This window comes from Arthrobacter sp. efr-133-R2A-63 (assembly GCF_030209795.1).
Lineage (GTDB): Bacteria > Actinomycetota > Actinomycetes > Actinomycetales > Micrococcaceae > Arthrobacter > Arthrobacter bambusae_A.
The window spans coordinates 1-40,546 of sequence record NZ_JARVRG010000057.1; the positions used below are offsets into that span (position 1 = coordinate 1).

The window sequence follows — 40,546 nt, forward strand, 5'->3', positions numbered from 1 at the left end:
GGAGCCGCTCATCCATGCCTCTTGACAACCAGACCCACATATCAGCTCGCAGTTGTTGTCGTTATGAGCCCTCAAAACGACAACAACTGCGACTCAGTTGGGCTGGGAACCGGCTACGGGCACCCGCACGATTGCCGGATCCGCAACTGCGTGGGGAAGACCCTGTGCTGCGGTGGTTCGTTGCGGTTCTCGCCCACCAGCGCAGACACGGCGGCCTCCGCCATGTCCCATACCGGCTGCTCCACAGTGGTCAGGGCCGGCCAGCTGTACTCGGCCTCCACCGAACCGTCGAAGGACGCCACGGCAATATCGTCGGGAACGGACAGCCCGGCCTCGCGGATTGCCCGCAGAACCCCGATTGCCTGCATATCGGAGCTGGCGAAGATCGCCGTAGGACGTTTGTCCGCGGCCAGGAGGCGTTGTCCAGCAGCGTAGCCCCCGGGCCGGTCGAACCCGCCACGTGCCAGCGGCCCGACAGGGAGCCCGGCAGCTTCGAGCGCCCGCCGCCAACCCTGCTCGCGCCCGTCGGCCTCGTCGTCCGCCGTGATCCCCATGGCGAGTCCGATGTTGGCGTGGCCGTGGCCGATCAAATGTTCCACCGCCAGGCGGGCTCCGGCTTCAAGGTCCACGCCTACGCTGTTGAATCCAGGAGCGATCGAGGCGTGGTTCAGCAGGACCGAGGGGATTTCCGCGTCAACAAGCTCCACGAAGTCGGGTTCAAACATGACGCTGGCCAGGACCACTCCATCAACCTGCCGGGCGGCGAGGTTGCGGATGTGGCGGCGTTCTGAGTCCAGCTGGTTGTCGGAATTCGTCAGCAACAAGGCATATCCGCGCCCGGCGGCAGCTACTTCCACCGCATGTCCCAACAGCGCCCAGAACGGGTTGCTGGAATCGGGGATCACGAGGCCCAAGGTTTGGCTGGACCCCATTTTGAGCGCGCGTGCGGCGGCATTCGGCCGGTATCCCAGGATCCGGATGGCCTCCTGGACTTTCGCTTCCGTCGCGGGCGCCACCTTCTTGGGGCCGCCGTTCACCACATAGCTCACGACGGCGGTGCTCACCCCGGCGTACCGGGCCACGTCCTTGCGCGTCACCGGTCCGCGCGGGGTGTGCACTGCCGAAGTAGTCATTGGATCATGCTAGCTACAAAGCCTCCGGAGCATCTCCGAAATCGCGGATGGGGAGCCGTTCGCCGCCGCGGAGCGCCGATTCGTGCGCCACGACGCCGGGGAGCGTGTAGCGGGCCGCCACCCACGCGTTGACAGGCGGAAGGCTTCGCTTGTTCACGGCCGTGACGAAGTCGTCCACCAGGAACTGATGACTGCCTTCGTGCCCGTTCGGAGCTCCCTCGAATTCAACGGGCAGCCTGGCGGCGTCGTGCACCGGAGCGAGGCCGGAGATGAAAGCGCCGCGAAGTTCGGGGGCGACGTCCGCCAACGAGGGGTCATCGGGCGACATGCTCGGCTTGGTCTCCACCTGGTCCGAGATGTCGAGTACCCCCTCCTTGTCCTGCCACAACGTCGTGGTGGCCAGCTGCTCCAAGCTTGCCTCGGTGCCGAAGAAGCGGAAGCGCGATTCGCGGATATGCGAGGGGTAGCCCACGCGGCGCATCTCGTTGGTGCGCATCGCGCCGCCGTCGTTCATTTCGAAAAGCGCCGTGGCGTTGGAGAAGTCATTGTCGAACATGCTGACGCCCTTGTCGAAGACGCCGTCGCCGCGATCGTCCTTGACGCCGATGCAGCTGACGCTCACGGCGTGGCCCGGCATGGCGCCCAGTACGCCGCCGATCGCGTGGGTGGGGTACAGCATGGGCGGGTAGCTGGCGGTTGCTTTCCAGTTTTCGCCGCCGCTGTACTGGTAGGCCTCGTAGAAGCCCAGGTCCATGTCGTGGACGTAATCGCCTTCGGTGTAGAAGATGCGGCCGAACTTGCCGGCGGCGTGCTGCTTGCGGGCATAGACGGTGGCGGGGTTGTAGAAGCTGGTCTCTCCCATGGCGTAGACAAGCTTGGTCTCACGCACGGCTTCGATGATTCCGGCGATCTGCTCCTCGGAGATTGCCATCGGAACAGCCGAATAGACGTGTTTTCCGGCGCGCAGCGCCTTGATCACCAACGGCCCGTGCGTCCAGCGCTGCGTGAAGATGGCGACGGCGTCGACGTCGGAGGCCAGCAATTCGTCGAAACTTGCCATGGTGCCGTCCAGCCCCAGCTGTTCCACAGCTTTCGACGCCCGTTCGGGGAGTTCGTCCACGGCGTAGACCGCGGAAACCCCGGGGTGGAGCTTGAAGAGGTGGGCAAATTGGCCGCCGAACTGGCCAAGGCCTACTACTCCCATAGAAAACGTCATTGTTAGCCCTTCGATTCATGTAGGTGGCTTCAGAATGCCCCCGCCGCGCCGGGAGGGGCTCGACGAGTGACTCAGGCCAGTGAATCACTGGGATCTACTCGAGTCAACAAAACGCAATAAATCCAAAATATTCGAACAAAACTTCACACACTTGCTTGACCACTTCAGATCTACTCGTGTAGATTCAGGGCAGATGTTAGCCATGTCACACTCACGAAGGGTCGAAGATGACCACCCTCACCAAACATCCTGATCCGGAGCTTTCGGCTTCCGGAAAACCCGGGAACTCGCGGAAATCACGGAAACCGCATAAAAGGGGAAAGCCCGCTGCAGGCTTCCGCGGCATCGGGGACCTCAAGATCGCACTCCTGTTCATCGCCCCGGCGATGGTCGGCTTCCTGCTCTTCTACCTGGTGCCGACCATCCGTGGCATCTACCTGAGCTTCACCGAGTACAGCATCCTCGGCGACCCCGAATGGATCGGCGTCAAGAACTACCAACAGATCGCGAAGGACCCTCTTTTCTGGAATGCACTCGGGGTCACGTCGGAATACGTCGTCATCAATATCGTGCTCCAGACGCTCCTGGCCCTCGGCCTCGCAATCCTCATGCACCGGGTCGCCAAGTCAACCCTCATCCGCGGGGCGCTCCTGCTTCCGTACCTCATGGCGAACGTCATCGCCGCGCTTCTGTGGTTCTGGATGCTCGACTACCAGATCGGCATCGTGAACCAGTTCATCGAGTGGTTCGGACTGCCCCGCGTTGCCTTCTTCGGCAGTGAGGAATGGGCCATCCCCACGCAGGCGCTCATCAATACCTGGCGCCATATGGGTTACACCGCGCTGCTGATCTTCGCCGGACTGCAAGCCATCCCCAACACGGTGTACGAAGCCGCCAGCATCGACGGGTCCAAGGCGTTCAGCACCTTCCGGCGGATCACCCTCCCGCTGCTGCGGCCCGTTCTGGTCCTGGTGCTCGTGGTGACCGTCATCGGTTCCTTCCAGGTCTTTGACACCGTTGCCGTCACCACCCAGGGCGGCCCCGTCAACGCAACCCGCGTGCTGCAGTACTACATCTACCAGCGCGCCTTCAACGAGCAAGACTTCGGATATGGCTCGGCCCTCGCCGTGATCCTCTTCCTCATCCTGGCAATCGTGGCCTTCATCCAGATGAAGTTCCTCCGCGGCAACCAGTCGGACCTGGACTAAGGACACAACATGACCACCCTTTCCTCCCCCAAGGCAGCCGCCCGCCGTCGTCCGTTCAACTGGCGCCGCACAAGCGCCTGGGTGCTGCTTGCCATCGCCATTGCCGTGAGCGTGCTGCCCTTTTACTGGGTTCTCCGCACGGCCTTCTCCACCAACGGCTCGCTTGCGTCCAACTCGGCAAGCCTCCTCCCCGCCGATTTCAGCCTTGGTGCCTTCAAGCGCGTCTTCGGCCTCCAGACCGCTTCCGAAGCCATCGCCGAGGGCGGCTCCGGGGCCTCCATCAACTTTTGGCAATATCTGTTGAACTCACTGCTGTTCTCAAGCATCACCACCGCGGGCGCCGTATTCTTCAGCTCAATGGCCGCCTATGCCTTCGCACGGTTGCGTTGGAAGGGCCGCGACGGCGTCTTCACCCTTTTCCTCGGCACCATGCTGGTCCCGCCGATCTTCACGGCGCTGCCGAACTTCCTCCTCGTGAAAAACCTCGGCCTCCTCAACTCAATGCTCGGATTGGTCCTGCCTTATCTGTTCATGACCCCCTTCGCGATTTTCTTCATGCGGCAGTTCTTCCTCAACATGTCCCGGGAGGTGGAGGAAGCCGCGATGCTCGACGGCGCGAAGCACTGGCGGATCTTCTTCCAAATCGTCATGCCCAACGCCGCCGCACCCATCGCGACACTCGCCCTGCTCACGTTCATGGGCCAGTGGAACGAATATTTCTGGCCCCTCCTGGTCGGGACCTCCGAGGAATCGCGAGTGCTCACGGTGGGACTGGGCGTCTTCAAATCACAGTCCCCGCAAGGCGCACCGGACTGGTCCGGCCTCATGGCCGCGACCCTCGTCTCCGCCCTTCCAGTGCTCATCCTGTTCTCGATCTTCGGCAAGAAGATCGTCAACTCGATCGGCTTCAGCGGCACCAAGTAATCCTTCCCGCCATCACCTCTCCACCAGGGGCCGGCCCATGCCGTGCGCCCGCCCTTCCCCACCCGAAAGGACCCATCATGAAAAAGAAAGTACTCGGCGCCGTCGCCGCTGCCGCTGTGGCCACCCTCGCCCTCTCCGCTTGCGGGAGCGGAGGAGCCAGCAGCGCCGACTCCGCCAAGGGAGAGATCAGCTACTGGCTCTGGGACTCCAACCAGCTTCCCGCCTACCAGCAGTGCGCAGACGACTTCCACAAGACCAACCCGGACATCACCGTCAAGATCACCCAGACGGGCTGGGATGACTACTGGGGCAAGATCACCAACGGTATGGCATCCGGCACCGCCCCCGACGTTTTCACCGACCACCTTTCCAAGTACCCGGACTTCATCAAGACCAAACAGCTCGTCGCGCTCGATGACGCAGTGTCCAACGACAAGGTGGACCTCACCCAGTACAACGCAGGCCTTGCGGACCTCTGGGTGGGCCAAGATGGCAAGCGTTACGGCCTTCCGAAGGACTGGGACACCGTTGGCCTCTTCTACAACAAGAAGATGGCCGCCGACGCCGGTCTCTCGCCTGAGCAGATGGCCTCCCTGACCTGGAACCCGCAGGACGGCGGAAGCTATGAGAAGGCCATCGCCCACCTCACCGTCGACAAGAACGGCAAGCGCGGCGACGAACCGGGCTTCGACAAGAACAACGTCGCGGTGTATGGACTTGGCCTGCCGGGCTCCGATGCCGAAAACGCCGGACAGACTCAGTGGAGCTTCCTCTCAGCCACCACGGGCTGGAGCGCCACGGACAAGACCCCTTGGGGCTCGCACTTCAACTACGACGACAAGCGCGTCCAGGACACCATCGCTTGGTGGGCTTCCCTTGCCCAGAAGGGCTACATGCCCAAGCTCGAAACCACGGTCGGCGCCAACGCACCCGACGCCTTCGGCGCCGGCAAGGCCGCCATCAACGCCAACGGCGACTGGATGATCGGCCAATACAAGGGCTACAAGGGCATCGACCTCGGCATCGCCCCCACCCCCACGGGAGTTGACGGCAAGAGCGCCTCCATGTTCAACGGCCTGGCCGACTCCATCTGGGCCGGGACCAAGAAGAAGGACGCCTCCATCAAGTGGGTCGAGTACCTCGGCTCCTCTGCCTGCCAGGACGTCGTAGCCGGCAAGGCCGTTGTCTTCCCCGCGATCAAGTCCTCAACCGACAAGGCCGCGGCAGCCTTCAAGGCAAAGGGTATCGACGTCACCGCCTTCACGCAGCACGTGAAGGACAAGTCCACCTTCCTGCTTCCCATCACGGACAACGCCGCCAAGGTAGCGGGCATCATGAAGCCCGCCATGGACGCCGTCATCGCAGGCAAGGCACCGGCAAGCTCCCTTTCAGCTGCGAACGACCAAGTCAACGCCCTCTTCTCGAAATAGTCCCCGGGCGGGAGCCCATCAGCGGCCGGGCTCCCGCTATCCTGATCTGCAACGCCGCAGCCCCGCAAGCAGTCCGGGCGCCGCCGCTTTTACTCCTTTGACGGCGGCGTCCGGGCTCTCCATCCCCTCCATCGCGACACACGACTCCCTGAAAGCGAACAGCCCATGGACCCGCTCCACCTCCGTTCCGCCGGCACAAGCCTGGTGCTCAGTTTCGATAACGGAGAGGCTGAAGTCATCCACTGGGGTGCCGATCTCGGCAGCACGCTCCCCGACCTCGCCATCCTGGGCGGACCCATCCCCCACTCCGCCATCGACGTGACTGTCCCGGCCGCGCTCCTCCCCCAAGCTTCCTCAGCATGGCAAGGCCGCCCGGGCCTGCGCGGCCAGCGAATCGCCGACGGCGTCCCCGGACTGGACTTTTCGCTCCGGCTTCGCGTGGTGGACGTACAGATTGACAGCAGCTCCGCCGTCGCCACTGCCGCGGCCGCCGCTGCAGTGATTGTCCAGCAGGATCCCGACGCCGGAATCACCGTGACGTCCAGCCTCACCCTTCACCCGGGAGGCCTTCTCGAACTGCGCCACACAGCCGTCAACGACGGCACGTCCCCTTTCCAGCTCGACGAACTGGCCACCGTCCTCCCGGTGGGGCCGGACGCCGTCGAACTCCTGGACCTCACCGGCCGCTGGTGCCGCGAGCGGCACCCGCAGCGCCGGCCCGTCCAACAAGGGACGTGGGTGCGCACGGGACGCCACGGCCGCACTGGGCACGATTCCTCGCTGCTTTTCGCGGCGGGTACTGCCGGATTCGGGAACCGCCACGGGAAGGTCTGGGCCACGCACTTGGCATGGAGCGGCAACCACGAACAATTCGCCGACACTGTGGCCGATGGCCGCACCATGATCGGCGGTTCCGAGCTCCTGGGCCCGGCCGAAATAGTGCTCCAGCCCGGCGAAAGCTACACCACGCCTGCACTATTTGCCGCCTACTCGGACCGCGGACTGGACGGCATCAGCGAAGCTTTCTACGGCTGGTTCCGGTCCCGCCCGCATCATGTCGTTCCCGCGGCTTCCACGGGGCTCCCCGCCGGCAAGCCCCGCCCCGTGGTCCTCAACACCTGGGAGGCCGTGTACTTCGACCACCGGCTGGACACCCTGCTGGAGCTCGCGGAGTCCGCGGCGGAACTGGGCGTTGAGCGCTTCGTGCTCGACGACGGCTGGTTCCGCGGCCGCCGCGACGACCATGCGGGCCTGGGCGACTGGTACGTTGACCGAACCCTTTGGCCAGATGGGCTGACGCCGCTCATCGAGGCCGTGAATTCGCACGGCATGGAGTTCGGACTCTGGGTGGAACCGGAAATGATCAACCTGGATTCCGATGTTGCACGATCGCACCCCGACTGGATCGTGGGCCCCGCAGCCCTCTCCCACAAGGACGGCGGCCGCCTTCCCCTGGAATGGCGGCACCAGCACATTATCGACCTCGTCAACCCCGCAGCCTGGCGATACGTCTTCGACCGGATCGACGCGCTCCTTCGGGAAAACAACATCAAGTACCTCAAATGGGACCAGAACCGGGACCTCAGCGAGCACGGCCATGCAGGGCGGGCCTCCGTACATGGGCAAACCCTGGCCGCCTACCGGCTCTTCGACGAGCTCCGCAAAGCCCACCCCGGCGTCGAAATCGAAAGCTGCTCTTCCGGCGGTGCCCGGGTGGACCTCGGCATCCTTGAGCGGACCGACCGGATCTGGGGATCGGACTGCAACGACGCCCTCGAGAGGCAGACCATCCAGCGCTGGACCGGCGTCGTGGTTCCGCCGGAACTGGTGGGCGGGCACATCGGACCCACCACCTCGCACACCACGGCCCGGACGCACGATCTCTCCTTCCGCGCCATCACTGCGATGTTCGGGCATTTCGGCATGGAATGGGATGTCCGGCAGGTCCAGGGAGCCCAACGCGAGGAACTCAAGCGCTTCATCCGCCTGTACAAGGAGCACCGCGGGCTCGTCCACAGCGGGCGGATGGTGCGTGCGGACGTCCCGGACGACTCGCTGATGGTGCACGGTGTGGTCTCCGACGACGGCGGCTCCGCGCTGTTCGCCGTCGTCAGCACCCGGACGTCGTTTGCCGAACAACCCGGGCGCGTGGCCATTCCGGGCCTCGATCCCGAGCGTTCCTACATGGTTCAGGCCATTTTCCCGGCCCCCGGCGACGCCGACTATGCCCGCACGTTCACCCAGGTGCGGCCGCCGGCATGGCTGCCGTCCGGGGCTGAGGCAAGTGGCCGCTTCCTTGCTGAGGTGGGGCTTCCCATGCCGGTCCTGAATCCGGAACACGCGCTGCTGCTCCGGATCACGGCTGTGTAGTTGCTGTTTGGTGTTTCTTACGCTGCATATGGGAGGGACGCAGCCGGGCGGCGTAAACCCGGCGGCGTAAGCCGGGCGGCGCAAGCCCGGCGGCGCAAGCCCGGCGGCGTAAGCCCGGCGGCGCAAGCCCGGCGGCGCAAGCCCGGCGGCGCAAGCCCGGCGGCGTAAGAAACGCCAAGCAGCCTCGGCGCACCTATAGATTGGGAGTTATGACTGAAGCTCCCACCGCCACCGCAGCCGGTCGCGGCACCATCCTCGTCCTGAACGGCCCCAACCTGAACCTGCTGGGCACGCGCGAGCCGGAAAAGTACGGCACCTCCACGTTGGCCGACGTCGAACAGCTCGCCATGGCAGCCGCGGAGGCCAACGGCTTCACCGTGGACTGCGTCCAGTCAAACCACGAGGGCGACCTCCTGGACGCCATCCACGGCGCACGCGGAACCGCCGTCGGGATCGTCATCAACGCGGGAGCATACACGCACACTTCCGTGGCACTGCGGGACGCGCTTGCGGCAGTGCAGCTTCCCGCCGTCGAGGTCCACATCACCAACGTGCACCAGCGCGAGGAATTCCGGCACCACTCCTACCTGTCCCCGGTGTGCTCGGCGGTGATCGTCGGCGCAGGAGTTCAGGGCTACAAGCTGGCCATCGACTACCTCGCCACCGCGGTCTAGTCCCTCGAACGGAGCGGGGTTGCTTGGGGGGCACCCTGTATCCCCACGTCCCCTCCGGACATACCCACTCTTCACGCCCAAGGCTGGACATGTCCGCCTCATCCCGGGGGACATGCTCATTCTTCGCGGCCAGCACTGGACATAAACGCAATATGTCCAATGCTCAAATCAAACGCAGAGCATGTCCCTTGGTGGGCAGGGCTACTTCTTGGTGCACTGCCCCGAAGACACTGCCGCGCTCAGGGATGATGCTTGCTGGGCCACCGGCGAGAGCTCGTCCATGGTGAGGGCGTAGCCCACTGCCACATCCGAAGTGGTCTTGGCGAAGACCACGCCGGCAACCTGCCCCTGGGTCGTCAGCAGCGGACCGCCCGAGTTGCCCGGCTGCACGTCTCCCGCAATCTTGTAGACCTGTTCCGGGGACGGGTTGTTGCCATAGATGTCCGGGACCAGCAGGGTCGAGATTCCCTCCACCGCAGCCGGTTTGGACTGGAACGGACCACCGTGGGGGTAGCCGGCGAAGGCCGCGGGCGAACCGGCCGGAAGGTCGGCGCTCAACTGGAGAGGCGTCGTCGGGAGCCCGTCGACGGCGACTACGGCCAGGTCGCGCTGGCTGTCGAAGTAGACCACACGGCCTGGCAACGCACCGCCGTCGGGGATTTCCACCACGGGCTGCGACACACCAGCCACGACATGCGCGTTGGTCACCACACGGCCAGGGGAGACGACGAAGCCGGAGCCCGTCTGGTTTTGACCGCATTGGTAGGCCGTACCGGCAATCTTCAGCACGGAATGGGCCGCATTGTTGAGTGCGGGAGTGTCCGTGCTGGTGTTCGGAATCGGGACGGGCGCCACGGGGCCGATGCCCTCGATGAGCTGCGGAATCCCGTTGCCCATGACCGTGGAACGCAGTTGCGCGACGCTTGCCTTGACGGGCGTTGGCGTCATGGTGTCGATGAAGCGGATCACCTTGGAACCTGCCAGCTGCTGCGAAACGAAGGGCACACCCAGGGAACCGATGCTGAACGCCAACAGGGACATGACCAGTGCCGCGACAACCAGGCTGACAAAACCACCCAGCAGACGGTCGAGTGCGTGCAAGGGCTGGATGCGCACGGCCTTGCGGACCTTTTGACCGATCCAGGTGCCAAGCCCGTGCCCCAGGACAATGAGCACCACAGCCGAGCCGATAATGGCGGTCAGCCTCCAACCGCTGTCCTTTACCCAGTCGCCGACGAGCGGAACCGCGATAAAGGCAGCCATTGCGCCCACGGCGAAGCCTGCGATTCCACCGAGCGTCACGAAGAAGCCGTTGCGCAGTCCGTAGATCAGGTAGGAAAGAAGCGTCAAAATCAACGCCAGGTCCAAGATGGTCAAGCCGAACACCAATGCTCCTCACAGCCGAGTAAGCCCCAATTGTAGTTGCACAGACTGACAGCTTCCCTTCGGAAGCAGGCGGTCGTCCAGGTGGCGAAGCCCCCGCCCAGCGGAGCAGTCCCAGAGGGTTGGGGCCCGATTTTGGGCCTGTTCCGCGTGATTTCGGGCGTTTCGGCTGCCAAGTACGTCACAGACGCGACAAAATTCTGAAACAATGGCTGAAGCGCCCCAGCCGAACTTTTACTCAGGAGATTTCATGGATATCGAGGTATTGCGCCGCGCACCCCTCTTCGCCACCCTTGACGACGACGCTTTCCGTCTACTGACGGACGAACTCACAGAGGTGGACCTTTCACGCGGAGCGTCTGTCTTCCGCGAGGGAGATCAGGGTGACCAGCTGTACTTCATCGTGTCCGGCAAGGTTAAGCTCGGCCGCACCTCTCCGGATGGCCGCGAATCCCTGCTGGCCATCCTGGGCCCGGGCGAGCTCTTCGGCGAAATGGCCCTGTTCGACCCGAGCCCGCGCACCGCAACGGCTACGGCCGTTTCCGAGACGCGACTGGCCGGCCTGAAGAACGAAAGCCTCAACGCCCTGCTGCGCACTCGTCCCGAGGTTTCCGCGCAGTTGCTGCAGGCACTCGCCCGACGCCTGCGCCGCACCAACGACTCCCTGTCCGACCTCGTGTTCTCGGACGTCCCGGGCCGCGTCGCCAAGGCCCTGCTGGATCTCGCCGACCGCTTCGGCCGGCCCGCGACCGACGGCGTCCTGGTGGCCCACGAACTCACCCAGGAAGAACTGGCCCAGTTGGTCGGAGCTTCCCGCGAGACGGTCAACAAGGCCCTCGCCGAGTTCGTCCAGCGCGGTTGGCTCCGCCTGGAAGCCCGCGCGGTAGTCATACTGGACATGCAGCGCCTCCGCCAGCGCTCCCGGTAATTTCTAGCGACACAGAAAATGCCTGGCGACTCCGGAATTCCGGAGTCGCCAGGCATTTTTCGTATCGCCAGCGTCGCAGGTCGTCGTCGTCAGCGCTCCCGCTGCGGCTCCCCTGAAACCGTGCGGGCGGCTTCGACTTCGAGCATGAGTGCGCCATCCTCTTCAATGAGCCGCGGCTGGTACATATGCGGCTTGCGTTTGTAGCTGAGGTACGCGATGCAGCCTTGGGCGGCAGCCATCTTTTCGAGAATGATCTCCGAGCCGGGCACCAGCAATTGGCCCAATGACAAACCGACCGTGTTTTCCTGGCCGACTTCGTCCCCAAGCTCAGTGGTCTCGCGATCGGCCATGAGTTTGGAAACGCATACCCAGCGCCCCCAGACACCTTTGCTCGCCAGCAGCGAAGGCTGTTGGTTCACAGGAAGAGTCGCTGCGAAGTATCGCGTGTTGAAGCGCCGATGCGCAAAGTCCGGGCTGAGCCAGTTGACGAGCGGCTTGAGCAAGTCCGTCCGGAGCGACAAGCCACGCTTGGCCAGGACATCCGTGAACGACTTGTCCTGGGCAGCTACGGCCTCGCGCGCCTTCATCCACTCGGGAGTCGAGGTTGCCTCGACCGTGGAGGACAAGTCGGGACCGGCCAGCAACACGCCGGTTTCCTCGAACAGCTCGCGGATGGCGCCCACCACGTGGCGGCGGGCAAGTCCGACGTCGGCGGTTCCCAGCGCGTCAGCCCAATGCTGGGGCGAGGGGCCGAGCCAGCCGAGGGCGTCGTCGTCGCTGGGTTCCAGCGATCCGCCGGGAAACGCGACAACACCCAACGGCGAGGAACCGGGACGGTAACCCATCCACGTTTCCAGGCCGGTAGGCGAATCGCGGAGCAGGACAACAGATGATGCGAAGCGCGCGGCGCGGGGGGCCCGTTCGCCGAGTTCAAGCCAGTTCCGTGCTGCCCCTTCTAATTCAGGAGGTAACGCAAACAGGCGTCGGGCAAGTTGTGGCAATTGAGTGAACCGGTTCCTTAGCTGAATTCAGCGATCAACTCGACCTCGACGGGAGAGTCGAGCGGAAGGACTGCAACGCCGACGGCGGAACGCGCGTGCTGCCCTTTGTCGCCGAAGACGCGCCCGAGGAGCTCGGATGCACCATTGATAACACCGGGCTGGCCGGTGAAGGAGGCATCGGAGGCCACGAAGCCGACGACCTTCACGATGCGCGTGATGCGGTCGAGGTCTCCGATGACGCTCTTGACGGCAGCCAAGGCATTGACCGCGCAAACGGCTGCATACATCTGCGCGTCTTCCGGAGACACCGTGGGCTCTTCCGAAAGGCCTTCCTCGCCGCTGGAGACTTTGCCCGTAGCTTCGAGTTTGCCGTTAATGAAGGGCAGTTGTCCGGAAGTGTAGACGTGGTTGCCGGAGACGATGGCCGGAACGTAGGCGGCCACTGGAGCGGCTACAGCCGGCAGGGTCAGTCCCAGTTCGGCAAGGCGCTGCTCGACGGCGGATGCCGGAGCTGTGGAATCCGCGCCAACTGTGGCTTCTGCGGGGGTTGTCATTGTTACTGCTTCTCCCTCTTCAAGTATGCAACAAGTCCGTTTCCATCGGGTCCGGGGACAACCTGGACGAGCTCCCAGCCGTCCTCTCCCCACTGGTCCAGGATCTGCTTTGTAGCGTGAATGATGAGCGGAATCGTCGCGTACTCCCATTTGGTCATGAAAGAAAGACTAGCCCTTGCCGGTAAAGTGGTGAACATGGTGACTCGTAGGAACCCTCTATTCGACACTGCCACCACTCTTGGAAAGATCCTCGGATTCCTCGGTGTGAGCGCTATTTGTGGTGTCCTGGTGGCGGGCTTGCTCGTCCCCGCGGCCGCCGTCTCAGGCAGTGCGGCGAGTGGGTCCATCCAGTTCTTCGATACACTGCCGGCGGAACTTACCGTGAACCCGCCCAGCCAGGCGACCACCATCCTGGCCGCGGATGGCAGCCAGATCGCCTCGGTCTACTCTGAGAACCGCACACGGGTCTCGCTCGACCAGATGAGCCCCTTCATCAAGGACGCGATCGTGTCGGTCGAGGACAGCCGCTTCTATGAGCACGGCGGCATCGACGCCACCGGCATCATGCGCGCCATTGTCAGCACAGCGCGCGGCCAGAAGCAGGGCGCTTCCACCATCACCCAGCAGTACGTGAACAACGTCATTAACGAATCCCTCGTGTCCCAGGGCCAGTCGGCCGATGTCAAGCTCAATGGCGTCAACAAAGGCGTCGGCGACAAGCTCCGGGAAATGAAGCTGGCCATTGCCCTGGAGAAGAAGTTCTCCAAGCAGCAGATCCTTGAGGGCTACCTCAACATCGTCTTCTTCAACAAGGATGCCTACGGCATCGAGGCCGCCTCAAGGCTCTTCTTCAGCACCAGCGCCAAGGACCTCACGTTGCCGCAGGCCGCCTTGCTGGCCGGCGTCGTCAACAGCCCGTCCTACTACGACCCGGTCACCAACCCGGACCACGCGAAACAGCGTCGCGACTTGGTGCTGGGCCTCATGCTTGACCAGGGAAAGATCAAGAAAGCTGACTACGACGCCGCGATCGCGACGCCGGTAACCACCAAGGTCACGCAGCCTCGCCAAGGCTGCGCGTACGCGGCTATGGCACCGTATTTCTGCGACTACGTGTTGCACTTGCTCTACAACAACCCGGCCTACGGCGCGACTCCGGACGAACGCGAAAACCGCGTCGCACGCGGCGGCCTCACCATCCAGACCACTCTCGATCCCAAGGCCCAGAACGTCGCCCAAGCCGCGGTTGATGCATCCGCTGGTGCCAACCCGGACAAGTGGGGCGCTTCCTTGGTTTCGGTTCAACCGGGCAGCGGCAAGATCGTTTCCATGGCCCAAAACACGGTGTGGCTACCGGCTGATGGGAAGTTCCAGGCCGAGCAGAACTTCAACGTGGACAAGCTCGATGCCAACGGCAACGACCTCAACGGCTTGGGTGGTTTCCAGCCCGGTTCCACCATGAAGCCCTTTACCTTCGCCGAATGGTTGAACGAGGGCAAGTCCATGAACACCGTGCTGGACGGCACCGTCCGGCGGTACCCGCAGAACTTCCCGTGGAAGAACACCTGCCCCGCTCCAACAGTCGGTTGGTACGACAGCACCAACGGAACCTATGATCTTCAGAACGACGAAGGCGGCTACTACAAACCTATGACCGTGGAGGATGGGTTGGCCAACTCCATCAACACGATCACATTTGCTACGGCGGCAAGGGTTGACCTGTGCGGCATCCAGAAGATCGTCGATGCTGTTGGCATCCACGGTGGCCTCCCCAACGCAAGTACTGGCGACCCGAATCCCAAGGTTCCCATGACCACGCTGGGTAACCTGATCGGTTCCACCCAGACCGCGCCCTTGACGATGGCCAGCGCCTTCGCCACGTTTGCCAACAACGGCCAGTACTGCGAGCCGATCGCCATCACTTCGGTAACCGACCAGACGGGCGCCAAGCTGCCGGCCCAGTCCACGAGCTGCAAGAGCGCAGTCACCCCTGAGGTGGCCCACGGGGTGGCCCTTGCGATGCAAGAGGTACTTAACAAGGGTTCCGGTTCGCTGATCCAGCCCCGAATCTCCACCAAGACTACGTTCCCCGTCGCGGCCAAGACCGGCACGAATGACACCAACAGCTCCACCTGGGTGGTCGGTTACACCTCTGGCCTTGCGACCGCGACATGGTTCGGCGATCCGCTTGGCAACCAGCAACGGCCAGGTCAGAATGTCACCATCAACGGAAAGTTCTACAAGGGCGTTGACGGTTACATGCTCGCCGGGCCGCAGTTCTCCAATTACATGTCCCAGATTGCACCCGCCTATGGCACCAATCCGTTCCCGGCTCCGCCGTCGAACTTGACGGATCCACCCGGGTACCGGACGTCGACCCCGAGCAACACCACTCCGAACAACACCATTCCGGGGAACACGACTCCGACCACCCAGCCGAGCAGCAACGGAAACGGCAATGGAAAAAAGAATGGCTAACGGCTCCAAGCCCGTCATTGCATCGCTGGCAAGCCGCGTCCGAAGCATCGGACGCGGCTTTGCCGTCGCCGCAGGGGCGGGTGCAACCGCCGGCGTAGCGGGCTTTGCCTATGGCCTCTGGGAGAAGAACCAGTTCGTCCTCCGGGAGGAAACCCTTCCCATCCTGCCGGCAGGCTCGGCTCCCCTCCGGGTGTTGCACATAAGCGACATCCATTTCGTACCGAGCCAACGCAAGAAGGCCGAATGGCTGCGTTCGCTCGCTGCGCTTGAACCTGACCTCGTGGTGAACACGGGTGACAATCTCAGCCACCCGCACGCCGTCGTGCCGCTGCTGGATGCGTTGCGGCCACTGTTGAAGTTCCCCGGTGTCTTTGTCCCAGGCTCCAACGACTACTACGCCCCCCGGTTCAAGAACCCGACCGCGTACTTCCTCGGACCCTCGCGCGTCAAGAACAACCCGGTGGAGCTTGACTGGCCGCGGCTTCGTTCGGGATTCGGGATGTCCGGCTGGATCGACCTCACCAACAGGCACCAGTCCCTGCCCATCAACGGGATCCGCTTCGATTTCTCCGGAGTCGACGACCCCCATCTGAACCGGGAGCGCTACGCCGGCTGGCCACGCGGCACTGCCGGACAGGACTCCCGCCCGCACCTGCGCGTTGCCGTGATCCACGCGCCCTACCAACGGGTCCTGGACCACTTCACGAACGACTCAGCAGACCTCATCCTCGCCGGACACACCCACGGCGGCCAGATCTGCATCCCCGGTTACGGCGCCTTGGTTGCCAATTGCGATCTCCCCACCTGGCGCGCCAAGGGCCTGCACGACTGGGAAAACAACGGACGCACGACGCCGGTCAACGTCTCAGGCGGCATCGGCACCTCACGCTTCGCCCCGGTCCGCATAGCGTGCAAGCCTGAGGCGGTACTGCTGACACTCACGGCCCGCCGCTAGCCATCGCCCACCACCGAGCATGCGCAACGCTTCGCGCCAAGGACGGACATGTCCGCCCGGCACCAATGAGCATGCGCAACGCTTCGCGCCAAGGGTGGACATAACAGCATTATGTCCACCCTTGGCTTTCAAAGCTGGGCATGTCCGGGGGCGGGCAAGCACTCGAAAGCCGGGCATGTCCGGCGCGGAGCCGTTCCCAATGCCTCCTATCACGGAACGCAATGGTGCTGTGAATCCCGTTACGCGATGACATAGGGTAGTTGCTACAGGAAACTACCTCCGTGCGTCACGCCGGGAAGGCGCGGAACGCCGGGACAAAGCTGTTGAGAAGCGGGCATGGCCAAACAGACTTCATTCTTCACCTCGATCAAACGTCTCTACCCACACGTCAAACCGATCCTCCCCAGGCTTTTCATGGGGTTGGTCAGCGCGTTGCTGGCCAGCATCATGGCGCTTGCCATCCCGCAGGTGCTGCGGGTACTGATCAACGGTTCCCTCCACCCCGGCGGCCCCACCAACGCCGTCTGGATCGCCGCGGCCGTGGTTCTGGCACTCGGCATCGCAGAAGCCGGGCTTGTGGCGCTGCGGCGGCAGTTCGTCATCAATCCCGCAACCACCGTGGAATCGAGGATGCGGGTGTCCCTCTACGGGCATCTGCAGGATCTCACCGTTTCCTTCCACGACCGGTGGGGTTCCGGGCAGCTCCTGTCCCGCGCCATGACGGACTTGAACTTCCTCCGGCGTTGGATGGCGTTCGGCGCGATCATGCTGGTGGTGACCACCTTGACGGTGGTGATCGGCGTCGGGGTGATGTTCGCGATGAGCTGGCAGCTGGCTTTGATCTTCCTCGCCGCCGCCGTGCCCATCATGATCTATTCCTTCCGCTTCCGCCGCCGCTTCAGCCAGGTCACCCGGCTGAGCCAGGACCAGGCCGGCGACCTCGCCACCACGGTTGAGGAGTCCGTTCACGGCATCCGCGTACTCAAGGCGTTCGGCCGCAGCCGCGAAGCGCTGGAGAACTTCAACGAGCAGGCCGAGGAGCTGAGGCAGACCGAGATCGCCAAGGCCAAGCACCAAGCCACCTTCACGCTGGTGGTGACGCTGCTGCCCGAGCTGGCGCTCGGCGTCGGGCTCGTGGCGGGCGTCCTGCTCGTCTCCACGGGCCAACTCAGCATCGGTTCCCTCGTAGCGTTCTTCGGCACCGCGGCGGTTGTGGCGGCACCGGTTGAATTCTCGGGGACCCTCCTGGCCATGGCCTTGACCGCAAAGACCGCTCTCGACCGCCACTTCGAGGTCATGGACACGCCCAATACGATCACCAGCCCGGCGAACCCCAGGACACCCAAGGAACTGCGCGGGGCATTGAGCTTCAAGGGCGCCGCGTTCGGTTTCGACGACGGCTCACGGCTCCTGCACGACATCACCCTGGACATCAGGCCCGGCGAAACCATGGCCCTCGTGGGCATTACCGGCAGCGGAAAGAGCGCCCTGCTCCAGCTGGTCCCCCGGCTCTATGACGTGAACGAAGGGGCAGTGACCATCGACGGCGTGGATGTCCGCGACTTCAGCGTCGAGCAGCTGAGGACCGTCGTTGCGGTCGCCTTCGAGGACACCACCCTGTTTTCCAGCTCAGTGCGGGACAACGTGCTGCTCGGTGCCCCCGACACGTCCGAGGAAGCCCTTGAAGAAGCGCTCGACGTCGCACAGGCGCATTTCGCGTATTCGCTGCCCGACGGCGTCGGGACCCTCATCGGAGAGGAAGGCCTGAGCCTTTCCGGCGGCCAGCGGCAGCGGATCGCGCTTGCCCGGGCCATCGCAGCCAAGCCCAAGATCCTCGTGCTGGATGATCCGCTCTCGGCCCTGGATGTGAACACCGAGGAACTCGTGACGGCCAGGCTCCGCGAAGTTCTCCGGGACACCACCACGCTGATCGTCGCGCACAGGCCGTCGACCGTTGCCCTGGCCGACCGCGTGGCGCTGCTCGAAAACGGAAGCATCACCGCCGTCGGGACCCATACGGAACTGTTGGCCAACAACGCACACTACCGCTATGTGATCGCGAGCCTCGACGCTGGTCCGAAGGACCTCGACCTCGAACTCGACGAGCTGGAACACGAGTTGGATTCGGAACAGCACATGGACCAAGCCGGGGAGGGACGCCGATGAGCACGTTCGGAACCGCCAATGAAGACAACGCCCACCTGAGCCGCAGCGACAGCAAGGCAGTACGACGGCGGTCGGTCGTCTTGCTGGGGTCCCTCATCCGCCCGGTGCGGTTGCGGTTCTGGCTCACGCTCGGCATGGTGGTGCTTTCGCAGGCCACGCGGGTGGCCGGGCCTGCAATCATCGCTTTCGGCATTGACCACGCACTGCCCGCGCTGCTCGCCGGGAACAACATGCCGGTGGTCCAAGCCGGTGTCCTGTATCTGACGGCGGCTGTCGCCACGGCGGTGTTGACGGCCCTGTACGTGACTTCCACGGCGAAGCTGAGCCAATCCATGCTGCTTGATCTTCGGCTGCGGGTCTTCCGGCACACCCAACGGCTCAGCCTGGAGTTCCACGAGAAGTACACCTCGGGCCGGATCATCGCACGCCAGACCTCGGACCTTGAAGCGCTGCGTGAACTCCTCGATTCGGGCGTCAGCTCCCTGGCTTCCGGGATCCTGTTCATGCTCTTCACGGCATTTACGGTATTTGCGCTCGACTGGCGCAGCGGGCTGCTCATGATCGCCACGGGCGTACCCGCATACTTCCTGGCCCGTTGGTACCAGAAGCACTCGCAGATCGCCTTCCGCGAATCGCGGGTGGTATCGGCGAGGCTGATTGTGCACTTTGTGGAGACCATGACCGGCATCCGGGCCATCAAGGCATTCCGCAAGGAACCCGAGAACGCCCAACGCTACGCCGAACTCTCCGAGGACTACCGAAAAGTCACGGTCCGCTCCATCAACCTCAATGGCATCTTCCAACCGGGCCTGGTCCTGATCGGCAACGTGTGCGTGGCAGTGGTCCTGTTGTTCGGCGGCTTCCGGGTACTCTCTGGAGACTTGGCAGTGGGCGTGCTCCTGGCACTGATCCTTTCAACGAAGCGCTTCTTCCAGCCCGTGGACCAGATGGCCATGTTCTACAACTCCTTCCAGAGCGCCCAGGCTGCGCTGGAGAAGGTCTCGGGCCTGCTCGAAGAAGTCCCCACCGTCCGGCCGCCCAAGAACCCCGTGCCCTTGCCCCATGCCCGCGGCGACATCGACTTCCGCGGCGTGGAGTTTGGCTACGGCAACGGCAAGGTGGTTGTTCCCAAACTTGACCTTCACATTCCCGCCGGACAGACCATAGCGCTCGTCGGACAGACCGGCGCCGGCAAATCGACCTTCGCCAAGCTCATCGCCCGCTTCTACGACGTCACCGAAGGATCCTTGACCCTCGACGGCGTCGACCTCAGGGAGCTCTCGACGGCGGACCTGCGCCGCGCCGTCGTGATGGTCACCCAGGAGGCCTTCCTCTTTAGCGGCTCGGTCGCGGACAACATCGCCTTGGGACGGCCTGGAGCCACCCGTGCGGAGATTGAAGAAGCTGCGAGGGCAGTGGGCGCACACGACTTCATCTCGGCGCTGCCGGACGGATACGACACCGACGTCAACAAGCGCGGTGGCCGGGTCTCAGCCGGGCAACGGCAATTGATCGGCTTCGCCCGGGCGTTCATCGCGGCACCGGCAGTACTCATCCTCGACGAGGCGACATCATCGCTTGATATCCCGTCCGAACGGCTGGTGCAGGCCGGCCTGAGCAGCTTGTTGTCCGGCACGGACTCCGAGCGGACCGCCATCATCATCGCCCACCGGCTGTCCACTGTCGAGACCGCGGACCGGGTGCTGGTGGTGCACGAGGGACTCATCGTGGAGGACGGCACGCCGGCCGAGCTCATCGGCGGCGGCGGACGTTTCGCCCGCTTGCACGGCGCCTGGAAGGACTCGCTGGTCTGAGGCTGCCGTTCCCTCAGGGGCGCCTCTCGATTTCGCATCCGGGGAGGGATCGGCTATTCTTGAACAGTTGCTTTCGCAGCGGATCGGGATGTAGCGCAGCTTGGTAGCGCGCTTCGTTCGGGACGAAGAGGTCGCAGGTTCAAATCCTGTCATCCCGACCAAATGGTAGAAGGCCTTCCACTCGGAAGGCCTTCTACTTTATTTAACGAGCCTTTCCGTCCTCCCGAAAATCTCAAAAAACATTCCCCTGACCGGTTTTCCTCAGCTGCCCAGGGTTTAGAGACAAGTGTTGTTAACAACCCCGACACAATGACTCGGGGGATATATCACGGCCCGGGCGGCTCGTCGCGCAAAAGAAATCCCCGGTGTGTCGATTTCCGACAACCGGGGACTTCTTCACTTCATTTGAATTATCCAGCGGCTACCAGGACCTCCGGGAGCCGCCGTCGGGCCTCACCTACACGGGATCGGGCCAGTTACCGATAGCCTGCGAGACCCGCATGGGATCAGGCCAGTTACCGATAGCTTGGGAGACCACGCCCATCGGGTCCGGCCAGTTACCGATAGCCTGCGAGACCCTCATCGGGTCAGGCCAGTTACCAATGCTGAGCACCGTGCTGACGGTGTCTGCCACAGGGGCTGCGGAAACCACGGCTGGCGCCGCGGCGGAGAATGCAAGAGCGCCGGCCAAGGCCACTGCTGCAGCAATCTTCTTCAACATAATTTTTCCTCAATGCGAGTCGGATTCGTTACGGAAATTACGCGGTCCCTGTTGACATTCATTGTAAAATGTTTTCCACAGCGACTGTCAAGCTTTAGGCGTAAAGACAGCGCAAAGACAAGCCTCTAGGAGGAACCTGTGGGGAACGGATTCGGAGAAAAGCTCCGTGCCGAACGGCTCGAACGTGGGCTGACCCAGGCTGAATTGGGCAGGGACCTTTACTCACCCAGCTACATTTCACTTCTCGAAACCGGCCGGCGGGAGCCCACGGCCGAAGTCATTGAAGAACTCGCCCGCCGCCTGGAACTGGCACCAAAAGCCCTGGAAGCCTGGAGCCAGCCCGTATCCGTCAGTGACGCCGAATACGTGCTCGCGGGGCTGTACGCCCGGCAAGCCTGGGACCTCAGGGACTACCCGCTTGCCGCAAGCCATGCCTCAACCGCCGCCCAAATCGCTCTCGAGGCAAAGAACACCAGCGCCTGGTGGAACATGACCTACATGCAGGCGGAATGCCTCATGAAGCAAGGGCAGTTGAAGGAATGCCAGCAGATCATCCAGCATCTCCTGGAACATCCCATGGCTACGGAATCCGCCGGCCTGGGCGTCCGTGCCCGGCAGATGCTTGCCGCTGTCTGCCACGGACAAGGGCAGCTGGCCACCGCCGTCGAGCACGCCAAGGAAGCCGTGAGGTTGTCCGAGCAGCTGCCCAAAGGCTCAACGTTGATCATCGGTGCGCACCGGGCGCTGATCGGAGCATTGGCCGAGAGCGGCAGGTTGGACGAGGCCTGGACGTATTGCCAGGCAATGAACAACCAGATGGACGACCATTCGATGTCGCAGCTCGCAGGAGAAGTGGCCTGGGTGGTGGGAAACGTGGCCTTCATGCGGCACGACTACGTGGAAGGCATCAAGCATCACGAGCGTGCCGCGAAGCTGCTCTCCCCCGCCAATGATATTGAGCTGTGGGCGCGCTTCAACAAGGCATCGGCGGCAGTCCGGCTCTCCTCGGGAATCGTGGAGCCGGAGACGCTCTCGGCCATCGAACGTGCCGAACTCGCCCTGTCGATTGTTGGCGGAAACAAGACCGACCAGCTGGAAGTCGCCTTCATCCGCGCCCGCTGGCTCTACCTGACGGGCGACATCCCTGCCGCCATCACCAAGTTGCGTGAAATCCACGCGGACCGCGACGTCCTCGCCCGGCACACCGCAGGCGAAGTCGCTTTCCTCCTCGGCAAGGCCCTCAAGGCCGCCGGTGAAAACACCGACGCACTGGTCCATCTCGAAGAAGCCCAACGCGACTTCACTGCTGCCGGAGCGGCAGACCGCGTCCAGCAGGCCATGGACTCCGTGCTGGAGATCCGACTCGCGGAACGTCGGGCGGCGTCGGGCCATGGCGGCAGCGCGCAGTCTTCCCGCGCAAGCTAGCGAACCCAACTACCTCGCAGTTGTTGTCGTTTAGACGCGTCTAAACGACAACAACTGCGAGTCAGACGAAAGTCCGCCCGGTCAGCTTCTCGTAGGCCTCGACATAGCGGGCACGCGTCTTCTCGACGACGTCGGCCGGCAGCGCGGGCGGCGGGGCGTCACTTGAGCGGTCCCAGCCCGATTCAGCGGAAGTCAGCCAGTCACGCACAAACTGCTTGTCGAACGACGGCTGCGCCTTGCCTGGCTCGTACGTGGACGCGTCCCAGAAACGTGAGGAATCCGGCGTGAGGACCTCATCGCCCAGGGTGATGACGCCCGTGGTGACGTCGATGCCGAACTCAACCTTCGTGTCGGCCAGGATGATGCCTCGGCCCCGGGCGATCTCTTCCGCTCGGGTGTAGATCTTCAAAGTGAGTTCGCTCAGGCGCGCGGCGATATCGTCGCCCACCATCGCGACGACGTCGTCGTAGGTGATGTTCTCGTCGTGCTCGCCGACTTCAGCCTTGGCAGAAGGCGTGAAGATGGCGTGATCAAGGCGCGAGCCGTCAACCAGGCCTTCCGGGAGGGGGATGTCGCAGACCGTGCCCGATTGGCGGTACTCGGCCAGGCCTGAGCCAGTGAGGTACCCGCGCGCGATGCATTCCACGGGGAACATCTCCAACCGTTTGCAGATCATCGCGCGGCCCTCGACTTCCGTGGGCACTCCCTCGGCGGCCGTGGATGCCAGGACGTGGTGCTCCACGCCAAGCTGTTCGAACCACCACAGGCTCAGCTGGGTGAGTACCCGGCCCTTGTCCGGGATCTCGCTGCTCAAGACGTGGTCGTAGGCGCTGATTCGGTCGCTCGCCACCACCAGCACGCGGTCCTGGCCAGACGCGGCCCCCTCGAGATCATCGGCCGGAACGTAGAGGTCGCGGACTTTGCCCGAGTAGAAGTGCTTCCACCCCGGGAGGTCAAGGGTCTCGGTCTGCAGGCCGTTGGCGTTGCTTTCGGGCATGGTTCAGGCCTTCACATTCGGGATGGAGCCGGTGGCCGGGGAGACCACATGGATCTCGCCGCGGGCTGCCTTGCCGGCGATATCGGTACGGAACTGTCCGCCGTCGAGCTGGACCAGCTCCACGCCGTCGTACGCCCGCTCGCGGGCCTCCACGAGGTCCGTTCCCAACGCCACAACGGCCAGCACGCGGCCCCCGGCGGAGACAATCCGGCCTTCTTCGTCCAGCTTGGTGCCGGCGTGGATGACGTGGACGCCTTCCAGCGCGTCTACCTTGTTCAGGCCGCGGATGCGGTCCCCGGTGCGGGGTGCGTCCGGGTAGTTTTCAGCGGCGACGACGACGGCGACGGCCGACTCCTTCGACCAGCGCAGCTCTTCGGCCTGGTCCAGTTCGCCCTTCGCGGCTGCCAGCATGAGGGCACCGAGAGGGGTCTTGAGCCGGGCCAGGACGGCCTGCGTTTCGGGATCGCCGAAGCGGACGTTGAATTCGATGACGCGCGTGCCGCGGGAAGTCAGGGCAAGGCCGCAGTAGAGGACGCCGACGAACGGAGTTCCGCGGCTGGCCATCTCGTCCACGGTGGGCTGGGCGACGCGGTCGATGACTTCCTGGACCAGGCCAACAGGTGCCCAGTCGAGAGGGGTGTAAGCGCCCATGCCACCGGTGTTGGGGCCTTCGTCATTGTCGAAGATCCGCTTGAAGTCCTGCGCCGGGGACAGCGGCACCGTGGTGCGGCCGTCGCACAGCACGAACAGGGAAACCTCGGGTCCGTCGAGGAACTCCTCGATCACCACGGTTCCACCGGCGTCGAAACATGCCTGGGCGTGGGCGAGTGCTTCCTCGCGGTCATTGGTGACCACGACGCCCTTTCCTGCGGCCAATCCGTCATCCTTGACGACATGCGGAGCGCCGAAAGTGTCCAGCGCGTCAGCAGCCTCTGCGGCGTTTGTTGCCACGCGGGCCATGGCGGTGGGCACGCCGGCTTCGGCCATGACTTCCTTGGCGAACGCTTTGGAGGCTTCGAGCTGCGCAGCGGCCTTGCTGGGGCCAAAGACCGGAATGCCGGTTTCGCGGACAGCATCGGATACGCCTGCCGCGAGCGGAGCCTCCGGTCCGACAACAACCAGGTCAACCGCGAGCTTTGCAGCAAGCGCAGCGACGGCGCCGGGGTTGTTCCCGTCGATCGCGTACGTGGGGACCAGCTTGGCGATGCCCGCGTTTCCTGGAGCCGCGTGGACCTCGGAAACGTTGGGATCCTTGAGCAAGGAGCGGACAATTGCGTGTTCGCGGCCGCCGGGGCCAATGACGAGTACCTTCACAGTCTTCAAGGGTACTTTGTGCGGGGGCAGGACTCCTAAGCTGTCTCCACCACCGGACATGCCCCTTCTTCTGCTGCCTCCACCAGCGGACACCACCGGACATGCCCACCCTTCGCTACGAGCAACGGGCATAACACTGATATGTCCACTCCTGAGCACCAACGCGGAACATGTCCACTCCTGGGCCCTGAGCACCAAGACGGAGCATGTCCAACCCATCCCGGGGGCTCCCGGCTACGAACAACCTGCATGAAGAAGCTCAGGAACTGGCTCAGGGGACCCACCGTATTGGCTGCACTGGCCGGGGTGGCCGCCGCCGCCGTCGTACTTTCCGTTGCGGAACTGATCGGCGCCTTCTTCACGGCCCGGGCTACTCCCGTGATTGCGCTGGGTTCTACGTTCATCGACTTCACGCCGCCGTGGATGAAGGACTTCGCCGTCACTACTTTCGGGACCAATGACAAAGCCGCCCTGTTCGTCGGCATGGGCCTGACCATCTTCGTGCTCGCATGCGTGCTGGGCGTCGTTGCCTTTCGCAATTGGGCCCTGGGCGTGTTGGGCGTGCTGGGCATGGGCGCAGTGATTGTGGGTGCCGTGGTGACCCGGGCCAGCGTGAAGCCCGTGGATTCCATACCGAGCCTGATCGGGACAGTGGCCGGACTCATCGTGCTCCGCTTCTTGGTGGCCCGGCTCTGGCGCCTGCGGTCCTTCCCTGACGCCCCGGCCGACACCGCCGCCAAAGGCCTCGAACGTCCCGCCACCACGCGCCGAACCTTCTTCGCCGCTACCGGCATTACCGTTGCCGCAGCGGCCATCGCTGCCGGCGGCGGCCGGTTCCTCAGCGCCGCGCGCAGCAATGTGGCGAAGGCACGGGATTCGCTGAAACTTCCAGCTCCGGCCCGGGCGGCTGCTCCGGTCCCCGCGGGCGTCCAGTCCCCGACGGCGGGAGTCACCCCCTGGCTCACCCCGGCCAAGGACTTCTACAGGATCGACACCGCCTTGAGCGTGCCGGAAATCAACGTCCAGGATTGGGAACTGCGAATCCACGGACTGGTGGAACAAGAGGTCCGGCTGAGCTTTCAGGATCTGCTCGACGCCCAACTGATAGAAACCCACGTATCGCTCACTTGCGTGTCCAACCCCGTGGGCGGAAACCTGGCCGGCAACGCCAAATGGTTGGGCATGCCCATCCGCGATGCGCTCAAACAGGCCCGGCCAAAGCCCGGAGCGGACATGGTCCTCTCCACCTCGATCGACGGCTACAGCGCCTCCACTCCTCTGGAGGTGCTCCAGGACGGGAGGGACGCCATCCTGGCCATCGGCATGAACGGCGAACCCCTCCCGCTGGAGCACGGCTACCCCGTGCGCATGGTGGTTCCCGGCCTCTACGGCTTCGTCTCCGCAACCAAATGGGTGGTTGACCTGGAAGTCACCCGATTCGCCGACAGCAAAGCCTATTGGACCACCCGTGGCTGGTCCGAGCGGGGTCCGATCAAGACCATGGCCCGCGTGGAAGTGCCCAAGTCCTTCGCCAGGGTTCCGGCCGGCAGGGTCGCGTTGGGTGGCACGGCCTGGGCCCAGACCCGTGGCATCAAGAAGGTGGAGATCCAGATCGACAACGGCCCGTGGGCGGAAGCCACCCTTGCCGCGGAGGCGTCTGTTGTGACGTGGCGCCAGTGGTCCTACAACTGGGACGCCACTCCCGGACCCCACTACATCAAGGTCCGGGCCACCGACGGAACAGGCGAACTGCAGACTGAAAAGCGGGCGGATCCCGTGCCTGACGGCGCCTCGGGATGGCAGTCCGTCATGGTGACCGTGGAGTAGCCCGGGAAGACGGTTTCTTCACCCTAGACTTGCATCATGCCCTTGAGTTCGCATGAAACCTTCAGCGTTGAGTCCGCCGTCGAACTGGCAGTGATCGAGCGCAGCGGCTTCATCGAATCGCGCCATATCGGTTCCGCCGTGGTTCTTTCCGCTGACGGCTCCGTTGTGACCCGGCTCGGCGACATCACCACGCCCATCTACGCCCGCTCCGCGCTCAAGCCTTTCCAGGCCCTCGCGTCAATGCAGTCGGGCGTACCGCTCCGCGGCGCCCAGGTGGCTTTGGCCTGCGCCAGCCATGTGGGCTCGCTGGACCACATGGACGTGGTGGAAGGCATGCTGAAGGCGGCCGGCGTCCGGGAAGAGCAACTGCAATGCCCCCCGGCATGGCCGCAGGACGAGGTCGCCCGCAATTGGCTGATCCGTTCAGAGCATGGCAAGTCCAAACTGGCCTTCAATTGCTCAGGCAAGCATGCAGCGTTCCTTTGGGCCTGCACCGAGAACGGCTGGGACACCCACAGTTACCTGGAGCCCAACCATCCGTTGCAGCAGCGCGTGCGGTCCGTGATCGAGGAATACAGCGACGAGAAAATCGCCCACTTGGGCATCGATGGCTGCGGTGCACCCGTCGCCGCGATTTCCCTGACCGGGCTGGCTCGGGCCTATTCACGCTTGGCCCGGGCCCCGCGGGACCAGAGCTCCAACGCCCGCGCGGCCACCATTGCCACGTCCATGCTGGACTACCCGTGGGCAGTGCAAGGCCGCGGCGAGGCGAACACCATCGTCATGGACGAACTCGAAGTGCTCGCCAAGGGCGGCGCGGAAGGCGTCCTGGTCTTGGCAACCCCCACAGGCGCCTCTGTCGCAGTGAAGATCCTCGACGGGAATCCCCGCGCGGCCACTCTGGTCGGGCTCACGCTTCTGGCTGTTGCCGGCGCTGTGGACATTCCCGGCGTGTCAAGCGTGCTCGAAAAAGTCGTGGAGCCCGTCCTCGGCGGCGGCCACTCGGTGGGCAGGATCCGCCTCGGCCATGCCGTTTCGGCGCTGCTGGACTGATTGGAACTACTGACCATGGCAATTGCACGACGCCGGATCGACCTTGAGGAAGGCCGCGCGGCACTCGCCGCATGGCAGGCCGCCGTCGGGCAGGACACTGCGGGACAAGAAGCCGGGCCGGGGATGTCGCCGTCGCGCGCCGTGCTGGCCACGGCGGTGCGTTACTCGCTGGAAGAACTGACCGCCCGGGCCCCGGGCAATTCGGTGGAAGTCAGGGTCCCGCCGTTCGGCGTTACGCAGTGCGTGGAGGGCCCGCGGCACACGCGGGGCACCCCACCCAACGTCATAGAGTGCGACGCCGGCACCTGGCTCGCGATGGTCACCGGCCGTTTGGCGTGGTCCGCAGCCGTCGACGCCGGCCGGGTAGCCGCGTCGGGCCTGCGCGCGGACTTGGCGGAGCTACTACCGCTTTTCGCAAGCCCCTAAGCAAACAGATCGCCCCACGGGAGCGCCGTGGGGCGATCTCTTGCGGATGGCGCGTGGTGCTCAGTCCGGGCTGACGGAGGGACTCTGGTGCTGGCCGGGCTTGCTCATCTCGAACTGCGGAACCGCATCGGGATTCGGGCCGCCACTGAACTTCGGGGAGGGTTCGCGTCCTTCGCTGATCCGTTCGAGTTCCTGCGCTTCGAACACGTCCACGGCGCCGAGCATGATGGCGGAGTCCTCGTTGGTGATTTCGCCCCGGAAGGCGCGGACCATGACGTCGCGGTCAAACTGGCCCTCCCATTTAGCCACCACAAACGTGGCCACGCAGTTGCCCATGAGGTTCACGACGACGCGCATGGAGTCCATGAGCCGGTCGGCACCCAGGAGCAGGGCGACGCCGGCAACCGGGAAGATGCCAAGTGCAGCCGCCGTTGCGGAGAGTGCCAGAAACGAGGAGCCTGGTACGCCCGCCATGCCCTTGGACGTCAAGAGCAGGACACCCAGGGCCGCCAACTGCTGGCCGAGGTCCAGGTGGTGGCCGAAGGCCTGGGCCAGGAACAGCAGGGAAATCGAGAGGTAGATCGCGGCGCCGTCGAGGTTGAACGAGTAGCCGGTGGGGACCACCAAACCGGTGGTGGCCCGTGAGCAGCCGGCGTTCGTCAGCTTGGTCATGATGCGAGGGAGGACAGACTCCGTGGATGCCGTGCCGAGTGCCAGGAGGAACTCTTCCCGGGTGTACTTCAGGAATTGCCACAGCGGCACCCTCGCAAAGCTCCACGCCACCAGGAACAGCAGGGCGATGAACACTATGGCAGCCCCATAGCAACAGGCGATGAGGAGTGCGTAGGTCCCAAGCGTGTCAAGCCCGTACTGGCCGATGATGTACGCCATGGCACCGAATGCGCCGATGGGTGCCACCTTCATGATCCAAGACATGATCTTGAAGACCAGTTCCAGGACGGTTTCCATGAGGCTGATGACCGGGAGGCAACGCTCGCGCCCGATGACGACGATGGCCGCGCCGAAGAAGACCGAGAAGAAGAGGACCTGGAGCAGGCTATTGTTCGCGAATGCTCCGATGACGCTGGTGGGGATCACGTCGAGGATGAAGGAAGCGGCATCCTTGGGCGCCGCATTCCCGGTCTGGGCCTTCAGGGCATCCTGCGAAAGTGAGTTGGGATCGATATGGAGTCCGGCACCCGGCTGGACAAGGTTTCCGACGATCAGGCCGAAGACCAATGCGAAAAGCGTGGCGCCGGTTAAGTACAGGAGGGCCTTGACCCCGACTCTTCCGACCGCCTTGACGTCGCCCACTGCCGAGATGCCCGTGACGATCACGAGGAAGATCAGCGGGGCGATGATCATCTTGATGAGTTGAATGAAACCATCGCCCAGTGGCCGGAGGGTGGACCCGATGTTCGGCCAGAAATGGCCGATGAGTACACCTGCGACGACGGCGATCAGAATTTGGAAGAAGAGCGACTTGTACAGTGGCTTCTTCTTCCGCGGGGCCGAACTCGCCTTCAGCGCCGCAGAGTCTGGGATCTTCATTGATCTGAACCAATCAGTTTGGGAACAGCCCCTGATTTCGGGGTTGTTTTCAAATGTAATCCCGCTCACACGATTCCACAAGGGGAAATTCAAATTTCACAATGTGGAATGCATGGATTCAGTGCTGCGCGCCCTCGACCGCCTTGTCCGCGAAGATCCTGAACCCACGAAGTGGGTCGAAGCCGTGGACTTCCCGCGTATCGAGAGCCTCCATGAACTCCAGCGCCTGGCTGGAGATGACCTGGCCCGGGACCAGGATGGGGAAGCCCGGAGGGTAGGGTGTGACGAATCCGGCCGAAACAACTTCCTCGCCTTCCGCGATCCTGGCCTTGAGGTCTCCGGCGGACAGGTAGGTGGTTGATCCATCCTTGTAGCTCTCGAAATAGGCGGCACGGATGTCCCCATCCGGACTGAGCGGATCGCACCGGTAGCGGTCCGCGAAGCTGCTGAAATCGGGCAACGGCGGAGTGGTTCCCGTGAGGCCCGCGGCGAGACCTTCGTCTGCCGTTTTCCGCGCCGGCTGTTCCTCTTCGAAGGACTCGGCCAGCTTGACAAGGACTTCGATCAGGTAGGCGACCGCGCTGCGGGAGGTGCCGATGTTGGTCATGAAGAGCACGGTGTTCCGGGACGTCTTGTTGACTTGGATGCCGTGCTTGTCGGCGAGGTACCTGTGCCGGAAAGTATCGCCGTCGATCCCTGTCCGGCTGATGTCCAGCGTGAGGCGGCTGGGGTCGACGACGAACTCGTCGTGCAGCCAGGCGTCGGCCAGTGCAGCCAGCCCATCCCGGAGCGGCATGGCACTGCCGGTTTCCCGATAGGGCGCCGCAATAAGGTCCCTCGATGTGAGGACCCGGAAGTATTTCTTCAGCACGGGGTGGCGGGCCACTGCCTGTGCAACGATGGTTGCCAGATCCGCCTGTTTCTGAACCAGCCCGAAGCCCTCAAGCTCCACCTGGCGACGCCCGATGTCGAGCGAAGCAAGGATCTGATAGTTGGGCGACGTGGAGGTGTGGGTCATATATGCTTCGCGAAATGACTCTTGGTTATGCTCGCTGAAGTCTTGGTCGAAGACATGGATCATGGATCCCTGACGTAGCGAGGTGAGGGTCTTGTGGGTGGACTGCGTGGCGTAGACGCGCAGCCGCGCTTTCGCTGGATCCGGAATAAGCCGGGTCTTCAGCCAGTGTTCATCATCGGCGGGCGCGCCCGTCACCGGGTCGTGGAGCGATGTCGTTTGTTCGGCGTGCCTGGCGGCATAGCCGGGATCACTGAATGAGGCCTCAAGCTTCCTCGCCGCGGCCATGGCCGTCCTGCGCCGAAAGACAGGGTGGGACCGGGCGAAGGCGAACCAGGCCTCGTCCCAAAGGAAGACGAGGTCCGGTTTGATGGCGAGACATTCTTCCATGACGCGTTCTACGTCATAGACGATGCCGTCGAAGGTGCAGTTGGTCAGTGTGATCATCTTGACTTCGTCCAGGCGCCCCGCACGTCGGTAGGCCAGCAACCGGGCCTTGATCGTGGCCAAGGGCACGGCACCGTAGAAGGCGAACTTGTCCAGCGGGTAGGCGTCCAAGTAGGAAACCCGGGCTCCGGCGAGGACGAAGGCGTAGTGATGTGATTTGTGGCAGTTGCGGTCGACGAGGACCACATCTCCTGGAGCAAGGATGGACTGATGGACGATCTTGTTGGCGGTGGACGTTCCATTCGTGACGAAGAAGGTTTTCTGGGAACCGAAAGCCCGCGCCGCCAAGTCTTGGGCCTCCTTGATCGATCCGTGCGGATCCAACAGCGAATCGAGGCCTCCCGACGTCGCGGACGTCTCGGCCAAGAGGAGGTTCATGCCGTAGAAATCGGCCATGTCGCGGATCCAGGGCGAATTGCCCACCGAGCCACCGCGGGAGATCGGCAAGGCGTGGAAGACGCTGGCCGGCCGCCGACTGTATTCCTGCAGCGCGGTGAAAAACGGGGTCCGGTAGCGCTCGGCAACACCCGACAACAGCGACAGGTGCAGGTCGAGATTGTCCTGCCTGCGGAAAATCCGCCGGAACCGCTTCGTCAGGGAGCCCGCGAGGCTCTCCATGGCCACACCGGCTACCAGGTACATATCCAGTTCGGGGCGTAATTCGGAGATCTGCTCGGCAAGGCTGAGGAACCTGCCCAGCGGTGGCATGCCGGCAAGTTCAGGGCCCACCAGGAAGGCAAGGTAGTTCCTCAGGTCGCGGCCAAGCGGCTGGCTGCTGGCGATGCTGAATCCCGGGCGGAGAATGCACGCTTGGATGGCTGGGTTCAGGATCAAGGCAACCAGCGCATCCTCGTAGCTGGGAACTACGATGAGTTCATAGGTGAAGGCATCGGACGGCCTCCGCTGGGCCAGCAATTCCGCCTTCAGCGCATCGGCTTCTTTTTCAGTGATGTCGTCGACGAACAGGACCTCGAACCGGGGACGCTCCCTTACAGGCCGTCGCTCCCGGGAATCTTCGTCCTGAACACCCGGAATGGAGCGCTCCGCCCCGGGCTGCCCTGATTCCGGGCCGACACGGTCCGGGCTGACCGGTCCCGGGCTGGCTGGGCGCGGACCGGCTGGTCCCGGTCCCGCGGAAGGCATCAGGTGGGCCATCCCGCGGATCATGTCCAATCCGGCGTCGTAATCACCCGAATCCATGCAGTCCAGTAGGGGCGCCAACGCGGCGAGCCCCGGCGCCGCCCAATACAGTTCCATGGCCTGAAGAAGGCGCAGCGCCTGGACGGCTTGGTCCTGCAGTCCGGAGCGCGACTGCATTCCCGGTCCGCCCTTTGCCAGCTGCTTGAACGCGTACCCGAGAAACTCCCAAGCGTCAGCACGCGAACGCCACGCGCTGCTAGGCGTCCGGATGTCCTGCCTTGGAGGTTGGCTGTTCACGTGCCTTCGCTTGGTCGGAGTGGTTTCCGTGGTCAGGGTGGCGCTACTGTTTCGGGGCGTGGTGCCGGGCAAAGTGGTTCCGCTTTCCATCAATTCGTTGTGCATCAGGAGCGTTGGCCGCCCTGGGAGAAGGAACCGGCGACGACGGGAAGGTCGCCAGTGTGGCCGTGCCGGGCCTCGGCTGCCTCCAGGATGCGTTTGCGGCAAGCGAACCAGCCGGCAATGAGCAGGGGTATCAGGAGCAGAAGGGAAGCGAGGACCCAGCGCCCCGTCTCCGAGAAGCCCATCGTGACAAGAACGAAGGCAAGGAAGGCGAGCGTGAGGTATGAGGTGAAGGGGGCTCCGAAGAGCCGGAATGACGGACGAACGGCCTTGCCGAGCCTGACCCAGGCCTGAAGCCTGATGTGGCACAGGATGATGGTTGCCCAGCCGCCGATGATTCCGATCGCAGAGACCTCGAGAACGATCTCGAATACTTGGGACGGGACCAGGGCATTCAGGCCGACGCCAAGCAGAGTAATCACGGCTGTCAGCAGGATGCCGCCAAACGGCACCCCCGATTTGCTCATCCTGGCGGTGAACTGTGGCGCGGAGCCATTGACCGCCATCGACCTCAAGATCCGGCCCGTGGAATAGAGGCCGGCGTTGAGGCTCGACAAGGCCGCTGTCAGGACGACGAAGTTCATCACCGATGCCGAAACGGCCGCGGCATGGGGATCTCCGAGATGGGAAAAGAACGTGACGAAGGGCGATTCGCCGGATTTGTACGCAGTGAACGGCAAGAGCAGCGAGAGCAGCACCACGGAACCGACATAGAAGAGCGCAATCCGGAAGACGACCGTGTTGACGGCCTTGGGCATCACCTTTTCCGGGTTGGCAGTTTCGCCTGCAGCCGTACCAACAAGTTCAATCGCGGCATACGCGAACACGACGCCGCTGATCGCCAGCAAGGGTGCTACGGCACCGGTCGGGAAAGCTCCGCCGTGGTCCAGGATCACGCCCAGCCCTGGAACGCCGATGTCGGTCTTCCCACCAAAGACGATGAAGCAGACCCCGACGACGAGGAAGGCTACCAGCGCGGTCACCTTGATCAGCGCGAACCAGAATTCCATCTCACCGAAGATCTTCACGGAAACGAGGTTCAGTGCCAGGACAACGACAAGGGCGCAAAGTGCGATAAGCCATTGCGGGATTGTTTGCAGCGGCTCCCAGAATTGCCCCCAGAACTTGACGTAAAGCGCCACCGCCGTGACATCGACAATCGACGTCATGGCCCAGTTGAGGAAGTACAGCCAGCCGGCCGCATAGGCCATCTTCTCGCCGTAAAACTCCCTGGCATAGGACACGAACGAACCCGAGGATGGCCTGTGGAGGACCAGCTCGCCGAGGGCGCGCAGGATCAGGAATGCAAAGAACCCACAAAGGGCGTAAACGAAGATCAAGGCTGGGCCGGAACCGTTCAATCGGCCACCTGCCCCCATGAAAAGGCCCGTTCCGATCGCTCCCCCGATGGCTATCATTTGGATCTGCCGTGGTTTGAGCGTCTTGTGGTACCCGGCCTCCTCGCTCGAAAAGTCCTGCGCCGACGTTGAACGGTCGCCAAGAATCTCCCGGTTGTTTTCCAGCGAATCAGCGGGATCAAGCCCGGTAATCCGAGCTCCGGCGATCGGGCTCGGCGCAGGCGAGTTCAGTGTGCGTTTCATTCCAGGGGTCTCCTTTGACTCCGGTTCCGCGGGTGCGGCTGCATGCTCCAGAACTTGTCCCCCGGCTTGAGTGTTGGATCACAGCTGCACTGCTGGATCATCAGCGGAGGGACGGAAAACAACTCTAGGTTCCGGCGGAAGGGAAGGAACTGTCTGGCCAGCTAAATTCGCCGGATCCCCGTTGTGCGCCAATAACAACTTCGTTCCGCCAGAGTGCGAGTAATGTTCATGGCTGTGAGCGCGGCTAAGCCGCTTAGAGGAAGTGAATACGGGTGGCACCCCTTGAATCTGCTGAGCATGTCATTGGCGCCATGCTCAGCGACATACTTGAAGACATCGGCGTCGACAACGGGCAGCTGCTGGTTCCTCCCGGAATGGACAATGGCACGGTTCGTGAAACCGTGATCGTGGACGCGGAGGACGAGACGTCCGTCCAACGCGGGAGCTTGGTCTTGCTGATCGGGGTCCGGGGTCGCGCGGCACTGCCGAGCATCCGGAAGCTGATTCCGGACTACCCCGCCGCCGTCGCGGTCAAAGGAAGCGAGGAGGAACTGGACGCCGTCCGGGAAGTGCTGCTTCCCACTGGAATCGGCCTGATTGCCGTGTCTCCCGCAATGAGCTGGGGCACGCTGGAGAGTATCGCCAAGGACCGCATCCAGGAGCCAGCACTTTCCACGGACGCGTCCACGATCATGCACCGGGATCTCTTTGCGATCGCCCAGACCACGGCGACTCTGAGCAACGGCCACGTCGTCATTGAGGATCCCGCAAACCGCGTCCTGGCGTATTCACCGGCCTCAAACGACGTCGATGAACTCCGCAGGCTCTCCATCCTGGCCCGGCGTGGACCCGAACGCTACCAAAAACTGTTGAAAGAGTCCGGGGTCTATAAGCACCTGCAAGCGACCGAAGCTCCCATCCACATGGAAGCCAACCCGACAGAAGGTCTACGGGAACGGGTGGCCATCGGTATCCACGCGGGCAACAGGATCCTGGGGTACATCTGGCTTCAAGAAGGGAAGGAACCCCTCGCTCCCAACACGGACCAGCTCATGGTCGGAGCTGCACGGCACGCGGCGATAGAACTGGTCCGGCACCGCAACGAACAGTCCCAGGCACTGCGGCGCGACAGGATCTCCAGCCTGCTCAGCGGCACTCCGCAGATCCACTCCCAGGCACAGTCCGCGGGCATCGATCCATCCAAGCCGGCAGCGCTCGTCCTGATTTCCGCCAAAGGCGACGACGATTCCGCAGCGGGCCTGCAACTGCGGCGCGGCGAGCTGGCGAATGTGGCATCGATCCATGCGGCGGCCTACCGACCAGGTGCCGTGGTGGGAGCGATCGGCCTGGAAATAGCCATGATTCTTCCCGATCTTGACCCAGTGAAGTCCCCGCCGGCCATCAACCGCCTCATCAACCTCATTGTCCGGGATGCAAGGGTCCACCTGCACTGCCAGGTGCAGGCCGCCGTCGGACCCGTGGTCGAACGCCTCGACGCATTGCATGGCACGCTGGAGCATGTCCGCAGTGTATTGAAGGTCCTGGAAAGCACACCCTTAATCCATGTGGCGTCCTATGCCGACGTGGAAACAACCGTTTTGACGAAGGAATTGCTGGAGCTTCTGGCATCGAGGACCGACCTTCGGCACGGGGGCACCACCGTGCTGTGCAACCGATACCCCGAGTTCGCCACAACGCTGTTGACCTACCTTGAATTCTTCGGCGATGTGAACCGGTGCGCGGAGGAACTGGCCGTCCACCGGAATACGGTGCATTACCGCCTGAGGCGTGCGTGCGAAGTGGCGGGCATCGACCTCCACTCCGCAGAGCAACGGCTGCTCGCTCATCTTCAGCTCAGGCTGTGGACCTACTCCGAAGGACGGAACTAAGAAACATGGATCTCCAGAATCTCCTTGAAGACATCGTCGGCACGGTCCAGCCCTTGCTCGGTCAAGGAGCGCCTGCAGACTACATCCCAAGCCTGGCCGCGGTGGATACCCAGCAATTCGGCATTTCCGTCGCAACCTCCGACGGCGACGTGTTCGCCTCCGGAGACGCTGACGTGCCTTTCTCCATCCAAAGCATTTCGAAGGTCTACGCCCTTGCCCTGGTGCTGGCCGGGGATGGCGACAGGATCTGGAAGCGGGTGTTCCGGGAGCCTTCCGGCAATCCGTTCAATTCCCTGGTGCAGCTGGAACACGAAGACGGAATTCCGCGGAATCCGTTCATCAACGCCGGCGCCCTGGTTGTCACCGACAGGCTGCTCAGCATCGTGGGGAGCTCGCCATCTCCCGTCCGGGAATTGCTTCGGCAGGAAAGCGGCAACAACTCGATCGATGCCGACCCGGTGGTGGCGGCCTCGGAAGCGGCGAACAGTCACCGCAACGCGTCGCTGGCACACTTCCTGGCCAGCTACGGAAACCTCGAAAACCCGGTGGACTCGGTCCTCGAGGCCTACATTGACCAGTGCGCGCTCGAAATGAGCTGCACTGACTTGGCCCTCGCGAGCAGGTTTCTGGCCAACAACGGATTGCGCGGGAACGGCACGGCGCTTTTGTCCCCGTCCCAGACCAAGAGAATCAACGCCGTGATGCTCACCTGCGGGACCTACGACGCCGCGGGCGAATTCGCCTACCGCGTGGGACTCCCGGGCAAGAGCGGGGTGGGCGGCGGCATTGTGGCCGTGGTACCCAACAAATGCACCATCTGCGTCTGGAGCCCGGGCCTGGGGCGATCCGGGAATTCACTCGCGGGCGTTGCCGCTCTCGATGAGTTCACCACCCGCACGGGCTGGTCGATCTTCTAGCCGCGGCCCACGAACGGCATCCCCGCCGCGGTCACCACCACGGAGCCGACGTTGGCCGAAGCCGGCATGTTCGCCATCATGAGCACCGCGCGGGCGGCATCCTCCACGGGAAACATCGGCTCCACGCGCCTGCTTCCATCGGCCTGGAGCGCCCCCGAGCCCACGCCGATGGTGTCCATGATCTCGGTACGGGTGTTGCCGATATCGATCTGCCCGCAGGTAATGCCATACGGACGCCCGTCCAGCTCAATGCTCTTGGTCAGGCCGCTCATGGCGTGCTTGCTCACGGTGTACGCGACGGACAATGGCCGCGGCGAATGGGCAGAGATGGAGCCGTTGTTGATGATGCGCCCGCCCTGCGGTTCCTGGGACTTCATGGTCCGCACGGCCTCGGCCGCGCACAGCATGGAGCCTGTGACGTTCACGGACAGCGTGGCATTCCAATCGGCCACGCTGATCTCGTCCACGCCGCCGGAGGGGCCGAAAATGCCCGCATTGTTGAACAGGACATCAACCCTCCCCCAGCGTTGGCGGGCCGCTTCGAAAAGGCGCGCGACGTCGTCGGGCACTGTGACATCGCACGGCACCACGAGCGCCGCAGGGTGGCCGTCAGCGGTCTCCAGAAGCTGCGCTTCCCGCCGTCCCGCAAGGGCAACACGGTAGCCCTCCGCCAACAGAAGCCGGGCAACTGCCCGCCCGATCCCGGAGCCGGCTCCGGTGACGACGGCGACCCGGGGCCGGGTAGGGATGGTTTCGCTCACGCGGTCCTCCTGTTTGTCGGGCTCAGCGCGCGGCGGGAGCATCCGCCGTCGTCGTGTCCGTGGTGGTCAGGGGCCAGCCTATGACGGTCTTGGGGCGCGGGGTGGCGTAGGTCCGGACCTTGGACGTGGACAGTCCCAGGCGGACGAGCGACTCGGCGATGGTCACCGCGGCCGCGACACCATCCACCACCGGAACGCCGCAGCGTTGGCGGATCTGGTCGTCGAGTCCTGCCATCCCGCCGCAGCCGAGGACGATGACCTCCGCTTTGTCGTCACGCACGGCTCGTTCAGCTTGTTCCACGATGGCTTCGACTGCGCGGTCCGGGTATTCCTCGAGTTCCAGCACTGCCATGCCGCTCGCGCGGACGGAGGCACAGCGGTCATCCAGCCCGGCGAGCTTGAGGCGGTCTTCGATGAGCGGGACCGCGCGGTCCAGGGTGGTGATCACGGAGTATTTGTGGCCGAGGAACATCGCGGTGCTGGCCGCGGCCTCGGTGATGTCGACCACCGGAACGTCGAGGAGCTCCTGGAGTCCCTCGCGGCCGTGCTCGCCATAGCCGGCCTGGATGACGGCGTCGAACGGTTCGGGGTAGTTGACCACGCGGTCCATCACGGCGATGGCGGCGAGGTAGCTTTCAAAGTTCCCTTCGCAGGAATCGGCGCCGAACCGCGGGGTGATGCCGATGATCTCGGTGCCGGGAGCCGCGACGCTCCGCGCCTGGGCTGCGATGGAGTCGGTCATGGATTGGGTGGTGTTGACGTTTGCGACGAGGATGCGCATGTGTTCCTCCTGGATAGGGTTGGTACGCCCAACTGACTCGCAGTTGTTGTCGTTTTGACGGGCGAAAACGACAACAACTGCGAGTCAGGTGAGTATTAGTGGTTGCTGACGACGGCGATCGGCTCGCCTGAGACGTCGGTGTGCTGCTGCTTCTTGTCCGCGAAGGCGTAGTAGCACAGCGCTGCGATGCCAGCGCCGAAGAACCAGGCGAACGGTGCCACGGCCTCGAGTGCGGGAACGAACGCGATCAGGACGGCGACGACGGCGGCCGGAACCATTGCGGCGATCGCCCGGGGGTTGACGCCGCGCTTGTAGAAGTACGTGCCCGAAGGATGGACCGTGTAAAGGTCAAGAATGTTGACCTTGCCGCGACGCACCAGCCAGTAGTCGGCCATGACGACGCCGAACAGCGGGCCGAGCAGCGCGCCGAGTCCACCCAGGAAGTACACGATCACCAAGGGATTGTTGTAAAGGTTCCACGGCAGGATGATCAGGCCGATGGTACCGCTCACCCAGGCTGCCTTGCGGAAGTTCAGGTGCTTGGGGAAGAGATTGGTGAGCGCGTAGACAGGCGCAACGAAGTTCGCCATGAGGTTCACTGCGATGGTCAGGATCAGCAACGCAAGGCAGGCCAGGACGAGGAAGAGCGTGTTGGGGATGCTCTGCACGATGTCCGAGGGGCTTTCAATGATCTTGCCGTTGATCTTGTACTGGCCACCGGCCATGATGACCACGATTGCGCCGAAGAGGAGCATGTTGATGGGGATGCCCCAGAAGTTGCCGCGGACGATCGACTTCTTGGACACCGAGGACCGGGTGAAGTCGCAGAAGTTCAGGACGAACGTGCCGTAGATGGAGACCCAGAGGGCGCCGCCGGCAAAGATCGTGCGCCACATCTCGCCGCCTTCAAGGCCCTTGATGCCGGACCACTGGATGGCCCCCCCGGCCTCCACGAAAACCCAGATGGCAATGGCCAGCATGGTGGCGAGAATGATGGGCCCGGCGAAGGCCTCGTACTTGCGGATCATTTCCATGCCGAAGCTGACGATGACCAACTGGACAATCCAGAGCGAGACGAAGGCGATCCAGCCAAGCGTGGACAGCCCAAGGATCGAGTTGGCGTCCATGTCCTTGAGGCCAGGGAACATCGCGACAAGCATCACGCGGAGCACCACGGAGGCAAGGTAGGTCTGGATCCCGAACCACGCGATGGCCACCGCGCCACGGACGAGGCTGGCCAGCTGGGCGCCCCGGATGCCGAAGCTGATCCGGCTCATCACAGGGAAGGGGACGCCGGTCTTCTGGCCCATGAATCCGGAGAAGGTCAAGAGGGTGAACAGCAAGACCGCGCCGATGCCAAGGGCCACGAGGATTTGCCACCCGCCCAGGCCAAGCGAAAAGAGGCCGATCGCGAAAGCGTAGTTGCCAAGGCTGTGAACGTCGTTGGCCCAGAGGGTGAAGATGCTGTAGCTGGTCCAGCGCCTGCCCTCCTTCTTGGTGGGGGCGAGGTCGAGGTTATAGAGGCTGGGGCTGATGGCGCGGCCTGCTGCGACGGACGCTACATCGCAGAGGGTTTCATTTCCTACGGACGGATGGACCGAACTGCCTGGCAGGATGGTCTGCTCCGGAGCCGTTGTGACGCCGACTGGGGGAGTCGATTGCATCGTGGATCTCCACTTCTTTGTGGTGCTGCAACTAGGGTTCCGAGACGCCGTGAGAGGAGTTAAAGCTTTTCGCATCGTGGAATCTAGTTATTGAATAGTGAAATAACTGTATGAGCTAGGTCACCTTTGGTCAAGGGGTCCGCTCCCGAGGGGGTCACAAATGGCGGCATGGGGGCCATGGAGCCGCGTGGGCACTAGTCTCCGCGGCGCTGGATTGACGCTTGGCGAACGCATGGCTAATCTCGAATTACAGAATTTTATTCTCACAATACGAAATTTCTATGCACGTTTCAGCGCGCACCACAGTGCAAGCGCCCAGACATTCAATGAAGAGAGGTTGGACGTGGCTGCAGGAGAAGAGACCTCACACATCCTTAGCGGGTT

The 40,546-nt window shown here is 63.5% G+C and carries 31 protein-coding genes and 1 tRNA gene; 17 read left to right on the forward strand and 15 right to left on the reverse strand.

All coding sequences use genetic code 11. The features are described from left to right. Window positions 1-113: 113 nt before the first annotated feature. Together QRN45_RS20680 and QRN45_RS20685 are read right to left on the reverse strand one after the other, a co-directional pair. Window positions 114-1,133, reverse strand: coding sequence for a LacI family DNA-binding transcriptional regulator (locus tag QRN45_RS20680; RefSeq protein WP_284764532.1), 1,020 nt, complete (start codon window positions 1,131-1,133; stop codon window positions 114-116). A gap of 13 nt (window positions 1,134-1,146) precedes the next feature. Continuing rightward, on the reverse strand, window positions 1,147-2,349 hold the full coding sequence (locus QRN45_RS20685; protein ID WP_284764535.1) for a Gfo/Idh/MocA family protein: 1,203 nt from the start codon (window positions 2,347-2,349) through the stop codon (window positions 1,147-1,149). Window positions 2,350-2,576: 227 nt separating this feature from the next. On the opposite strand from QRN45_RS20685, the gene QRN45_RS20690 reads away from it, so the two are divergent. From QRN45_RS20690 to aroQ, 5 genes are all read left to right on the forward strand, one after another. After that, window positions 2,577-3,557, forward strand: coding sequence for a carbohydrate ABC transporter permease (locus QRN45_RS20690; RefSeq protein ID WP_502870739.1), 981 nt, complete (start codon window positions 2,577-2,579; stop codon window positions 3,555-3,557). Between the two features lie 9 nt (window positions 3,558-3,566). Further along, on the forward strand, window positions 3,567-4,481 hold the full coding sequence (locus QRN45_RS20695) for a carbohydrate ABC transporter permease (protein WP_264636937.1): 915 nt from the start codon (window positions 3,567-3,569) through the stop codon (window positions 4,479-4,481). Between the two features lie 77 nt (window positions 4,482-4,558). Beyond that, entirely contained in the window at window positions 4,559-5,911 is a 1,353-nt protein-coding gene (locus tag QRN45_RS20700) for an ABC transporter substrate-binding protein (protein WP_284764539.1), read from the forward strand. Between the two features lie 165 nt (window positions 5,912-6,076). Continuing rightward, window positions 6,077-8,281, forward strand: a complete 2,205-nt coding sequence (locus tag QRN45_RS20705; RefSeq protein WP_284764541.1) for an alpha-galactosidase — start codon at window positions 6,077-6,079, stop codon at window positions 8,279-8,281. A 209-nt stretch (window positions 8,282-8,490) separates the two neighbouring features. After that, window positions 8,491-8,955 (forward strand): type II 3-dehydroquinate dehydratase, encoded by a 465-nt coding sequence (aroQ, locus tag QRN45_RS20710; protein ID WP_241710392.1) that lies wholly within the window; start codon window positions 8,491-8,493, stop codon window positions 8,953-8,955. A gap of 201 nt (window positions 8,956-9,156) precedes the next feature. Here aroQ and QRN45_RS20715 read toward each other — a convergent pair whose 3' ends face one another. Then, complete coding sequence (locus QRN45_RS20715) at window positions 9,157-10,341, reverse strand: MarP family serine protease (RefSeq protein ID WP_284764542.1); 1,185 nt, start codon at window positions 10,339-10,341, stop codon at window positions 9,157-9,159. Between the two features lie 247 nt (window positions 10,342-10,588). Between QRN45_RS20715 and QRN45_RS20720 the strand changes: the two genes are divergently transcribed. Continuing rightward, the gene (locus QRN45_RS20720) at window positions 10,589-11,266 is read left to right on the forward strand and encodes a Crp/Fnr family transcriptional regulator (protein WP_011775987.1); all 678 of its coding nucleotides are present in this window, start codon (window positions 10,589-10,591) and stop codon (window positions 11,264-11,266) included. Between the two features lie 89 nt (window positions 11,267-11,355). Here QRN45_RS20720 and QRN45_RS20725 read toward each other — a convergent pair whose 3' ends face one another. The 3 genes from QRN45_RS20725 to sp36 are packed head-to-tail and all read right to left on the reverse strand — an operon-like array spanning window position 11,356 to window position 12,979. Beyond that, a complete protein-coding gene (locus tag QRN45_RS20725) occupies window positions 11,356-12,267 on the reverse strand; it encodes an NUDIX hydrolase (RefSeq protein WP_264636941.1) in 912 nt (303 codons plus the stop codon). A 17-nt stretch (window positions 12,268-12,284) separates the two neighbouring features. Continuing rightward, window positions 12,285-12,821, reverse strand: a complete 537-nt coding sequence (locus QRN45_RS20730; RefSeq protein ID WP_236812779.1) for a RidA family protein — start codon at window positions 12,819-12,821, stop codon at window positions 12,285-12,287. Window positions 12,822-12,823: 2 nt separating this feature from the next. Beyond that, window positions 12,824-12,979 carry a Sp36 family protein gene (gene sp36, locus QRN45_RS20735; protein WP_009359196.1) on the reverse strand — a complete coding sequence of 52 codons (156 nt, stop codon included), beginning with the start codon at window positions 12,977-12,979 and terminating at the stop codon, window positions 12,824-12,826. Between sp36 and QRN45_RS20740 the strand changes: the two genes are divergently transcribed. The 5 genes from QRN45_RS20740 (at window position 12,978) to QRN45_RS20760 (ending at window position 20,395) form a co-directional block, all read left to right on the forward strand. Beyond that, window positions 12,978-15,299 (forward strand): transglycosylase domain-containing protein, encoded by a 2,322-nt coding sequence (locus QRN45_RS20740; RefSeq protein ID WP_284764543.1) that lies wholly within the window; start codon window positions 12,978-12,980, stop codon window positions 15,297-15,299. The two genes, sp36 and QRN45_RS20740, sit on opposite strands and share 2 nt — an antisense overlap. Beyond that, window positions 15,292-16,254 carry a metallophosphoesterase gene (locus QRN45_RS20745; RefSeq protein ID WP_078107619.1) on the forward strand — a complete coding sequence of 321 codons (963 nt, stop codon included), beginning with the start codon at window positions 15,292-15,294 and terminating at the stop codon, window positions 16,252-16,254. Before QRN45_RS20740 ends, QRN45_RS20745 begins: the two co-directional genes overlap by 8 nt. A gap of 336 nt (window positions 16,255-16,590) precedes the next feature. Beyond that, the gene (locus QRN45_RS20750; RefSeq protein WP_284764544.1) at window positions 16,591-18,420 is read left to right on the forward strand and encodes an ABC transporter ATP-binding protein; all 1,830 of its coding nucleotides are present in this window, start codon (window positions 16,591-16,593) and stop codon (window positions 18,418-18,420) included. Next, on the forward strand, window positions 18,417-20,234 hold the full coding sequence (locus tag QRN45_RS20755; protein WP_284764545.1) for an ABC transporter ATP-binding protein: 1,818 nt from the start codon (window positions 18,417-18,419) through the stop codon (window positions 20,232-20,234). Before QRN45_RS20750 ends, QRN45_RS20755 begins: the two co-directional genes overlap by 4 nt. 84 nt (window positions 20,235-20,318) lie before the next feature. Beyond that, window positions 20,319-20,395 (forward strand) — tRNA-Pro (locus tag QRN45_RS20760). Between the two features lie 296 nt (window positions 20,396-20,691). Here the strand turns inward: QRN45_RS20760 and QRN45_RS20765 are convergent. Further along, window positions 20,692-20,955, reverse strand: a complete 264-nt coding sequence (locus QRN45_RS20765) for a hypothetical protein (protein WP_059389476.1) — start codon at window positions 20,953-20,955, stop codon at window positions 20,692-20,694. A gap of 138 nt (window positions 20,956-21,093) precedes the next feature. On the opposite strand from QRN45_RS20765, the gene QRN45_RS20770 reads away from it, so the two are divergent. Next, complete coding sequence (locus QRN45_RS20770) at window positions 21,094-22,380, forward strand: helix-turn-helix domain-containing protein (protein ID WP_078107616.1); 1,287 nt, start codon at window positions 21,094-21,096, stop codon at window positions 22,378-22,380. Window positions 22,381-22,441: 61 nt separating this feature from the next. Here the strand turns inward: QRN45_RS20770 and QRN45_RS20775 are convergent, their stop codons facing one another. Together QRN45_RS20775 and purD are read right to left on the reverse strand one after the other, a co-directional pair. After that, window positions 22,442-23,377, reverse strand: a complete 936-nt coding sequence (locus QRN45_RS20775) for a phosphoribosylaminoimidazolesuccinocarboxamide synthase (RefSeq protein WP_241710386.1) — start codon at window positions 23,375-23,377, stop codon at window positions 22,442-22,444. A gap of 3 nt (window positions 23,378-23,380) precedes the next feature. Continuing rightward, window positions 23,381-24,691: a phosphoribosylamine--glycine ligase gene (purD, locus tag QRN45_RS20780; protein ID WP_241710396.1), complete on the reverse strand. Its 1,311-nt coding sequence runs from the start codon at window positions 24,689-24,691 to the stop codon at window positions 23,381-23,383. Window positions 24,692-24,940: 249 nt separating this feature from the next. Between purD and QRN45_RS20785 the strand changes: the two genes are divergently transcribed. Genes QRN45_RS20785 through QRN45_RS20795 form a run of 3 tightly spaced genes read left to right on the forward strand, consistent with a single transcriptional unit; the run spans window position 24,941 to window position 27,997 of the window. After that, window positions 24,941-26,518 carry a molybdopterin-dependent oxidoreductase gene (locus tag QRN45_RS20785; protein ID WP_284764546.1) on the forward strand — a complete coding sequence of 526 codons (1,578 nt, stop codon included), beginning with the start codon at window positions 24,941-24,943 and terminating at the stop codon, window positions 26,516-26,518. A 36-nt stretch (window positions 26,519-26,554) separates the two neighbouring features. Further along, window positions 26,555-27,571, forward strand: a complete 1,017-nt coding sequence (locus QRN45_RS20790; RefSeq protein ID WP_241710384.1) for an asparaginase — start codon at window positions 26,555-26,557, stop codon at window positions 27,569-27,571. A gap of 15 nt (window positions 27,572-27,586) precedes the next feature. Next, complete coding sequence (locus QRN45_RS20795; RefSeq protein ID WP_284764548.1) at window positions 27,587-27,997, forward strand: sterol carrier family protein; 411 nt, start codon at window positions 27,587-27,589, stop codon at window positions 27,995-27,997. A gap of 60 nt (window positions 27,998-28,057) precedes the next feature. On the opposite strand, the gene QRN45_RS20800 is transcribed toward QRN45_RS20795, so the two are convergent. The 3 genes from QRN45_RS20800 to QRN45_RS20810 form a co-directional block, all read right to left on the reverse strand. Continuing rightward, on the reverse strand, window positions 28,058-29,548 hold the full coding sequence (locus QRN45_RS20800; RefSeq protein WP_284764550.1) for a cation:dicarboxylate symporter family transporter: 1,491 nt from the start codon (window positions 29,546-29,548) through the stop codon (window positions 28,058-28,060). 118 nt (window positions 29,549-29,666) lie between these two features. Then, entirely contained in the window at window positions 29,667-32,447 is a 2,781-nt protein-coding gene (locus QRN45_RS20805; RefSeq protein WP_284764552.1) for an aminotransferase class I/II-fold pyridoxal phosphate-dependent enzyme, read from the reverse strand. Window positions 32,448-32,551: 104 nt separating this feature from the next. Beyond that, entirely contained in the window at window positions 32,552-34,150 is a 1,599-nt protein-coding gene (locus tag QRN45_RS20810) for an amino acid permease (RefSeq protein ID WP_241710381.1), read from the reverse strand. 272 nt (window positions 34,151-34,422) lie between these two features. Here QRN45_RS20810 and QRN45_RS20815 point away from each other — a divergent pair, with 272 nt between their 5' ends. Beyond that, window positions 34,423-36,039: a PucR family transcriptional regulator gene (locus QRN45_RS20815; RefSeq protein ID WP_241710380.1), complete on the forward strand. Its 1,617-nt coding sequence runs from the start codon at window positions 34,423-34,425 to the stop codon at window positions 36,037-36,039. Between the two features lie 5 nt (window positions 36,040-36,044). After that, window positions 36,045-36,956, forward strand: a complete 912-nt coding sequence (locus QRN45_RS20820; RefSeq protein ID WP_264636948.1) for a glutaminase — start codon at window positions 36,045-36,047, stop codon at window positions 36,954-36,956. Here the strand turns inward: QRN45_RS20820 and QRN45_RS20825 are convergent. The 3 genes from QRN45_RS20825 to QRN45_RS20835 all read right to left on the reverse strand — a co-directional run bounded on the left by QRN45_RS20825 (window position 36,953) and on the right by QRN45_RS20835 (window position 40,162). After that, window positions 36,953-37,717: an SDR family oxidoreductase gene (locus QRN45_RS20825; protein ID WP_241710378.1), complete on the reverse strand. Its 765-nt coding sequence runs from the start codon at window positions 37,715-37,717 to the stop codon at window positions 36,953-36,955. The genes QRN45_RS20820 and QRN45_RS20825 overlap by 4 nt on opposite strands. 22 nt (window positions 37,718-37,739) lie before the next feature. Then, window positions 37,740-38,498: an aspartate/glutamate racemase family protein gene (locus QRN45_RS20830; protein WP_284764555.1), complete on the reverse strand. Its 759-nt coding sequence runs from the start codon at window positions 38,496-38,498 to the stop codon at window positions 37,740-37,742. A 95-nt stretch (window positions 38,499-38,593) separates the two neighbouring features. After that, entirely contained in the window at window positions 38,594-40,162 is a 1,569-nt protein-coding gene (locus QRN45_RS20835; RefSeq protein ID WP_284764557.1) for an NCS1 family nucleobase:cation symporter-1, read from the reverse strand. Window positions 40,163-40,546: the final 384 nt, after the last annotated feature.

Excerpts from the sequence above, each read along its gene's own strand:
- QRN45_RS20680 (WP_284764532.1), bottom strand. The coding sequence starts at position 1,133 with ATGACTACTTCGGCAGTGCACACCCCGCGCGGACCGGTGACGCGCAAG.
- QRN45_RS20685 (WP_284764535.1), bottom strand. The coding sequence starts at position 2,349 with ATGACGTTTTCTATGGGAGTAGTAGGCCTTGGCCAGTTCGGCGGCCAA.
- QRN45_RS20690 (WP_502870739.1), top strand. The coding sequence starts at position 2,577 with ATGACCACCCTCACCAAACATCCTGATCCGGAGCTTTCGGCTTCCGGA.
- QRN45_RS20695 (WP_264636937.1), top strand. The coding sequence starts at position 3,567 with ATGACCACCCTTTCCTCCCCCAAGGCAGCCGCCCGCCGTCGTCCGTTC.
- QRN45_RS20700 (WP_284764539.1), top strand. The coding sequence starts at position 4,559 with ATGAAAAAGAAAGTACTCGGCGCCGTCGCCGCTGCCGCTGTGGCCACC.
- QRN45_RS20705 (WP_284764541.1), top strand. The coding sequence starts at position 6,077 with ATGGACCCGCTCCACCTCCGTTCCGCCGGCACAAGCCTGGTGCTCAGT.
- aroQ (WP_241710392.1), top strand. The coding sequence starts at position 8,491 with ATGACTGAAGCTCCCACCGCCACCGCAGCCGGTCGCGGCACCATCCTC.
- QRN45_RS20720 (WP_011775987.1), top strand. The coding sequence starts at position 10,589 with ATGGATATCGAGGTATTGCGCCGCGCACCCCTCTTCGCCACCCTTGAC.
- QRN45_RS20730 (WP_236812779.1), bottom strand. The coding sequence starts at position 12,821 with ATGACAACCCCCGCAGAAGCCACAGTTGGCGCGGATTCCACAGCTCCG.
- QRN45_RS20740 (WP_284764543.1), top strand. The coding sequence starts at position 12,978 with ATGAAAGAAAGACTAGCCCTTGCCGGTAAAGTGGTGAACATGGTGACT.
- sp36 (WP_009359196.1), bottom strand. The coding sequence starts at position 12,979 with ATGACCAAATGGGAGTACGCGACGATTCCGCTCATCATTCACGCTACA.
- QRN45_RS20745 (WP_078107619.1), top strand. The coding sequence starts at position 15,292 with ATGGCTAACGGCTCCAAGCCCGTCATTGCATCGCTGGCAAGCCGCGTC.
- QRN45_RS20750 (WP_284764544.1), top strand. The coding sequence starts at position 16,591 with ATGGCCAAACAGACTTCATTCTTCACCTCGATCAAACGTCTCTACCCA.
- QRN45_RS20755 (WP_284764545.1), top strand. The coding sequence starts at position 18,417 with ATGAGCACGTTCGGAACCGCCAATGAAGACAACGCCCACCTGAGCCGC.
- QRN45_RS20765 (WP_059389476.1), bottom strand. The coding sequence starts at position 20,955 with ATGTTGAAGAAGATTGCTGCAGCAGTGGCCTTGGCCGGCGCTCTTGCA.
- QRN45_RS20775 (WP_241710386.1), bottom strand. The coding sequence starts at position 23,377 with ATGCCCGAAAGCAACGCCAACGGCCTGCAGACCGAGACCCTTGACCTC.
- QRN45_RS20785 (WP_284764546.1), top strand. The coding sequence starts at position 24,941 with ATGAAGAAGCTCAGGAACTGGCTCAGGGGACCCACCGTATTGGCTGCA.
- QRN45_RS20790 (WP_241710384.1), top strand. The coding sequence starts at position 26,555 with ATGCCCTTGAGTTCGCATGAAACCTTCAGCGTTGAGTCCGCCGTCGAA.
- QRN45_RS20795 (WP_284764548.1), top strand. The coding sequence starts at position 27,587 with ATGGCAATTGCACGACGCCGGATCGACCTTGAGGAAGGCCGCGCGGCA.
- QRN45_RS20800 (WP_284764550.1), bottom strand. The coding sequence starts at position 29,548 with ATGAAGATCCCAGACTCTGCGGCGCTGAAGGCGAGTTCGGCCCCGCGG.
- QRN45_RS20810 (WP_241710381.1), bottom strand. The coding sequence starts at position 34,150 with ATGAAACGCACACTGAACTCGCCTGCGCCGAGCCCGATCGCCGGAGCT.
- QRN45_RS20820 (WP_264636948.1), top strand. The coding sequence starts at position 36,045 with ATGGATCTCCAGAATCTCCTTGAAGACATCGTCGGCACGGTCCAGCCC.
- QRN45_RS20830 (WP_284764555.1), bottom strand. The coding sequence starts at position 38,498 with ATGCGCATCCTCGTCGCAAACGTCAACACCACCCAATCCATGACCGAC.
- QRN45_RS20835 (WP_284764557.1), bottom strand. The coding sequence starts at position 40,162 with ATGCAATCGACTCCCCCAGTCGGCGTCACAACGGCTCCGGAGCAGACC.